63 protein-coding genes and 2 other annotated features (2 of these 65 cut by a window edge) are annotated in these 57,671 nt (G+C 40.2%); of the genes, 8 read left to right on the top strand and 55 right to left on the bottom strand.

Annotated elements, in window-relative coordinates; all coding sequences use genetic code 11:
• Together BK583_RS07415 and BK583_RS20665 are read left to right on the top strand one after the other, a co-directional pair.
• Positions 1 to 971 carry the 3' end of a DEAD/DEAH box helicase gene (locus BK583_RS07415; protein WP_055736307.1) on the top strand. 1,993 nt of this gene lie to the left of the window's left edge, so 971 of the gene's 2,964 nt are visible here — the last part of the coding sequence; the start codon falls outside the window, past its left edge; it ends in the stop codon at positions 969 to 971.
• Between the two features lie 15 nt (positions 972 to 986).
• Positions 987 to 1,130, top strand: a complete 144-nt coding sequence (locus tag BK583_RS20665) for a hypothetical protein (RefSeq protein ID WP_158318535.1) — start codon at positions 987 to 989, stop codon at positions 1,128 to 1,130.
• Between the two features lie 29 nt (positions 1,131 to 1,159).
• On the opposite strand, the gene BK583_RS07410 is transcribed toward BK583_RS20665, so the two are convergent.
• The 9 genes from BK583_RS07410 to BK583_RS07370 all read right to left on the bottom strand — a co-directional run bounded on the left by BK583_RS07410 (position 1,160) and on the right by BK583_RS07370 (position 7,603).
• Entirely contained in the window at positions 1,160 to 1,660 is a 501-nt protein-coding gene (locus tag BK583_RS07410; protein ID WP_055736306.1) for a BsuPI-related putative proteinase inhibitor, read from the bottom strand.
• A gap of 14 nt (positions 1,661 to 1,674) precedes the next feature.
• The gene (locus tag BK583_RS07405) at positions 1,675 to 2,496 is read right to left on the bottom strand and encodes a YitT family protein (RefSeq protein WP_055736305.1); all 822 of its coding nucleotides are present in this window, start codon (positions 2,494 to 2,496) and stop codon (positions 1,675 to 1,677) included.
• A complete protein-coding gene (locus BK583_RS07400) occupies positions 2,486 to 3,268 on the bottom strand; it encodes a serine aminopeptidase domain-containing protein (protein ID WP_055736304.1) in 783 nt (260 codons plus the stop codon). Before BK583_RS07400 ends, BK583_RS07405 begins: the two co-directional genes overlap by 11 nt.
• A 53-nt stretch (positions 3,269 to 3,321) precedes the next feature.
• Positions 3,322 to 3,582: a YbyB family protein gene (locus BK583_RS07395; protein ID WP_038481518.1), complete on the bottom strand. Its 261-nt coding sequence runs from the start codon at positions 3,580 to 3,582 to the stop codon at positions 3,322 to 3,324.
• Between the two features lie 114 nt (positions 3,583 to 3,696).
• Positions 3,697 to 4,074: a rhodanese-like domain-containing protein gene (locus BK583_RS07390; protein WP_038481521.1), complete on the bottom strand. Its 378-nt coding sequence runs from the start codon at positions 4,072 to 4,074 to the stop codon at positions 3,697 to 3,699.
• A gap of 20 nt (positions 4,075 to 4,094) precedes the next feature.
• Complete coding sequence (locus BK583_RS07385) at positions 4,095 to 4,643, bottom strand: hypothetical protein (protein ID WP_055736303.1); 549 nt, start codon at positions 4,641 to 4,643, stop codon at positions 4,095 to 4,097.
• A gap of 114 nt (positions 4,644 to 4,757) precedes the next feature.
• Complete coding sequence (locus BK583_RS07380; RefSeq protein WP_180316895.1) at positions 4,758 to 6,200, bottom strand: acyl-CoA carboxylase subunit beta; 1,443 nt, start codon at positions 6,198 to 6,200, stop codon at positions 4,758 to 4,760.
• 62 nt (positions 6,201 to 6,262) lie between these two features.
• Entirely contained in the window at positions 6,263 to 7,105 is an 843-nt protein-coding gene (locus BK583_RS07375; RefSeq protein WP_055736301.1) for a dimethylarginine dimethylaminohydrolase family protein, read from the bottom strand.
• A gap of 201 nt (positions 7,106 to 7,306) precedes the next feature.
• Positions 7,307 to 7,603: an IDEAL domain-containing protein gene (locus tag BK583_RS07370; protein ID WP_055736300.1), complete on the bottom strand. Its 297-nt coding sequence runs from the start codon at positions 7,601 to 7,603 to the stop codon at positions 7,307 to 7,309.
• Positions 7,604 to 7,759: 156 nt separating this feature from the next.
• Here BK583_RS07370 and asnB point away from each other — a divergent pair, with 156 nt between their 5' ends.
• Positions 7,760 to 9,643: an asparagine synthase (glutamine-hydrolyzing) gene (asnB, locus tag BK583_RS07365; RefSeq protein ID WP_051667571.1), complete on the top strand. Its 1,884-nt coding sequence runs from the start codon at positions 7,760 to 7,762 to the stop codon at positions 9,641 to 9,643.
• A gap of 49 nt (positions 9,644 to 9,692) precedes the next feature.
• Here the strand turns inward: asnB and BK583_RS07360 are convergent, their stop codons facing one another.
• The 12 genes from BK583_RS07360 to BK583_RS07305 form a co-directional block, all read right to left on the bottom strand.
• Positions 9,693 to 10,139: a chemotaxis protein CheW gene (locus BK583_RS07360; protein ID WP_038481535.1), complete on the bottom strand. Its 447-nt coding sequence runs from the start codon at positions 10,137 to 10,139 to the stop codon at positions 9,693 to 9,695.
• On the bottom strand, positions 10,129 to 12,087 hold the full coding sequence (locus BK583_RS07355; protein ID WP_055736299.1) for a chemotaxis protein CheA: 1,959 nt from the start codon (positions 12,085 to 12,087) through the stop codon (positions 10,129 to 10,131). The genes BK583_RS07360 and BK583_RS07355 overlap by 11 nt, the downstream gene beginning before the upstream one ends.
• 168 nt (positions 12,088 to 12,255) lie before the next feature.
• Entirely contained in the window at positions 12,256 to 12,624 is a 369-nt protein-coding gene (locus BK583_RS07350; RefSeq protein ID WP_038481538.1) for a hypothetical protein, read from the bottom strand.
• An 81-nt stretch (positions 12,625 to 12,705) separates the two neighbouring features.
• A complete protein-coding gene (gene phoU, locus BK583_RS07345; protein WP_055736298.1) occupies positions 12,706 to 13,353 on the bottom strand; it encodes a phosphate signaling complex protein PhoU in 648 nt (215 codons plus the stop codon).
• A gap of 12 nt (positions 13,354 to 13,365) precedes the next feature.
• Entirely contained in the window at positions 13,366 to 14,142 is a 777-nt protein-coding gene (gene pstB, locus BK583_RS07340) for a phosphate ABC transporter ATP-binding protein PstB (RefSeq protein WP_055736297.1), read from the bottom strand.
• 14 nt (positions 14,143 to 14,156) lie between these two features.
• Entirely contained in the window at positions 14,157 to 14,960 is an 804-nt protein-coding gene (pstB, locus tag BK583_RS07335) for a phosphate ABC transporter ATP-binding protein PstB (protein WP_038481547.1), read from the bottom strand.
• Between the two features lie 10 nt (positions 14,961 to 14,970).
• Positions 14,971 to 15,858: a phosphate ABC transporter permease PstA gene (gene pstA / locus BK583_RS07330; protein WP_055736296.1), complete on the bottom strand. Its 888-nt coding sequence runs from the start codon at positions 15,856 to 15,858 to the stop codon at positions 14,971 to 14,973.
• Positions 15,855 to 16,784 (bottom strand): phosphate ABC transporter permease subunit PstC, encoded by a 930-nt coding sequence (pstC, locus tag BK583_RS07325; protein WP_055736295.1) that lies wholly within the window; start codon positions 16,782 to 16,784, stop codon positions 15,855 to 15,857. The genes pstA and pstC overlap by 4 nt, the downstream gene beginning before the upstream one ends.
• Positions 16,785 to 16,875: 91 nt before the next feature.
• The gene (locus tag BK583_RS07320) at positions 16,876 to 17,802 is read right to left on the bottom strand and encodes a phosphate ABC transporter substrate-binding protein (protein ID WP_055736294.1); all 927 of its coding nucleotides are present in this window, start codon (positions 17,800 to 17,802) and stop codon (positions 16,876 to 16,878) included.
• Between the two features lie 221 nt (positions 17,803 to 18,023).
• A complete protein-coding gene (locus BK583_RS07315) occupies positions 18,024 to 18,500 on the bottom strand; it encodes a DinB family protein (protein ID WP_307188678.1) in 477 nt (158 codons plus the stop codon).
• 68 nt (positions 18,501 to 18,568) lie between these two features.
• Positions 18,569 to 20,032, bottom strand: a complete 1,464-nt coding sequence (locus tag BK583_RS07310) for an amidase family protein (protein ID WP_055736292.1) — start codon at positions 20,030 to 20,032, stop codon at positions 18,569 to 18,571.
• Between the two features lie 45 nt (positions 20,033 to 20,077).
• Positions 20,078 to 20,770, bottom strand: a complete 693-nt coding sequence (locus BK583_RS07305; protein ID WP_055736291.1) for a gamma-glutamyl-gamma-aminobutyrate hydrolase family protein — start codon at positions 20,768 to 20,770, stop codon at positions 20,078 to 20,080.
• A 130-nt stretch (positions 20,771 to 20,900) separates the two neighbouring features.
• Here BK583_RS07305 and BK583_RS07300 point away from each other — a divergent pair, with 130 nt between their 5' ends.
• Together BK583_RS07300 and BK583_RS07295 are read left to right on the top strand one after the other, a co-directional pair.
• Positions 20,901 to 22,016, top strand: coding sequence for an NAD(P)/FAD-dependent oxidoreductase (locus BK583_RS07300; protein ID WP_038481567.1), 1,116 nt, complete (start codon positions 20,901 to 20,903; stop codon positions 22,014 to 22,016).
• A gap of 74 nt (positions 22,017 to 22,090) precedes the next feature.
• A complete protein-coding gene (locus BK583_RS07295) occupies positions 22,091 to 22,534 on the top strand; it encodes a DUF4385 domain-containing protein (RefSeq protein ID WP_055736290.1) in 444 nt (147 codons plus the stop codon).
• 1 nt (position 22,535) lies between these two features.
• Here the strand turns inward: BK583_RS07295 and BK583_RS07290 are convergent, their stop codons facing one another.
• From BK583_RS07290 to BK583_RS07250, 10 genes are all read right to left on the bottom strand, one after another.
• On the bottom strand, positions 22,536 to 23,159 hold the full coding sequence (locus BK583_RS07290; protein ID WP_055736289.1) for a uracil-DNA glycosylase: 624 nt from the start codon (positions 23,157 to 23,159) through the stop codon (positions 22,536 to 22,538).
• 5 nt (positions 23,160 to 23,164) lie between these two features.
• A complete protein-coding gene (locus BK583_RS21275; RefSeq protein WP_269083167.1) occupies positions 23,165 to 23,299 on the bottom strand; it encodes a hypothetical protein in 135 nt (44 codons plus the stop codon).
• A 26-nt stretch (positions 23,300 to 23,325) separates the two neighbouring features.
• Positions 23,326 to 24,474, bottom strand: coding sequence for an amidohydrolase (locus BK583_RS07285; RefSeq protein ID WP_055736288.1), 1,149 nt, complete (start codon positions 24,472 to 24,474; stop codon positions 23,326 to 23,328).
• Between the two features lie 57 nt (positions 24,475 to 24,531).
• A complete protein-coding gene (locus tag BK583_RS07280) occupies positions 24,532 to 24,819 on the bottom strand; it encodes an AbrB/MazE/SpoVT family DNA-binding domain-containing protein (RefSeq protein ID WP_038481581.1) in 288 nt (95 codons plus the stop codon).
• Positions 24,820 to 25,025: 206 nt separating this feature from the next.
• Positions 25,026 to 25,304, bottom strand: coding sequence for a 50S ribosomal protein L27 (gene rpmA / locus BK583_RS07275; RefSeq protein WP_038481584.1), 279 nt, complete (start codon positions 25,302 to 25,304; stop codon positions 25,026 to 25,028).
• Between the two features lie 4 nt (positions 25,305 to 25,308).
• On the bottom strand, positions 25,309 to 25,650 hold the full coding sequence (locus BK583_RS07270) for a ribosomal-processing cysteine protease Prp (protein ID WP_055736287.1): 342 nt from the start codon (positions 25,648 to 25,650) through the stop codon (positions 25,309 to 25,311).
• Positions 25,651 to 25,655: 5 nt separating this feature from the next.
• A complete protein-coding gene (gene rplU, locus BK583_RS07265; protein WP_038481589.1) occupies positions 25,656 to 25,964 on the bottom strand; it encodes a 50S ribosomal protein L21 in 309 nt (102 codons plus the stop codon).
• A 12-nt stretch (positions 25,965 to 25,976) separates the two neighbouring features.
• Positions 25,977 to 26,050, bottom strand: a sequence feature (ribosomal protein L21 leader region).
• A gap of 55 nt (positions 26,051 to 26,105) precedes the next feature.
• On the bottom strand, positions 26,106 to 27,590 hold the full coding sequence (locus tag BK583_RS07260) for an Rne/Rng family ribonuclease (RefSeq protein WP_055736286.1): 1,485 nt from the start codon (positions 27,588 to 27,590) through the stop codon (positions 26,106 to 26,108).
• Positions 27,591 to 27,659: 69 nt separating this feature from the next.
• On the bottom strand, positions 27,660 to 28,442 hold the full coding sequence (locus BK583_RS07255; RefSeq protein WP_139366170.1) for a site-2 protease family protein: 783 nt from the start codon (positions 28,440 to 28,442) through the stop codon (positions 27,660 to 27,662).
• 49 nt (positions 28,443 to 28,491) lie between these two features.
• Positions 28,492 to 29,211 carry a peptidoglycan DD-metalloendopeptidase family protein gene (locus BK583_RS07250; RefSeq protein ID WP_055736284.1) on the bottom strand — a complete coding sequence of 240 codons (720 nt, stop codon included), beginning with the start codon at positions 29,209 to 29,211 and terminating at the stop codon, positions 28,492 to 28,494.
• Positions 29,212 to 29,330: 119 nt separating this feature from the next.
• On the opposite strand from BK583_RS07250, the gene BK583_RS07245 reads away from it, so the two are divergent.
• Entirely contained in the window at positions 29,331 to 30,248 is a 918-nt protein-coding gene (locus tag BK583_RS07245) for an aldo/keto reductase (protein ID WP_055736283.1), read from the top strand.
• Positions 30,249 to 30,280: 32 nt separating this feature from the next.
• On the opposite strand, the gene BK583_RS07240 is transcribed toward BK583_RS07245, so the two are convergent.
• A complete protein-coding gene (locus BK583_RS07240) occupies positions 30,281 to 30,814 on the bottom strand; it encodes a biotin transporter BioY (RefSeq protein WP_055736282.1) in 534 nt (177 codons plus the stop codon).
• 154 nt (positions 30,815 to 30,968) lie between these two features.
• Here BK583_RS07240 and BK583_RS07235 point away from each other — a divergent pair, with 154 nt between their 5' ends.
• The gene (locus BK583_RS07235; RefSeq protein WP_051667574.1) at positions 30,969 to 31,424 is read left to right on the top strand and encodes a cyclic pyranopterin monophosphate synthase MoaC; all 456 of its coding nucleotides are present in this window, start codon (positions 30,969 to 30,971) and stop codon (positions 31,422 to 31,424) included.
• Between the two features lie 135 nt (positions 31,425 to 31,559).
• Here the strand turns inward: BK583_RS07235 and minD are convergent, their stop codons facing one another.
• The 12 genes from minD to BK583_RS07175 form a co-directional block, all read right to left on the bottom strand.
• Entirely contained in the window at positions 31,560 to 32,357 is a 798-nt protein-coding gene (gene minD, locus BK583_RS07230; RefSeq protein WP_038481604.1) for a septum site-determining protein MinD, read from the bottom strand.
• 32 nt (positions 32,358 to 32,389) lie between these two features.
• On the bottom strand, positions 32,390 to 33,076 hold the full coding sequence (gene minC, locus BK583_RS07225) for a septum site-determining protein MinC (protein WP_038481608.1): 687 nt from the start codon (positions 33,074 to 33,076) through the stop codon (positions 32,390 to 32,392).
• A 66-nt stretch (positions 33,077 to 33,142) separates the two neighbouring features.
• Complete coding sequence (gene mreD / locus BK583_RS07220) at positions 33,143 to 33,667, bottom strand: rod shape-determining protein MreD (RefSeq protein WP_055736281.1); 525 nt, start codon at positions 33,665 to 33,667, stop codon at positions 33,143 to 33,145.
• Positions 33,664 to 34,566 (bottom strand): rod shape-determining protein MreC, encoded by a 903-nt coding sequence (gene mreC / locus BK583_RS07215; protein ID WP_038481614.1) that lies wholly within the window; start codon positions 34,564 to 34,566, stop codon positions 33,664 to 33,666. Before mreC ends, mreD begins: the two co-directional genes overlap by 4 nt.
• 11 nt (positions 34,567 to 34,577) lie before the next feature.
• On the bottom strand, positions 34,578 to 35,609 hold the full coding sequence (locus BK583_RS07210) for a rod shape-determining protein (RefSeq protein ID WP_035395468.1): 1,032 nt from the start codon (positions 35,607 to 35,609) through the stop codon (positions 34,578 to 34,580).
• 242 nt (positions 35,610 to 35,851) lie between these two features.
• A complete protein-coding gene (radC, locus tag BK583_RS07205) occupies positions 35,852 to 36,541 on the bottom strand; it encodes a RadC family protein (RefSeq protein ID WP_038481619.1) in 690 nt (229 codons plus the stop codon).
• A gap of 17 nt (positions 36,542 to 36,558) precedes the next feature.
• A complete protein-coding gene (locus tag BK583_RS07200) occupies positions 36,559 to 37,137 on the bottom strand; it encodes a Maf family protein (RefSeq protein ID WP_038481622.1) in 579 nt (192 codons plus the stop codon).
• Positions 37,138 to 37,340: 203 nt separating this feature from the next.
• Complete coding sequence (locus BK583_RS07195) at positions 37,341 to 39,284, bottom strand: S9 family peptidase (protein ID WP_055736280.1); 1,944 nt, start codon at positions 39,282 to 39,284, stop codon at positions 37,341 to 37,343.
• Positions 39,285 to 39,374: 90 nt separating this feature from the next.
• The gene (locus BK583_RS07190) at positions 39,375 to 40,445 is read right to left on the bottom strand and encodes a hypothetical protein (protein WP_055736279.1); all 1,071 of its coding nucleotides are present in this window, start codon (positions 40,443 to 40,445) and stop codon (positions 39,375 to 39,377) included.
• 45 nt (positions 40,446 to 40,490) lie between these two features.
• Positions 40,491 to 41,228, bottom strand: a complete 738-nt coding sequence (locus tag BK583_RS07185; protein ID WP_055736278.1) for a prepilin peptidase — start codon at positions 41,226 to 41,228, stop codon at positions 40,491 to 40,493.
• A gap of 183 nt (positions 41,229 to 41,411) precedes the next feature.
• On the bottom strand, positions 41,412 to 42,692 hold the full coding sequence (locus BK583_RS07180; RefSeq protein ID WP_055736277.1) for a bifunctional folylpolyglutamate synthase/dihydrofolate synthase: 1,281 nt from the start codon (positions 42,690 to 42,692) through the stop codon (positions 41,412 to 41,414).
• 58 nt (positions 42,693 to 42,750) lie between these two features.
• Complete coding sequence (locus BK583_RS07175; protein WP_055736276.1) at positions 42,751 to 45,393, bottom strand: valine--tRNA ligase; 2,643 nt, start codon at positions 45,391 to 45,393, stop codon at positions 42,751 to 42,753.
• Positions 45,394 to 45,441: 48 nt separating this feature from the next.
• Positions 45,442 to 45,663: a binding site (T-box leader), on the bottom strand.
• A gap of 155 nt (positions 45,664 to 45,818) precedes the next feature.
• Between BK583_RS07175 and BK583_RS07170 the strand changes: the two genes are divergently transcribed.
• A complete protein-coding gene (locus tag BK583_RS07170) occupies positions 45,819 to 46,031 on the top strand; it encodes a YszA family small membrane protein (RefSeq protein ID WP_038481637.1) in 213 nt (70 codons plus the stop codon).
• A gap of 12 nt (positions 46,032 to 46,043) precedes the next feature.
• Here BK583_RS07170 and BK583_RS07165 read toward each other — a convergent pair whose 3' ends face one another.
• The 11 genes from BK583_RS07165 to lon all read right to left on the bottom strand — a co-directional run.
• The gene (locus BK583_RS07165; RefSeq protein ID WP_055736275.1) at positions 46,044 to 46,730 is read right to left on the bottom strand and encodes a DUF1129 domain-containing protein; all 687 of its coding nucleotides are present in this window, start codon (positions 46,728 to 46,730) and stop codon (positions 46,044 to 46,046) included.
• A 138-nt stretch (positions 46,731 to 46,868) separates the two neighbouring features.
• Entirely contained in the window at positions 46,869 to 47,873 is a 1,005-nt protein-coding gene (ysxE, locus tag BK583_RS07160) for a spore coat protein YsxE (RefSeq protein ID WP_038481643.1), read from the bottom strand.
• A complete protein-coding gene (locus tag BK583_RS07155) occupies positions 47,870 to 48,748 on the bottom strand; it encodes a hypothetical protein (RefSeq protein WP_055736274.1) in 879 nt (292 codons plus the stop codon). The genes ysxE and BK583_RS07155 overlap by 4 nt, the downstream gene beginning before the upstream one ends.
• 10 nt (positions 48,749 to 48,758) lie before the next feature.
• Positions 48,759 to 49,841, bottom strand: coding sequence for a stage VI sporulation protein D (gene spoVID / locus BK583_RS07150; RefSeq protein ID WP_051667575.1), 1,083 nt, complete (start codon positions 49,839 to 49,841; stop codon positions 48,759 to 48,761).
• 142 nt (positions 49,842 to 49,983) lie between these two features.
• Positions 49,984 to 51,276 (bottom strand): glutamate-1-semialdehyde 2,1-aminomutase, encoded by a 1,293-nt coding sequence (gene hemL, locus BK583_RS07145; RefSeq protein ID WP_055736273.1) that lies wholly within the window; start codon positions 51,274 to 51,276, stop codon positions 49,984 to 49,986.
• Between the two features lie 2 nt (positions 51,277 to 51,278).
• Positions 51,279 to 52,271 carry a porphobilinogen synthase gene (gene hemB, locus BK583_RS07140; RefSeq protein WP_055736272.1) on the bottom strand — a complete coding sequence of 331 codons (993 nt, stop codon included), beginning with the start codon at positions 52,269 to 52,271 and terminating at the stop codon, positions 51,279 to 51,281.
• Positions 52,255 to 53,007: a uroporphyrinogen-III synthase gene (locus BK583_RS07135; RefSeq protein WP_055736271.1), complete on the bottom strand. Its 753-nt coding sequence runs from the start codon at positions 53,005 to 53,007 to the stop codon at positions 52,255 to 52,257. The genes hemB and BK583_RS07135 overlap by 17 nt, the downstream gene beginning before the upstream one ends.
• Positions 53,007 to 53,936, bottom strand: a complete 930-nt coding sequence (gene hemC, locus BK583_RS07130) for a hydroxymethylbilane synthase (protein ID WP_055736270.1) — start codon at positions 53,934 to 53,936, stop codon at positions 53,007 to 53,009. Before hemC ends, BK583_RS07135 begins: the two co-directional genes overlap by 1 nt.
• Before the next feature lie 190 nt (positions 53,937 to 54,126).
• A complete protein-coding gene (hemA, locus tag BK583_RS07125; RefSeq protein ID WP_055736269.1) occupies positions 54,127 to 55,500 on the bottom strand; it encodes a glutamyl-tRNA reductase in 1,374 nt (457 codons plus the stop codon).
• A gap of 162 nt (positions 55,501 to 55,662) precedes the next feature.
• Entirely contained in the window at positions 55,663 to 56,262 is a 600-nt protein-coding gene (yihA, locus tag BK583_RS07120; RefSeq protein WP_038481663.1) for a ribosome biogenesis GTP-binding protein YihA/YsxC, read from the bottom strand.
• Positions 56,259 to 57,671 carry the 3' portion of an endopeptidase La gene (gene lon, locus BK583_RS07115; protein WP_055736268.1) on the bottom strand. The gene runs 921 nt beyond the window's last position, so 1,413 of the gene's 2,334 nt are visible here — the last part of the coding sequence; its start codon lies off the right edge, out of view — the gene reads right to left on this strand; the stop codon is at positions 56,259 to 56,261. The genes yihA and lon overlap by 4 nt, the downstream gene beginning before the upstream one ends.

The raw sequence follows: 57,671 nt of genomic DNA, 5'->3' as shown, positions 1-57,671 counted from the left end.
AGCTGAACGCGACCCATCGAATTTCTTTGACTGGAACACCTATTGAGAATCGCTTAACTGAACTTTGGTCTTTAATGGATTTACTAAACCCTTCTCTACTAGGAACGTATAAACAGTTTTATTCAAACTACATTAAACCAATTGAAAAAGATCGGGACGAAGATCGTCAGCACCAATTACGAACGGTTATCCAGCCCTTCTTGCTTAGACGTACCAAAGAAACAACAGAAGCTGAATTAAACTTACCTGCTAAGCACGAACGATTAACACACGTTCCTCTTTCTATGGAACAAATTAGTTTATATCAAGCGATTGTAAACGACATTGAAGATCAGATTCATACCGTTTCAACAATGGAGCGTCGTGCGCTTATATTGCGGACAATCACCAGGTTAAAGCAAGTGTGTAATCATCCAGCTCAGTTTCTGAAATCGTCTTTAGATGAGCATACATCTGGCAAATGGCAAGCTTTTCAATCGTTGATACAAGATATCTACGAACGCAGTGAAAGCACACTAATCTTCACACAATACAAGGAGATGGGTAAGCTTATTCGAACGTATTTAGAAGAAACTTATGACGTTTCTACTTCTTTTCTTCATGGTGGTTTAACGAAAAAACAAAGACTTGAAGCGGTTCAAACGTTCCAAGAAAGTAAACAGCCTTCTTTCTTTGTTCTATCTTTAAAAGCAGGTGGGGTCGGTTTGAATTTAACAAAAGCTACAAATGTAATTCATTATGATCGCTGGTGGAATCCTGCTGTTGAAAATCAAGCTACTGACCGAGCATATCGTATTGGTCAAACCGATGATGTGCATGTCTACAAACTGTTAACAGAAGGTACAATAGAAGAGAAAATAGATCGGATGATAGTTGGTAAACAGCATTTAGCCGATGGAATCTTAGCATCTTCTTCACAAGTGACAGAACTTAGTGATGATGAATTACTAGCGTTGCTACGTTTATCTTAAAAAGGTGGTAGTACTGTGAGAGAAGAATTTGAAGAGTATTGGAAAGCAAAAATGATAGAGCAGGAGAACAAAGACACTCTCCCCCAAACGCCGGCAGGCTCATCGGAATGGAAAGCACTAAAAGAAGCCATTCAACAAAAAGCAAAAGAAAAAAGGTAGGCACCTTATCGGTGCACTACCTTTTTTCTTTATTCAGATTCACTTATTTCAACTTCGATTGACTTTGTAAACGTTCCTGGATCACTTAATGATTCTACAACACTGTCGTCAACTAATAGCTCTACAGTCATCATATACGAACCGGCTGGGATATTCTCTGTTGGAATCTCTTCTCTTAGATCTTGTGTCTCACCTGGTTCATACGTCTTTTCGGTCACACTTTGTGCAAACATATGCTCATTTGAATAACGGAACACTTCTTCTTCTTGTGCATTCACTAACGTAATTTCATAGAGCTGTTGGGAAGGAAAAGTTAATGTCTGAGCTTCCTCTGAATCGTTTTCAATATACATTTCTACATATAGCATGTCGTCTGCAAGTTGTTGATCCACTGTAAATAACCACTCACCACTCATTGTTGAATCTCCTCCAGCAGGTATATCTTGATTTTCTTCTTCATCAGCCTGTCCTCCACATGCGGCTAACGTAAAGGCAAGTGATATCCCTACTAATACATTCCACGTCTTCAACGCAATCCCTCCTATTAATCTTTCCGAAACAAACCGAAGATACTAGCCGTTTCTACAATATTGGTAAATGCCTCCGGGTCAACTTCCTCTACAATATTTTTTAGCTCATACAATTCATAACGTGTTAACACAATCACAAGCATTTCTTTTTCTTCAAATGTATAGCCACCTTTTGCAGGTATTCGAGTGATGCCTCGCGTTAGGCGTTGATGGATAGCCTTATTTAACACGTCTGCATTTTTCGTTACAATCATAGCTGTTAGCTTGACATACCTTGTATGGATCGCATCAATAAAGCGCGATGTCACATAAATGGAAATAAGGGTAAATAACGCTTTCTCTGGGTCAAGCATGACACCTGAAGCGATGACAATGATTGAATTTAAAATAAAGAAAAAGCTCCCAACAGGTCGGTCAGAAATACGGGCCAACACGAGCACGATAATATCAAGTCCGCCAGAAGAAGCCCCCCATTTAAGCAGTAGTCCTGCACCTGCTGCAGCAATTACACCTCCAAAAACGGCATTCAGCATGATGTCTTCAGAAAACGCGTAGACAGGCAAGACTTCTAAGAAAATGGTTGTTAACACAACACTTGCGAAACTATAGATGGTAAAACTCTTCCCTACTTTTAACCACCCCAAAATGGCAACGGGTATGTTTAATAAAAGTAATAATATCCCTGTTGATAAAGGGACGATATATGATAAAAGCTGTGCAACACCTGTAAAACCACTCGCAAAAACATCCGCTGGGATGAAGAAAAAGTTTAACGAACTGGCTAACAGAAATGAACCAATGACAACGATAAAGATTTTACCGATTTCACGATTCATACGACAAGGTCACCTTAATCTGATTCATGCGTTGCTGTTCAAACCAAGCAGTTGCATCAAGCATCGCCTTTCTCGTAATCTTATGATCTGCTCCTTTTTCAGCGAAAAACGTAATGTCTGCATTGTTCACATCAGGAGAATTCTGTAGCTGTTTTAAGAAGCGTTCTGCAAAGGAGTAAGGAACCGTCTTATCCTCAGTGCCATGCCAAATATAAAGCTGTCGTCCCTTTAACACACTGACATCTTTTGAAAGATCATCGGCACTAATTTGCTCGAAGACTTGTTTCTTTTGCTCTTCTGTTAGATGAATATCTCGCTGAGCTGCTAGTTCAAACATGAGTTTAGAGAATTCCTCATATTGCGGTGCACCCATAAATAAGCATGCCTTTTTAATCCACTCGTATCGCTTTAATAAACCATATGACGTAATTGCTCCCATTGACGTTCCACCAATATAAAGTTCATCTTCTTGTGAAGGGTATCGCTGGAGAACCTCTTCTACTAAGTCAGGAAATTCTGTAATTGATTGTTGCACAACTGTCCAGAAATGGCGGTATGAGTCACGAGTCCCTTCTCCTCGGGCTCCGTGATAAAGCGCATCAGGTAAAATCACTCGAAACCCTTGTTTTGCAATCGAGTAGGCAATGTGCAAATTGTGTTCTTTCGCACTGGTTACACCATGAAAGAAAAACAGCGTTGGTTTCTCATCGGACCCTTCTTCTTCTACGATTAGTAATGGCACAGTATGTATCCAATCTTCTTGTATAATCATGTTTTCACTCCTACGTTCAAAAAAGCTACCTGGATAGGCAGCCTTTACATTCATTATTGATATCGCTCATTGTAACGCTGAACGCTGTACAAAGAACCCTCATCCACCATTTTACTATCTTCTGAATAAGGTCTTGGATTGCCTAATTGGAACGCTTTAATTTTATCTTCTTTTGTTTTGCCTGTTACTTTGTTAAGAAAATCGGTTCCTTTTTCTTTTAACTCCGCTCGCTTGTCCCCATCTACTAGGTAAACGGTCAATGCTCCTGCCACAGCAGCTGATGCTACTGCAACAACGGTTTTTTTTGCGTCCATTATGAAAAACCCCTCTCTAACATAATCAGCTTTCGTCTCTTATAATATGTTCCCAAGTAGGGTGCTTCATAAACCTAATAAGGCACTCTTCCAACAGAGTCCCTTATTTTTTGCTTATTTTTCATAGAGTTCTTCGGATTCTTTTACAATCCATTCTTGACCGAATGCTTGCTCGCCATCCCACTCTAACATGCCGCCTTCATAATTACGAACATTTAAAAACCCTTGCTCTTTCATGTATTTAGCCGTATGTTGACTTCTTCTACCGCTTCGACAAATGAGGATGTAACTTTTTGCTTCATCCATCGTTGGAAGCATTGCAGGCATCTCGTTCATTGGAATTAACGGAACACCTGGAATATGACCGTCTTCGTATTCTGTCACTTCTCTTACATCAATAACAATCGGTTCCTGATGTGGCTGTTTGTTTGTTAATGCATCTTTTAATTCTGTTGTTGATAGTTGGATTACTCCATCTTCTACTTTACTCATCGTAGCCTCCTGCTTTTTTCTTATTCGATTGACATTTCAATATGTGGAAATGATTCACGCACTTGTGTTAACGTCACTTCTTCAGCTTGTAACTGCTCAAAAGCAGATAACACCACGTTATCAATATAAGCAGATACGTTAATCGTGCCATCTGAGCGCACATAAGCTTCATCCTTTTCGGCTAGCTCATAAAGAGGTTGAAAAGATTGAATCCGAAAATCGACTGTTCTTCCTTGTATATCGCGTGTGTAGTCTCTTGTATCAATAGCATGTACACGAAAAGCCGAAGAAAGATGAATATAGCGCACTTGTTCATTTTCTACGCGTTGTTCTCGATCACTAGCGATTAGTACATCCCCACCGTATGCAGAAGGAGTAAACACAGACATAACAAAATAAAGGGTTAAGACCGTTATAAAGACTAGAAAAGAGCTCGTCCGTTCTCTTGCCTTTGTATAAACACCTTTTTTTTGGATACTACGATGGACAATTACAAGCGTTACCGCAAGTAAAGCGATGCTAATCCCAATGATAATAAATTGAAACCATCCTTCTGATAAAATAACCATTTAAAACGACTCTCTTTCTCGTACAATAATGTTGTTTAGCCATTTTAATCGTACCATAAGAGTGGTCATTAACAAACGAAAAAGGATAAAAACAATTAATTCTATTATCTTCTATTACATAGGCATGTTACCGCTATGTCGTTTATCTTCTAAACACTTATGTTGTAAACAAGCAAAGCGATCTATGACATACGTTCGTGTATCCTGAGGGCAAATGACATCATCAATGTAGCCTTGTTCTGCTGCTTCATAAGGAGAATGAGAATCCGTCGTATTCATCTCAGCTAAAATGGATTTTGTACTTTGACGACCCATTACCGCAATAGAAGCACCAGGCCAAGCCGCGACAAAATCAGCACCAATTCCTTTGCTATTTAACGCGACAAAAGCTCCTCCATACGCTTTTCGAAGAATAACAGTAATTTTTGGAACAGTTGCTTCTGCAAACGCATAGATGAGCTTCGCCCCATGACGCAACAGCCCTTTACGTTCTTGGTCCTTTCCCGGTATAAATCCACTCACGTCTTCTAAAACGAGAATCGGGATGGAAAAACAATGACAGAAACGAACAAACCTTGCACCTTTATCGCTCGCATCAATATCGATACACCCCGCTAAATGTAACGGGTTATTTGCCACTACTCCTACCGTTTCACCATTTAATCGAATAAAGGCGGTCACCATATTTTTTGCATAGCCTTTTGAAAGTTCGAATAATTGCTGCTCGTCCGCTATACATGAAATGATGTCTTTTACATTGTAAACATCGCACTCACTTTTCGGAAGGCACGCCTCAATCTCTTGAGGTTTTTCCCCTTGTCTTACTTTTATAGTCTTTTCTTGTAAATACGATAAAAATGTACGCACTTGTTCAAATGCTTCCTCTTCTGTTTCAGCAACAAAATGAGCTAACCCGCTCTTCGTTTCATGTACATTCGTGCCACCTAGCTCTTCACTTGTCATCGTCTCACCACTAATTGCCTGCAATACCTTTGGTCCTGTAATAAACATTTGGCTAATTCGTTTTACCATAAAAATTGCGTCACTTAGTGCTGGAGAATATGCGGCACCTCCTGCACAAGGACCGAGCATAATTGAAAGTTGAGGAACTTTTCCAGAATAGTGTACATTTCGTTTGAAAATTTCTCCATAACCGTGAAGAGCTTCAATGCCCTCTTGAATGCGTGCACCACCTGAATCAATTAAGCCAATGATTGGCATTTGTTGTTCGTAGGCAAAATCCATTAATGAACAGATTTTTTTTGCATGCATCGAGCCTAATGTTCCCCCAGCTACCGTGAAATCTTGGGCATACAAACAAACATACCTGTCATTTATTTTGCCGATTCCAGTAACTACACCATCACCCGGTAGATGATCTTTTCCAGTAGCAAATCGGAAAAGTTCTGAGAAGCTGTTTTCATCAAGAAGTTGATCAATCCGTTCCCGCGCTAACAACTTTCCACGTTGACGTTGTGCTTTTTGTTTTTCCTCTCCACCACCAAGCCTAATGGACTCCAGACGCCCTTCAAACTCGGTTTGTTCATTAAGGTCCATTTCCATCCGCCCTTTTTTTTGGATCTGGTTGTAATGTAACCAGAATGAACAAACCTATTCGTTTAGCTCTTCCGCAATACAGGTAAAGTGACACAGCGAAACGAGCCGCCTGATTTAATAATTTCTGAAAAATCAATTTCAATAATGGTATATCCTCTTGCTCTCAACGCATCATTGGTTTTCTTATTTTGCGGCAAAGCAATGACTCGTTTGTGTCCAATTGATAACACATTGACACTCAAATAAAACTGCTCTTCTTTTGTAACCTCAATACAGTCATACCGATCCGTTAACTTCTTTAAAGACGTAGCTTCAATAGCATCGGGGTATAGTAACGCTTCATGATCAGACACTGGCTGAAACACACAGTCAAGGTGAAGGAATTTATGATCAAACGTAATCCATTCAAATTGTTTTTCTTTGTGATTCGCTTTTAATTCGTCAATACTATTTTGTGACGTACGACCGCTTGCCCCAACAAAAACAACGTCTTTTGTAACGATCACGTCGCCACCTTCAATCGTTCCTTCATGCAAGGAATAGAACGGGCGTTCAATTGAATCTAAAAAGGCTGTTAATTTCTTTTCTTCGCCTTGCCTAACCGAACTTTCCATTCGCCCGACGTAAAGTGTATTTTCAATTGTAAACCCACTATCTCGCATAAAGATTTGTTCAGGGAATGCTTCATTAGGCGGCAATACTTTTACATCGATTCCCTCTTTTCTCATGGTATCCACAAGTGACTGATGCTGCTTGCAAGCTAGCGCTTGGTCAATATTTTCATTCATATACTTTCGCTGTGTTTCGTTAATTGGTTCTTTAATGGCCATAAACTTTGGCTCACACACGAGAACTTCTTTTAATGGATCAAATTCAGTAGTACAATACACTTTTTCATTTCCCATAAGTAAAAAGCTCCTTCTTTTGATACAATCCTTTATTAAGATTTGCATAAGCCATTGAAAAAATCAATTTTTTCCATTATATTTTTATATATTCGTACATCAACAACTAGGTGTATAATAAAGAAGGTATTCTTACCTAATTTATACAGTAGATCCGATATTAAAATGAAAAGAATCAGACCAAATGGATTGGTCTGATCGCTAGTGAAAAGTCAGAAATAAATTATAGCCATTTTCTGAAATGGTTTTACCGTATTTATGGCGCTCGATGTGAGAGGAGAGCTCTGAAGAAAGAATGTGAAATTGTTCTTTATCAAGGTGTTCCAAAGCAAGATCAATTTGTTTTCTTAAGTAATGTTCTTTAAAATAGTAACTAGAATAAGCAAGTACAGCACGTGCATAGAGTGATTGAACCGTCAAATCGGTACGAACCTCTAAACTATTAATAATTTGTAACTGCTTTAGGACATTCTTATCAATGGCAAATGGCTCTTTCATTATTCTCCCTCCATCTGTTATGATGATATCGTTTGATTTACGTAGTATTTACCCTTAATAGTATGGTCATAAACCTTAGGGCTATGGATGTTCCAGCCCGTTTTTTATTGATGATCGTCAATTTTATATTCAAATTTATGCGGAGGTGCCTCACTTATGTGTGGTTTTATAGGAGAACTGTTACACAAACATAATGAAAATAATCATGCAAACGATCAAACCTGGAATCAAGCCTTAGAAGTTATTCATCATCGTGGTCCAGATTCAACGGGTGAATATAAAGATGATTTCGTTCGACTAGGTTTTAAACGTCTGAGTATCATTGATTTAGAAAATGGCTCTCAGCCCTTCTCTTACGAAGATGGTCGCTACCAGATGGTCTTTAATGGAGAGATTTATAACTATATTGAGCTTCGTGAAGCATTGCAAGAACAAGGTGTCACTTTTCAAACCCATTCAGACACGGAAGTGTTAATCGCTCTTTTTGCCCATGAAGGAAAAGACATGATAAAAAAATTGCGTGGTATGTTTGCGTTTGCGATTTGGGATACAGAAGAAAAAACGCTTTTCTGTGGTCGTGATCGGTTTGGTATTAAGCCATTTTACTACATGCGCGATAACGGTCGCATTCACTTTGGTTCAGAGCAAAAATCATTAATGCCCTACATTCAAGAAATTGAAGTAAACATGGAATCACTGCAACACTATGCTACTTTTCAATATGTACCAGAGCCAAATACATTAACAACAACAGTTGAGAAATTGTTGCCTGGACATTATTTAACGATCGATCAGCATTTGTCTATTGAGGTAACAAGCTATAGTGATCGCTCCTTTTATCAACAAACGCGCAACCAGTCTTTGGAATCATTAGTAACAGAAACAAAAGAGGTTCTTAAAAACTCTGTTGAAAAACATATGCGCTCAGATGTACCAGTTGGTTCGTTTCTTTCTAGTGGGATCGACTCTACAGCGATTGTCGCTATGGCAAAAGAGCAACACCCTGAATTGTTAACATTTACAGTTGGCTTTGAGACACAAGGGTACAGTGAAATAGATATTGCTCAAGACTCTGCAGACAAATTAGGTGTCCGTAATATTTCTAAAATTATTACACCAGAGGAATTTTTACATGAACTTCCGAAAATTATGTGGCATATGGACGAGCCAGTTGCTGATCCAGCAGCAGTTCCACTCTATTTTGTTGCAAAGGAAGCAAGTAAGCATGTCAAAGTTGTTTTATCTGGCGAAGGGGCAGATGAGCTATTTGGTGGCTATCGAATTTATCGTGAGCCATTAGACTTGAAATTCTTTGATAAAGTTCCTAAGAGCCTTCACCCTGCATTAAATCGTCTTGCACACCGTCTTCCATCTTCTGTTAAAGGACGTGGATTCTTATTAAGAGGTACAACGCCGATAGAAGAGCGTTATGTCGGAAATGCCTTCATCTTCAATGAAGAGGAAAAAAGAGAGTTATTTCACTCTTACAATTCGGCTCATCCATACACAAATGTCACACGCCCACTTTATGATGCCGTTCGTGACTATGATGATTCTACGAAGATGCAGTACGTTGATATGCATACGTGGCTTGCAAGCGACATCCTTGTTAAAGCAGACCGTATGACAATGGCTCATTCTCTTGAATTACGAGTACCGTTTCTTGATAAAGAAGTATTTGAATTTGCCCGTTCCCTTCAAACCGACTTTAAACTTGCGAACAAAACAACGAAATTTGTTTTACGTGAAGCCATGAAGGAGATTGTTCCTGAATCCATTGTATCGCGTAAAAAGCTAGGCTTTCCAGTTCCAATTCGCGTTTGGTTAAAAGACGAGCTTTACAGTTGGGCTGAGCAAACCATTAAAACAAGCGCGGCCGACGAATATTTTAACAAAGAATATTTGTTAAGAATGCTTGAAGATCACCGTCAAGGAAAAGCAGACTACAGCAGGAAGCTATGGACGGTACTTTGCTACATGATGTGGCATGACCTACATCTTGCTCCGACGAATGAGACAGCCATTACAAACGTCATGTAATAACAAAAAACAGCTCATGGAGAGTCCCATGAGCTGTTTTGTATATCCATTAGGATGCTAGACATTCTGTTTCTAGAAAAGCTATAAAAGCTTTTAAATCAACCATTGTTACAAAGCGATCCCCCATTTGTACGAGCTGCTTTGAGAAAGAACGATCAATACTTTGTTCCTGTAGATCTTGAAAAGCATCGCCTTCTACTTGAACAATGTCGCTTGCTTCTTCTACCAACAGAGCTACGCTTTTATCTTCCCATTTACAGACTAGTAAACGTGTATGTATACTATCTTCTGTTTTGATCTGCTCGAATACATTTTTCATATCGACTACTGCAATAAGCTCGCCTCTTACAAGGATAACGCCTTCAATAACCGCTGGCGTATTTGGGACAGTCGCTATGTTCTTTACCCTTTCAATTGAAAGGAGCTGACTAAGTGGTAAACCATATTGCTGTTCTCCACTAGTAAAAACAATGAGTTTCTCCAGATTATTGCTCATGAAAAGCCCTCCATTGATTCGTGAAAAATAAAGATGTGTCTACAACCATCGCAATATTACCATCGCCAAGAATCGTTGCCCCTAGTAACCCTTTGGTTGTTTTCAATAAATGACCGAGCGTTTTAAGGACAATCTCACTATGACCAATAAAATGATCTACACGAAGGGCTACGAGCTTGTCTTTCTGATATAAAACCACCACAGACCATTCCTCTTCCTCTAAAGGGATTGGTGCTCCAACAAATGTTTGAAGAGAATAAAGGGGAATAAACTGTCCACGAACATGGATCATAGCTTGACCTTGTGAATAGTGAATCGCCTCTTGTCGAACCGTTGCTGTTTCCAATACAGCAGATACTGGAATGGCGTATGGACGATTGTCTACTTGAACTAGTAAAGCTTCCATAATTGACACGGTGAGCGGCAAGGAAATAGAAAAAGTAGATCCTTTACCTGGTGTTGAATAGACATCAATTGTACCGCCAATTTTACTTAAATTTGTTTTGACAACGTCTAGGCCAACACCTCGACCAGACAGATCCGTCACGGCTTCGGCTGTACTAAATCCTGATTGGAACAATAATTGATAAATGTCTTCATCCGCTCGCTCCATAGCTTCTTCTTCAGAAAGGAGGTTTAGTTTAAGAGCTTTTTGCAGTACTTTCTCACGATTAATTCCGCCACCATCATCTTCAATTTCAATTGCTACTCGACTGCCTTTGTAAAATGCCCTTAATGTAATCGTACCTTTTTCCTTTTTTTGTTGTGCTAGCCGCTGCTCTTTTTGTTCAATTCCATGATCAATGGAGTTTCGTAATAAATGCAAGAGTGGATCGCTTAATTCATCAATTAACGCTTTATCTATTTCTGTTTCTCCACCCTCAATAACAAAATCGATGTCTTTGTTTACCTCTTTAGCTATTTTGCGAACCATCTTTGGAAAACGAGAGAAAATTGTATCAAGTGACATCATTCGAATGGATAACATAACCGATTGAAGGTGACTAATGCTCCGATTAATCTTTTCTGTTGTTGTGGTCAAGTCTGTGTCGTCAACTTTTCTTGATAATTCTTCTAAACGACTTTTTTCAACAACCAGTTCCTCAAATAAATACATGAGTTCATCAAGCTTACCTAACTGGACACGAATTGATTTTTGTGTTTTTTCCTCTCTGGCTTCCTGCTGACGTCGCTCAGGGGCAGCTATAGGTGTCTGCTGCTGTGTCTGTTGCTGAATCGTAAAATCTTTAACGTCTACTTGAGTAATTTCTGTTAACGATCCAACTGATTGGACAATTTCATCCGCCTCTATACCTGTAGCCACGATTACTTGAAAGCTCTTTTCAAATAACCCTTCTTCTAGCGCTTCTGTGTAAGGGTTTGTGTACAGAATTTCACCTAGCTTCGTGATTTCAGTGATAACCATATAAGCACGAACACCTTTTAACATCGCTTGGTCATCTACACTAACGGTAATGGTTTTAACCGGAATCCCTTCTTGCACAGCCTGTTCAATGATGCGTAACGTATGTTCATCCATCGTCTGATTCGTAGATGTTTGTTTGCCTGCACCTTCGTTCATCTCATTTAATTGTTGTTTTAACTCTGGTGTATGTGCGAGTTCGATACCTTGTTCCGAAACAGATTCAATTGAACTATCTAGAAAATCAACGATGGCGTAAAAAAAATCGACATGTTGATCAGTTAAGCGTACTTTTTCCGATCGTAAATCATCTAAAACATTCTCAAATTGATGGGTGAGGTCTGCCATGACGGTAAAGTTCATTGAAGCAGCCATCCCTTTTATTGTGTGAGCCGATCGGAAAATATCATCAAGAATCTTTCCTTGATGTTCTTCTTGTGCTAATTTAGGTAAATGCTCATTTATAAGTGACAGGTGTTCAAGACTTTCATCAATGAACATGGATACATAACGGTTTTGACTCAATGGATTCTCCACCTTAAAAAAAAGAATACGAGGAGATTTACCCTCGTACTCTTTATCGGATTCGTTTCGTTAGAAGTTTAGTATTGTGTATGTCAGCTTGAGACTTCCTTTTAGTGGGATGTGAGACAAGCTTTGACCTAGTCCCAACGTTTCCTTCATTAAATAGCATCAGCGCCCATTCACGCCAAGTAACCATACCGTTAAAGAAGCAAACACAACAATACCCATATGTATGGAAAATCCTGCATAGTCACGCCGCTTTAAAGCCATTCTGCTCGTTTCAAAAAAGGAAAACAATAATAAAGCAATGGCGCCTTTTACAGCATAATAAGGCATAAATTGATACATATATAGAATGACACTACCTGTTAGAAGCAAAAGGATTTGCGTTACACGAACAAATAGAGCAATTAATGTACGCCCAGTTCGAATATCTCTCCAAGTCAGTAGTAACCAAATAGCAGCCCCGACAAAAAAAAGTGGCCAAACGTGATTATGAAACGATAAATACGGTAAAAAGGTTTGGGCAGGAATCACGCAATGCCCTCCTTCAGCTGTAGAATAAGAATACCTACTCAGTATAGCATAAAACAAAAAAACGAGAGTACACAACTCTCGTTAGTTTAAATCAAAATGATGTCCGTTCGCTTCATAAATAATCCATTCCGATAAATTAGTTGCATAATCAGCAATTCGCTCTACATACCGAGCGATAAAAGCTAACTGAGTTGTAGCTTCCACATTTTGCTCATTCACATCTTGTCTAAACAAGCGTTTAATAAATTTTCCAAACTGCTCGTCAATAAGGTCATCTTCTTTTGCCAGTTGTTGTGCAGATACGACATCTTTTTCTTTATAGGCAATAAGTGCCTTTGCAACCATTGCCCGGGCATCCTTCGCTAATACTGTTAACTCTGTTAGCGTTGACTCATCGACATCTGAGAGTCGTCTTGATACTTTAGCTATATCGACTGCTAAATCCGCTACACGTTCTAAGTCACCACTAATTTTCATGACAACAATCAGTTTACGTAAATCACCTGCAACTGGTTGTTGTCTAGCAATGATATCAAATACTTGTTCATTTAATTCAAGCTCTCGCTTATTAATTTTTTTATCATTTGCGATAATCGCTTCTACTTTTTTCGTATCGCGGTACTCAAACGATTGAATGGCTTCGTCTAGTTGTATGAGCGTACGTTCACCTAATTCTTGAATATGCGACACCGTTTCTTCTAGCTGTTGAACAAACATGCTTCGTAACATTCGATTCGCTCCTTATCCAAATTGACCTGAAATATAAGCCTCTGTCCGCTTATGTTCAGGATTTGCGAAAATTTTACGTGTATCGTCCATTTCAATTAGTTCACCCATATAGAAAAAAGCGGTTTTGTCAGAGATACGAGCAGCTTGCTGCATATTATGTGTGACAATGACAACGGTATAGGTACCTTTTAAATTGGAAATAAGTTCTTCAATCTTTGTTGTTGAAAGCGGATCTAATGCACTTGTCGGCTCATCCATTAACAAGACTTCAGGTTTCGTCGCAAGTGCTCGTGCAATACATAGACGTTGTTGTTGTCCTCCAGACAACCCCATTGCATTTTTGTTTAATCGATCTTTTACTTCATCCCATAAAAAGGCACCTTTTAAGCTAGATTCAACCAGTTCATCAAGCTCTTTTTTCTTTCGCACACCATGCACTCTTGGTCCATAGGCTACGTTTTCGTAAATCGATTTTGGAAATGGATTAGGCTTTTGAAACACCATGCCGACATGCTTTCGTAACTCTGCTAAGTCCATTGAAGCGTTCAATAGGTTTTCATACCGATAAGTTAATTCGCCTGACATTCGGATCGTTGGATTTAAACGTGACATTAAGTTTAGTGTTTTAATAAATGTTGATTTACCACAGCCTGAAGGGCCTATAATGGCTGTCACTTCTTTTTCATTTAAATCAAGATTAATATTTTTTAAAGCATGGTTTTGTCCGTACCATAAATTAAAGTCTCTCACACTATAGACTGATTTTGTTTCCTCTATTGTCGCAACCATAGCAAATGTCCTCCTTATCCAAATCGACCAGAAATATAGGCCTCTGTTTGTTTATGATCAGGGTTACTAAACAACTTTTCTGTTGGATTCGTTTCAATCAGTTCACCATTGTAGAAAAACGCTGTTCGATCAGACACTCGTGATGCTTGCTGCATATTGTGTGTCACCACAACAACTGTATATTGCTTTTTAAGGTCAATCATTAATTCTTCTACTTTAGCAGTAGCAATTGGGTCAAGTGCTGATGCAGGTTCATCGAGTAAAATAACCTCAGGCTTTAATGCTAGCGTTCTTGCAATACATAAGCGCTGTTGCTGTCCACCTGAGAGTTCAAGTGCTGAATCATGCAAGCGATCTTTTACTTCATCCCATAGCGCAGCTTTTGTAAGAGATTCCTCAACAATGTCTTTCCATTGCTTTTTTGGTACACCGTGAAACCGTAACCCATGTGTTAAGTTATCGTAAATGGACTTAGGAAATGGATTCGCTTTTTGAAATACCATTCCAATTTCCTTCCGCAACGCTACAACGTTGACAGCGTCACTTAATAAATTTACTTCCTCATACATCATATTCCCAGTCACTCTAGCTGATGGAATTAAGTCGTTCATTCGATTAATACTTCGCAAAAATGTCGATTTCCCACAGCCTGAAGGGCCTATCAATGCAAGTATCTCATTTCGATGAACGGTTAAATTCAAGTTTTTCACAGCATGGTTTTCACCATAATAAATATTAATATCTTCTGCTTTTAGTAACGTTGGTGCAGTCAACATTTCTGTTTGTTCCATTTCTTTTTGAACGGTCAACGTCGACATCGAATCCCTCCTATTTTGCAGACGTTAATTTTTTGTGTACATAGCGTCCAAGTAATCGTGCTAATAAGTTAAATAAGAGTACTGCGATGATAAGAACGAGAGCCGCCCCATCAGCAATATCTCTTGCATCAGGAACAAGCCCTTGCGTATTTACTTTCCAAATGTGTACAGCAAGAGTCTCTGCTGGTCGAAACACATTAAGTGGTGATGTTTCGGAAAACGGGTTGAAATTTGCCCAATCTAATCTTGGTGTTGTCACGCCTGACGTGAAAAGTAACGCAGCAGCTTCACCGAACACACGGCCCGCAGATAAGATAACCCCTGTCAATATGCCAGGAAATGCTGCTGGTAAAATAATCGTTCGAATCGTATCCCAATGCGTAATGCCTAATGCTAGACTGGCTTCTTTTTGCTCCCTTGGTACGCTCGTAATAGAATCTTCTACAACACGAACCATTACGGGCAAGTTAAAGACAGTTAATGCAAGTGCCCCACCTAAGATTGAGTAGCTCCATCCTGTTAACTGAACAAAAACAAGTAGCCCAAACAAACCAACTACAATGGAAGGCAATGATGCCAACACTTCAATACAAGTACGAATAAAATCTGTCACTTTTCCTGGTTTAGCATATTCAGCCATATAAATACCGCCGCCTAAACCAAGTGGTACTGTAAATAACATGGTTAATACTAGAATGTAAAATGAATTAAATAATTGTGGTCCAATCCCTCCACCTTCTCGGAAAGAACTAGGTGGGCTTGTTAAAAAGTCCAAATCAAGCTGGCTAAAACCACGTACCACTATATAACTAATCAAACCGGCTAATACGGCAACAATTACAAGTGCAATTATCGTAAATACTGACGTTGCTAATCGATCTGTCCATCGTTTATTCATGAAAAACGCCTCCTAGATGACAAGAAACGGACGATGATAATGAACAAATAAGACATGACAAGCAAGATTAATCCGAGCGACCAAAGCACATTGTTTTCTGTACTTCCAGGTACCGTATGCCCCATGTTTAATGTAATAATCGTCGTTAATGTTGCAGTTGGATCAAGTAAAGATTCAGCAATTGTGCGAGAGTTTCCAATAACCATCTGAACGGCAAGGGCTTCACCAAATGCTCGAGCCATCCCTAGCACTACAGCGGTTAATAACATAGGTGTTGCTGCTGGTACAATAACACGCCGAATCGTTTGCCATCTCGTCGCACCGAGTGCCAATGACGATTCTCTCATTCCATTTGGTATGGAGCGAAGAGCGTCTGTTGCGATGCTTGTCACAGTTGGTAAAATCATGATCGATAATACGATCATTCCGGCAAAAAGCCCAAATCCTTGCCCACCGACATTTTCCCGTATAAAAGGAACAATGAGAGTTAAACCGATAAACCCATATACTACGGAAGGAATTCCAACTAATAACTCTACCGCTGGTTGAAGAATTTTCCGCCCCCAGCTTGGTGCTATTTCTGTCATATAGATTGCGGCTCCAATTCCTAAAGGAGCGGCTACGAGTGCAGCTAAAATGGTAACGGCAAATGAACCTACAATAAAAGGTAAGGCGCCGTATACCGGACCACCTTGCTCAGCACTTCTAGATGGATTCCATTCTAAGCCTGTAAGAAATTGAATAGGGCTAACTCCATCCGCTACAAATGCTTGTATTCCACGTAAAACGAGAAAGAGTGTAATGGCTAATGTTGTTAAAATAATAATGGCCGCACATGTATAAACAACAAGTTTACCAGTGCGTTCTTTTTTTATTGTTTTTTTCTTGTCTAGCAAACGGTCTGCTACAGATTGGGTAGCTGGCATGAACTTCTTCCTCCTTGATCTTCTCCTCAATGAAAATCAATGTTTAAAAAAGAGACTCGACTTATGAAAGCAAAGTCTCTTTTATCTATCATTATTTCGCTGTTTCGTTTCCTTCAGCATCTCGCTCTACTTGCATACCGGTTTCAGGAATATAACCCATTTCAGGAATGACGCCATCTTGAACCGTTTCGCTGAATAAGAAGTCGATAAACGCTTTTGTTAATCCTTCCGGTTCACCATTTGTATAAGAGTGCATATAAGCCCAAATCGGGAAGTCACCAGACATCACATTTTCGTCTGTTTGTTCGACTCCATCTACCGACAATGGAAGCACAGAACCTTGGTCATCGTAATACGAGAATGCAAGGTACCCAATAGCTCCTGGTGTTTCGCTAATAATTTGACGGACGGTACTTGATGAGTCTTCTGTAATCGCATCGGAAGAAGGTTCATTTCCTTCTAAACCATACTTCACAAACGTGTCTCTCGTTCCTGATGAATCTGGACGGTTTACAAGGACGATGTCTTGATCAACACCACCAATTTCACTCCAATTGGTTACTTCCCCAGTGAATATATCAATCATTTCTTCTGTTGAAAGATCGTCTACTCCTACTTCAGGATGAGCTGCTGGACCCATTCCGACAACGGCAATGCGGTGGTCAATCAAGTTAGAAGCATCAATATCATCTTTTTCTTCTGCAAACACGTCAGAGTTACCAATTTCAACCTGTCCACTTGCAATAGAAGAAAGGCCTTGACCAGAACCTCCAGCTTGTACAGAAATGCTTGCTTCTAAATTTTCTTCCATGAAGACTTCACTTGCTGCCGCCACTAGCGGTTCCATTGCACTAGAGCCAGCGACGAGAATGCTCCCTGAAACTTCTTCGCTGTTATTCTCATCCGATCCACCGGTTGATGCATTGTCTCCTCCAGTATTTGCTTCATCATCTGATCCACATGCAGCTACTGTTAATAGAAAGGCTGCGAAAACGGCTCCAAGGTTTAGCTTCTTCATCTGTTTTATTTCCCCCTATTTATTAAGCGGTATCGTTCTTACAAGCCCAAGTATAGTTGGAAAGTATTAAGTTCATTTATGGCTCATGTAAAGCTTTTGTAAAAAGCATGAAGAAGGCATTTACAAACAGTTGTACATGAAAAGTCAGTGATCAAGATTATTTCAACACAAAAAAAAAGCACATGGCGTTTGACTTTTCCATGTGCTTTCATCTCATTTATTTATCTTGATTGTTCTTTTGTTGGACCATATAAACCAGGAACCGTTAACCCTGCTTGGCGAAGCAGTACGATCATCTGGCCACGATGGTGCGCTTGGTGATTTAGAAGTAAACGTAACATTGCTCCCTTCGTAAAGGTGGCTCCCAATGCTTCTAGTTCTTCCTCCATAAATGCATCAGAATTCACCTGCTCCACAGCATTGAGTAACGCTTTGCTTACACGATCGTAAGAATCTTTGATTACACTTGCGCTACTAGGTTGTTTGTTGGCTAAATCAACATTTAAGTTAAGACCCAGTTGCCCAACAAAAAAGACAGGGGATGTCGTTAAATGCCAGCCTAGCCACCCCAACGTATTATGCCCCTCTTCAATAGCTTGTCCCAGTTTCTCGTCTGTTAATGATTGTAATACAGATAGCGTTAATTGAGACTCCTGTTTCCACTCTTGAATAAAATCCTCAACTTTACGATACATCATATCCAACTCCTTTTTTCATCATGTACTAGTATAGTAAAAAGCATCTCTTCCATTCAAGTCAGGCGAACTCACCCTTGCCAACGTTCACTTTGCTCAAACAAATTCCCTAGGCAAAGTAATAGCGATTCATTCCCTTTCGCCGCTATTGCTTGAACGCCAATTGGCATTCCTGCTTCTGTTTTGTAAACAGGTAGACTAATTGCTGGTTGACCTGTTAGATTAGCTAATTGTGTAAACGGTGTATATGTCAAACTTGGTAAAAACATCTCGTACACAAACGCTAATTGATCTTTAACCCCCAACTGCTGAATTCGGTCTTTCATCTCTAATTCATCATCAGGAGAAGGCGTTAATTCACCAATCTTTGGTGCGATGGACGCGGCACTTGGTGTTAAGTAAAGGTCGTACGTTTCGTGGAATTCCATAGCTGTTGCAGCATGCTGATCCCAAGATGTTAAGCTATTGGCATAATCAGCTGCTCCCACGTTTTTCCCCGTTTCCGCCAACACAAAGGCTTCTGTCTCAAAATCGTCTCCGGTTAATACACGATTAAGCGATTGCTCTAGTCGCTGACGCACATTCGCCATCTCTCCTGCATTCATTAAATAATACTGTTCCACTAATAAACGGCCATTAATCGCTGGCGTCGCCTCTTCAACAAAATGACCTAAAGAATCAAGATAGCGAATGGTTGTCATAAGTGCTTGTTTCGCATCGTTAGAAACAGGGGTGCCCACTGGTGAAGTGTAAGAATAAGCAATTCGTAAAGGAGGGAGTTCCTTAGATAACGTTCGCTCAAAGCCTGCTTGGAAAAGCGGCGTATGAAAAGCGACTTCTGGTTGATGAATTTGCAAAACATCTAATGCACGAGCACTATCTCGAACAGAACGACTAAGCACAAAATCAATTGCCGCTCCCTGCCACTGCCTTCCAGCTCCTGGTCCAACTGGCGTTCGTCCTCTCGTCGGTTTTAAACCGACAAGACCACTAAAAGAAGCAGGAATGCGAATGGAACCACCACCATCACTGGCACCTGCAATTGGTACGATTCCACTTGCCACAGCAGCTGCAGCTCCACCGCTCGACCCACCTGGAGAATAAGATTCATTTAATGGATTTTTGGTTGCACCGTATAACTTCGGTTCCGTAATATTCTTCAACCCAAATTCCGGAGAATTGGAATAGCCCATCATACAAAAGCCTGCTTGTTGAAGTCGTTTAGTGTAGTGGCTCGTCGTTGTCGCAATGGAACCTTTTAATAATCTACTTCCGCCATTCATTTCTTCTCCTTCAAGGGCTTGCGATGAATTTTTCAATAAAAAAGGAACGGGATAAAACGGTTCATTGTGATTCACTGTTTCCAATTCGTTAAAAACCTTTTCTTCTCGAGTTGAGATGACGGCATTTAATTGTTGATTCACTGCAATTCCTTCCAAGCAAGCTTCCAACACCTCAGTCGGCTTTACTTTTCGTTCTTTTACTAATGAGCTTAGCCCTACACCATCGTACTGCTTGTATTCATTAAAGTTCATGTTAGCCTCCTTTTTTTCAGTATAAAAGAACGCACATCATTTCGCTTATGATGTGCATGCATGAATAAAAGCTTGAAACAACTTTTTCGATTGCTTATCTGTCATATTTTCCGGATGCCACTGGACACCAATTTGAAACGGATGGGAGTGATGTTCGATTGCTTCAATTACACGGTCATTCGTCCAAGCAACTGCTTGAAAAGGAAATGATACATTGCGAACAGCTTGATGATGAAAACTATTCACGTACATAGTGGTGCAGGTAACAATTGATTCTAATTTCGACGATGGCTTCAGTTGAATTTGGTGACTCCTATATCCCCTAGGTGCGCGTTGACGATGTTGCACGAGATCTCCTTCATATTGTGTAGGTAAGTCCTGATACATATCGCCTCCTGCTGCAATGGATAAGATTTGCATGCCACGACAGATCCCCAATATTGGCTTCCCCTCAGCTAAAGCTGCTTTTGCTAGTTCATACTCAAACAAATCCCGCTCGGATGTAATATCGCCTAAATGCGGGTGTGGATCTTCATTAAATAACATCGGATTAATGTCGCCGCCTCCCGTTAATAATACACCGTCAACTGTTTTTATGTAGTGCCATGCTTTATCAGGCTCAATATTTGGCAAGATAACAGGAAGTACGGATTCATCATTGATTGCCGAAATATTGTCGATTGCTGTACTTAGTCTTCCGTCTTCAACAATAGATGAAGTAATCCCAATTAGAATCATTTGCTAGCCTCCTTTTTACTTACACTATGCGTAGCCTTACAAATGATGTCAAGAGCATAATTGACATTTCCCACTGAATTCGCTACGCTTTTCTAATGATCGTTTGAACAGAAGTGAGGCATTTATATTTATGAAACGAATTGTGATTCTTGGTGGTGGAATTGTTGGAAGTTCCACAGCTTTCCATTTAGCAAAACAAGGCTACGACGTTATTCTTATAGATAGTCGTCATCCCCATCGTGCTACAAATGCTGCAGCTGGTATTGTGTGTCCTTGGCTTTCGAAAAGAAGAAATCAGGCCTGGTATCAATTGGTAAGAAGAAGTGCGGCCTATTACCCGTCGTTTGTGAAATCATTAACGGCACTTGGTGGGGAAGAGACTGGATTTAAGCGTACTGGGGCCTTATGGATACATGAAAAAAAAGAGAATGTGTTAGAAACCATTGAGCGTGCAACTGAGAAACGTCAAGAAGCACCGGAAATTGGCTCGCTCACTTATCTTGAAGGAGAAGAGCTACAAGAGCACTTTCCACTCCTTCACTCAAACTATTACGGCGTATTAGTAGAAGGGGCAGGCCGTGTAGATGGTCAGCTATTAACAAACTCTATTCAGCAAGCTGCTCAAACCCTTGGTGCCTCGATTCTTCACGATGAAGCATCTGTAAAAGAACATGAGAATGGGCGAATAGCCGTCGTTACAAGTGCCGGTGAAGTAGACTATGATGAACTGATTATTACGAATGGTGCCTGGGTAAAACCACTTTTCGAATCAACATCGATGTCAATTGATATTCGGGATCAAAAAGCGCAAATTGTTCATATGCAAATTGATGCCGACACATCTCATTGGCCCGTTGTCATTCCGCCTGGTAATCAATATCTTCTTGCTTTTGAAGATGGAAAAATTATTGCAGGTTCTACTTACGAAAATCATACAAACTTTGAATCGTCCATCACCGTTGACGCCATTCATACTATACTCCACGAAGCATTATCTGTAGCTCCTGGTTTAAAAGCGGCTACATACATTGATACGAAAGTAGGCTTTCGTCCAGTTGCCCCACACCATATGCCATTGTTCGGAAGACTACCGAATCATAAAACGGTCTGGATAGCAAACGGACTTGGCTCTACTGGTCTCACTGCTGGACCTTATATCGGCTTTGCACTCGCTGAATCTCTCGCTAATCGAGAGGTACCGCTCTCACCATCCCTGTATGATGTAGCTTCGATTATAAAGCACTAAGTCCAGTCTATTCGCTGGGCTTTTTTTCGCTTACAGATGGCTACATACGGGTATGGTATAGTGGAGGTGTCAAGATGAGCTACTATAAACAAATGGACAAACATGCGAATCACCGCAAATCCCCAGAAAAATACCTTGTAGGCCGAGGCGAGCAAGGAGTCTTAATGGTTGAACCTTATAAAAGTGAGATTTTACCCCATTGGCGCTTTAAAACACCTGATATTGCTAAAGTTTCTGCAGAAAAGATATACACACAATTTCTCCAGTATCAAGAAGAGGAAGACTTTGTTGGCATGGATATGGCAAGAAAGTTTTTGCAGATGGGTTATACGAGGGCAAGACGATACGCTAATTATCCAGGTGGCAAAAAATACGATCAAGATGGTCATTTAAATGAACGAGATATTGACGAAGAAAAGGCAACAGCAGCGCGTTATTTTGAAGAAAAATGGAAAATTGTTCGAGAGGACCAAGACTATTTAAACATGAAAAAACAGCATCAAGACCGTTATGGTTAATTTACAAGATGGTCAATAGCTGTTTTAATTCTTTCATATCATCTAGTATCGTTTCTTTAATGGCTGGTCGATAAAAAATGGCAGAAGGATGATACGTTGGAAAGACGATCGACCAATTCTTTCGTGTATACGTCCCCTCTGACCCATAAGATCGTAATTTGGTGCAAAAGGGTTTTCCATGTTGCACGCTAACCTTAAACTGAGAACCAGCTAAGCGTTCTAGTGCAATTCTGCCTAACGTTACAATGATTTCAGGTTGAATTGAAGCAATCGTTTCATCTAGAAGAACCGCATGTGCCGCAATTTCCCTTTTTGATGGCGTACGATTGCCACGCTCTTGAACCGGCTTGATTATGCTTTTACTATCGGTTTTATAGGGCCTACTACGAACAGTACTTGTCACATAAATATCCTCACGACTCAGTCCGATTAGCTGTAAATATGCTTCAAAGCTTTTTTCAGACTGTCCAGAAAAAGGTTTCCCGGTCACAATTTCCGTTCGTCCCGGCGCTTCACCGACGAATAAAACACGCGCCCTTTCATTGCCTTCACCGTGTAGAAATCCTTCACAAGGGAAAGGCTGCATTCGTCTTTTTGCGTCTTGTATAACTTCTGATTTCAGCATTTTCCTTAGCCTCGTTTAGCCTTTAATTGAGCTTGCAAGAGCGCTAACTTCGTAATACATCGTTTGCGCTCTCCATCACTTGTAGCGCACCAGATCATTTGATGCAAGGTGTAAAGCTGGTGTTGATCTCGGCTTTTCATAGAAACCTACTTCCTCTTTTCGTTTATTACCTAGTATAGACCGCTTCACCATTTATAATCGTCTGTTCGACCACTGTGTCAATCGCTAAGGGATGGCCACTCCAAATCACAACATCGGCTTCTTTACCACTTTCAATACTTCCTACTCGGTGTTCTAAATGAAGATGTTCTGCTGCGTACACCGTTATCGCCTTTAGAAGTGTATGTTCATCAATTCCGTGTTTTCGTGCATACCCAGCAGTTGTGACTAAATGTTCTATTGGAATAACAGGGTGATCTGTGGTGATAGTAAAGGGTACACCTGCATTTGCAAAGCCTTTCACCGTATCCCAACTTTTATTGGCAAGTTCTTGCTTAGACCTTGCAGAGAATGTAGGGCCAATCGTAAAACGAAAATCACTTTCAAGCAGTTCTTTTTCAACGAGATGTCCTTCTGTTACATGCTCAATGGTTATTTCAATTGAAAATTCCTTTGCGATCCGAATCGCTGTCAAGATATCATCTGCCCGGTGAGCATGGATACGCATTGGTAGTTCCCCCTTGAGAACTGGCAACAGTTGTTCCATTCCTAAATCTCTCATGGAAACTTCACCCTTTGCTTTTCGATCTCCATAATCCTGCGCATGCATTAACTCTTGACGAAGAACTGCAGCAACCCCCATTCTCGTGACAGGCATTTTTCCTTTTGCCCCGTGAACAGATTTTGGATTTTCACCTAAAGCGGCTTTCATTGCCGATGGTGCTTTAACAATCATTTCATCTACAGAGCGACCCGTTGTTTTAATGACACATGTTTCACCACCAATTACATTTGCACTCCCTGGAAGAACTTGAACAGTCGTCACACCGGCTTTTCGCGCATCGAAAAAGCCACTATCACTTGGATCAATTCCATCAATCGCTCGTACCTCTGGTGTACATGGTTTAGTAATCTCATTAAAATCATGTCCTGCTTTTCCAACATCTTGTGCGTAAACACCTAAATGAGTGTGAACATCTATGATCCCAGGAGTCACCCAACTTCCATTTGCATCAATAATAATGCTATCTTCTCTGCGATTTACCTTCTTGGCAACATCAATTATTTGATGCCCTTCTATTAAAATTTCAACTGATTCTACTTCTGTTTTAACACCTGACCAGACTTTACCGTTCGTTATAACCGTTTGTTTCATTCCATCAACTCCTATCTATACTAGTTCGACGCAAAAAAACCGCTGCCTTCTTTTTGGCTAACGGTGGGGATCGTTCATTTTTTCTTGTAACTCTTTAATGAGTTGTTCGGCACCTTCTTTACTTAAACAAATACTGCCATTTGCGAGTTTAATATTTTCATCCGAACTCTCCCCAGTAATCAAACACGCACTGTAGGGCTGATATTTCTCTAGCACAATTTGATCGCCATCAATTAAAATAGCGAGAGGTGTTTTAATCTCAATATTTAACATGCTTCTTAACTCTTTGGGGATCACAATGCGACCTAACTGATCTAACTTTCTAACAATACCTGTTGATTTCACTTTTTAACTCCTCCTTGACGAATTCCTAATTTTACCTATTTATTCACCATTCTAGTTTACTTCATCTTTTCCTGTTTTAACAGTGTGTTTCGACAAAATTAGTGTTAAGTCGCATCTGAATTCCAAAAGCTGCTAGCTTACCTAGTACTTTTTAATCATTTTCAAAACGATTTTTTTATAAAAAAAAACCTTGCGTATGCAAGGTTTTATGCTGGATATACACTAACTTGTTTACGATCACGACCAACGCGCTCGTATTTAACAACACCGTCTACTTTCGCAAAAAGAGTGTCGTCTCCACCTTTACCAACGTTTGTTCCAGGGTAAACGCGTGTACCTCTTTGACGAACAAGGATTGATCCTCCCGTTACCGTTTGACCATCAGCACGCTTTGCGCCTAGGCGTTTAGAACGAGAATCACGACCGTTTTTCGTACTACCTACTCCCTTTTTCGATGCGAAAAATTGAAGGTCCATTCTTAACATATCGTCACCTCCTGTCGGTTTCAATACTCATAAATGAGCGATATGATTGTTCCATTGAATGAAGAGAAAGTTCCATCCCTTTCAAAAGCAATTGAACTTGATCATATGTTTTTGTATCCAGATTTTCTGGAACTTCACAGTGTAAATAGCCACCTTCTGAACCAGCCAAATCAACAACAAGATCAACACCACATAACGCATGAACTGCATTAATTGCTCCAATGGAAACAGCAGAAGCACCTGCACAAACAATATCTTGTCCGTGAGGACCGGCTTCAGCATGTCCGCTCATCGTGAACATTGTAATATTCTCTTCTTGATCATGGTGAAATTGAATACGTATCATCGGGCTTAGCCGTTAATTTTACCAATTACAACTTTTGTATACGGTTGACGATGACCTTGCTTACGACGGTAGTTTTTCTTCGCTTTCATTTTGTAAACGATGATTTTCTTATTACGTCCGTGTTTTTCAACCGTTCCCGTAACAGAAGCACCTTCTACGAATGGAGCGCCGACTTTTGCTGAATCGCCACCTACAAATAGGACTTTATCAAAGCTTACTTCTGCTCCAGCCTCAGCATCTAGTTTCTCAACGTAGATCTCTTGACCTTCTTCAACTTTGATTTGTTTACCACCAGTTTCAATAATTGCGTACATTTCTGCACCTCCTCATAACATAAGACTCGCCATTTTAGGCAGGAACGTGTCCGTTTAACACCTAATCCGCGCGGTTGTAAGTTCATTGGGTGCTACCAAATCACTAACACACATCATCATAGCATAGTTTCGAATTCGCTGTCAATCATTGTTCGTAAGGGTTTTGAGTCGATTTTTTGCTGCCTGTTCGGTACCTTGAAACAGAATCTCATATGGTTTTTCCACTGGTAGTTGGTTGGTGCTTACCAAAAGAACACTTGCATTCAACCAAGACTCTAACCGCTTTAACACAGACGCTTCGTTTTCATGAAATAAGTGCACTAGCTCCGGTCGAGCTTGAACAAGCATACATTCAACACCACGTAGCTGGGCTAATTCATTTTCCAATTGAAAAGCAAAACCATGATTCGTTAAAATCCGTCCACTACCTTCGCATGTTGGACAAGTCTGCTGCACCATTTCTGCCATTGGTAAAGAAGCTTTTCGCCGTGTCAACTCTAGCATGCCTAGCTTCGTAAAGCCCTTTACACTTGTTTTGATATGATCCTGCAGTAACTCTTCTTCAACTTGTTTCAAAATGTCTCGTTGTGCTTTTTCGCTTTCCATTTCAATAAAATCGATTAAAATCATTCCGCTATAATTTCGTAAGCGCAGTTGTCGACAAATTTCCACGGCTGCTTGTTGGTTCACTTCAAAAGCCATTTGAGATTTTGTTGCTTTCTTTGTGTATCTACCTGAGTTTACATCTACAACAGTAAGTGCCTCAGTTTCATCAAAGATTAAATAGCCACCATTCTTCAACCATAGATGACGTCGCATCGCCTTCTGAAGCTGCCCTGAAACAGACAAGAAAACATCTTCACTTCCGGCTGTCAGTCGAACCCTTTCTTTCAATGAAGCCGGTAGTAATTGCTTCAACATTAGAAAGTCATCATACTCATCCACAAACCATTCGTGAAGCTCCTCGTTACAATGGCGTTTTATCAGCTGCTCAATTAAAGACGAACCTTGGAACAGTTGTGACGGAACTTGAGCTTGATCTGTCTGTGTTTTCTTCCAAAGTGCTCTTAAAAACCGCATTTCTTCTTCAATATCCGCACGGGTAGCTTTTTCACCCTGGGTTCTTACGATCACACCTTCATCACCTTGTAGTAAAGAAGTAAGGTAATCAGCTAAAGATTGGCGTTTCTCCTCTTCACGTATCTTTTTTGATAGTGACACACCATGCCCTTCTGGTAAATAAACAATCGCATGTCCTGGTAGAGAGATGATTTCCGTTAATCGCGGTCCCTTCGTTCCATCACTTTCTTTCGTAACTTGCACAGTCATCTCGGAACCAGCTTTTACATATTGGTTAATCGATCGCTCCTCATTCCCATTACGAGCATCCCTTTGATAGGCTACTAACTCATCTCGATGAAGAAAACCGTTCTTTTCGCCTCCAATTGACACAAAAGCAGCCTGCATATTTGGCATTACTTTTTCAACTTTCGCTTTAAAAACAGATCCTATTAGATTAGGAATAAATTCGCTTTCGACATACCATTCTACTGCTTTTCCATGTTCATCAATAACGACCGCTTCTCGTTTTAATGATGTTTTTTTCATTCTTATTGTTTTGGTCATTTGTATACTGCTCCTTTTTCCTTCCTTTTTATTGTAAAGGATGCAAAAAGAAGACACAAACTTGTCTCGTTACCTTTTATCTAATTCGTCTATCGTCACGTGTGAACCTTTTTGAAAGTAGGCGTCTAACACTGCTTCTAACGAATAAGTGTACCGAGCGTTATTCTCTACTACAATGGTGTGTAAGTGATTTTTTCTAATCTGTTCACTTACTACTTTAAGGGTCGTTTCTCTCTCAACATAAAGAGCTGATTGCTTTGTTGAGGTTTGATCGTTTATTTTAGCCATTAAAAAACGAATAAACCGATAATTTCGTTGGCGATAATCTAAGATAAGTGTAAGGAGCAAGAAAGAAAAAATCATCATGAGATTTAGCTTGAGCATAAGAACAAGTACAACAAAGAAGCCAAGGGTAAGCAGGATAAGGGACGTTAACCATGTCGCCTTCATTGCTTGTTTATAAGGCAGGAAAGCGCTGTAAAGAAGATGGACAAGCCTTCCACCATCAAGGGGATGAATAGGAATGAAATTGAAGAGTAGGATGGCTATGTTATGGCTGATAAATAGATGATGATCTTGTATCATCCAAACGTCTGTCGTGTGTAAAAGAATATAGGAGAGCCCAATCATCCAACTATGTTGAAAGGGTCCCCAACAGACAATCCATGCCTCTTCTCTAGCAGGTCGAATGCCTTTAGGTTCTAAAACAGCGGCTCCACCGAAAGGCAATAGTTCAATCTTAATCACGTCCCAATGAAACCGCCGCGCCATCCATACATGACCCATCTCATGGACAAAAACGATGAATAAAAGCATGAGCACTTCTTTAAAACGCCCACTTAGCACACCCATTGCTATAATGACCCAAAAAAAAGGATGGATGTGTATTTTCTTTAAAAAATTAATCAAAGTTCATCACAGTGCTAGGGTCAATGTACTCACCATTTTCTTTTAATGCGAAGTAGAACAATCCAGCCTGTTCTTCATCGGTTTCAAGGATCGTGCCAATTGCCGCTCCTCTTGATAGAATATCATAAGGGCGTACGTGCACATCATCTAACATTCCATAGACGGATACAGTCCCGTCTTGATGCTGAAGCTCAACCACTTGCCCAAGCGATTCTTCATCTTCATACAAATTAATAACATGACCGCCCTTTACTGCTTTTACCACTTCTTCCACACCCGTTTCAAGTAGGATGCCCTTCCGGTCTTCAGAAAAGCTTTCTTTAATACTACCTGAAGCGGGCAATGCATAATTGACAATGTCGTCACTACCTTCTTGTGCCCTTTGATCAGGTAACAATTCTAATGGTGAGCCGAACACACTTTCAAAATAAGAGGAAACAGCTGCAAATTGAAAATGTTCTTCAAATGAATGATTGACGAATGCTTGAACACTTTCCGCTTGCTTATGATTGGCATCATAGGCAATTCCAATTGCAAAGAACAAACAACCTGAGAGAATTGATTGCAGCGCTAATTTATGAAAGCGAGAAGAGGTTGGCTCCTTGTCTTCTGTTCGTGGAAATGGCGAGCGGTCCTCCAGTTGGGTAGGATTGCCTTCTTTTTGTTTCTGCTTTAAAGCAATTTGTTTTTCAATTTGTTTTCGTCGATCCACCTTAAGCCCTCCTTAACTTACGAAACACACTTTCTTTCATCGTATGACTTGTCCTGTTCATCTATTCAGATTAATACTAAAATAAATAGGGAATAGATTTTTCTAGAAGGAGTGATTGGATGGAAAAAAGAAAACTTGGGCAATCGTCCCTTTCTGTCAGCACGATGGGATTAGGTGGAATGTCTCTTGGTACAAACATAGAAACCGCAAAATCGATTATCGATGAAGCGCTAGAATTAGGCATTAATTATTTGGATACTGCAGATTTATATGATTATGGGCAAAACGAAGAGATTATAGGAAAAGCAATTAAAGGAAAACGGGATCAAGTCATTCTTGCAACAAAGGCTGGCAATCGTTTTACACCAGGAAAAGAGGGCTGGGAATGGGACCCTTCTAAAGCTCATATTAAAAGTGCCGTTAAAAATAGCCTGTCACGTTTGAGCATTGATTATATTGATTTATACCAATTACACGGTGGAACAATTGATGACCCTATCGACGAGACAATCTCCGCTTTCGAAGAATTGAAAAGGGAAGGGTATATTCGTGAGTATGGTCTTTCTTCCATCCGTCCAAATGTTATTAAAGAATATGCGGAGCGTTCAGGAATCGTCTCCATTATGATGCAGTACAGCATCCTTGATCGTCGTCCAGAAGAATTGTTTCCTTATTTAGAGGAAAAACAGATTAGTGTTGTTACTAGAGGCTCATTAGCAAAAGGCATCTTAACCAATCGAGCATTGCACCAAGTAAAAGCAGCTAAAGACGGTTATTTATCCTACTCTTCAAAAGAGCTAGCTCAATTAAGAGATATTCTGCAGCAAAATTATGGGCATACCAATTCATTAAATGGACTGGCCTATCACTACTGTTTATCCCACTCACCTGTAGCAAGTGTCGTAGCGGGCGCAAGCAGCATAGAGCAAATTCGACAGAATGTAAAAGCCATTACAGACGAATCATTAGCTGAAAAAGAGTTGGAGAACATCGCACGTATTACAAAGAACGATGTTTATGAACAGCATCGTATGTAGTAGAAAAAGACCGGCGTCCCGGTCTTTTTCTATTAAATCGTTGGTACTGCTCGTAGCACACGAAGCGTTATAAACGTTGCAAGAATGGATTTTAAGACATCTCCAGGTATAAAAGCAAGAGTCATTCCGAATGCTTCTTTTATTGAAACACCAGTAGTAGCAGCTAAATAACTAGCACCACATATGTAAAGTAAACCTAATCCAAATAGAAGATTCACACAAAATACGTTCAAAAACGTTCTCTTTTTCATTTTTTGCACAACGTACCCAACGCTTAGTGCAACAAGCATCCAGCCAATGATATATCCTCCAGAAGGACCGAAAAGGACCCCTACTCCACCTCTCCCTCCAGCCAATAAAGGAAGGGAACACGCAACAAGGAAAACAAATAACACTACAGCTAAAAACCCACGTTTTGCGCCAAGCAATCCACCAATAATCATTGGTGCAATGGATTGTGCTGTAATTGGCACAGGTGAGATCGGTAGTGGAATGGGAGGTATCGCTCCAAGCACTGCCATAACTGCTGTCATCATTGAAATTTTAGTTAAATCTCGAATCCCCATTTGATTTACCCCACTCTTTTTTCTTATACATTAGCTGATGAAAACTTTATTGTCAACCTATTTTATAAATAGTTAACAATCATGACAATCTTGACGTAGACCGGCTCTGTCGATTATGATTACGGTAACAATCTGTCGAGAAAAGAGGGGTAGGATGAGGCGAAGGCAAGAAGTTGATCATAGCGGCTTTATTGATATTTCTTCAATGAATGCAATAAAACAGCATGCTTATGCAAAATCAAGCGTTCAAATTGATAAAGAGCTTTATGAAAACCTTCAAAATGGCGACTTGCGTCATAAGCAGATTTTAGAAAACGCGCGTTTCGCTGGAATCATGGCTGCTAAAAACACATCAATCCTTCTGCCAAATAGCCACCCAAAAGAACTAACGTACATAGCGATACAGTTTAACTGGGAAGTCAATTCAGGCAGCTGGGATTTAATTATAGAGGTAGAGGTAAAAGCAAAGCATCCTTTACCAATTCACACAGAAGCGATGGCGGCAGCTTCTATTGCCGCATTAACTGTTTATGATTTATGTCAGCACGATGCGCTATCGATTGTGCTAGGACCTACTTACCTTTCTCGAAAAGGCAATCAAAGAGCGTGAGTCGCTCTTTTTTCTTTTGTTCAAACTAGTAATAATCGCTAGCTAATAACCCTCTTCCATTAAGAAGTCTAAAAAAACAAGCCCATTAAAGTCTTATACATGACTTAATGGGCTTAGCTTCGTTTCAGCTCTTCCTTATCGAACACCAAACAACCGTTTAATCTTTGTAAACATGGTTGTCGTTTCTTCAATAGACATTAATGGAATGGTTTCTCCGAGAATTCTCCGTGCTATATTGCGATAAGCAATAGAGGCTTTACTCGTTGAGTGTAGAGCGATTGGTTCACCTTTATTGGAATGTTTTATTACTTGATCATCATCAAGCACGATGCCAATTAAATCTATTGCAAGGATTTTCGTAATTTCGTCTACATCAAGCATCTCACCATTTTTCACTAAATGGGTTCGAATTCGATTAATCACTAAACGAGGACGTTCAACGTTCTCTTGTTCAAGAAGACCGATTATTCGATCTGCGTCTCTTACAGACGAGACTTCAGGCGTGGTAACAACAATGGCTTTATCTGCACCAGCAACTGCATTGCGAAACCCGTGCTCTATTCCAGCTGGACAATCAATAAGAACAAAGTCGTATTCTTGTTTTAATTCATCTACAAGCTGCTTCATTTGCTCTGGCAAAATGTCTGTTTTATCTTTCGTTTGTGCTGCAGGAAGTAAGTACAGATTTCCGTCGAAACGTTTATCTTTAATTAGTGCTTGATGTAAGTCACAGTTCCCTTCCACGACATCGACTAAGTCAAAGATGATTCGATTTTCTAAACCCATCACCACATCTAAATTCCGTAAGCCAATGTCCGCATCAATTAAGCATACTTTTTTTCCTTCTAGAGCAAGCGCAGTTCCAATGTTTGCAGATGTAGTTGTTTTTCCTACACCGCCCTTACCACTTGTAATTACAATTGCATCGCCCACGCTCATATCCCCTTTCTTTCATACGATCCAAATTAAGAAACCGCCTCGGCCTCTTTTAATCCTCTACTCTCTACATCAAATAAACGTTGCACTTTTGTCAAGGTCATTTCGCCGCTCGTGCTGTCGATAAATACCGCTTGCATCTCAGCATCTTCAATTGTTTCATCAGCGAAATGAAGCATATGTTCATGAATATGTAAGCTTGTTGGAGACATATGGCTCGCACAAATAAAGGCACTAGTATCCCCGTTATAACCGGCGTGAGCCTTTCCTTTTAATGCCCCCATTATATAGATGTTGCCAGTAGCCATTAAACAGCCACCCGGATTCACATCACCAATTAGAAGGACATTTCCTTTCATTTTAACGATTTGGCCAGAACGAATCATTCTCGTTAAGGTTGCCGTTTGTACTTCTTCTTGCATCGCTTTTGCCTTTTCCACTGTCACAACATTCGAATGATAGTGGTGGACGCGCAAATGGCTATTCGATGTAATAATGGATTCAATCGTTTCTTGATCGGATATAGTTAATAATCGATTACCTAAATCAATCTGTACGTAAACAATTGGATCATTCTTCTCACTTTTATAGTAATCAGATGATAATTTCTCACGAAGATCTTCTATTAACTGATCAAATGAACAGCGATCATCTAATAAAAAGATCAAACCATCTTTTGTTCCTTTTATTGTAACGAGTGATTTCACTTGTGACATTCCTATTTCACCTCTACTAACTCCCATTGTAACAATACATTCCACGTTTAATGCATAATTCCTGCTTTAACGATTGCGAAAGCTTGCTTGCTCATTTACATGGTTCGCTAATTTTCTAAACGGCAACACTAGTAATATGGCTAGTGCACTATTTAAAACGAGTGTGGGTAGCAAACGGTCGAGAAGGAAATCTCCACCCGTCATCGTCGTTACACTAAGAATATAAAACAAACCATACTGAAAATATTCAAAGAGAAAAACAGCTATGGTACAAAGCAGAACTGCCCAAAGTGCCGATTCTTTTACCGCTTTTAACGATACTGCTGAAAGGTAGCCCAAACAGGCAAACCCAAACATATAGATCCCTAAATAATTGGTGAACACAACATCGTACAGAAAACCAAAAGCAAGTCCATAAATTAGCGCAACTTGCTTGCCCGAGTATAAACCAATTAAAACAATGGTCATTATGACTAACCTTGGGACCACATATTGTGTCGCTTCTGTATAATTAGCCAGCATATAGGGAAGGAGGGAGCCCTCTAGAATGAAAAGAAAAACGAGTACAATGGAAAAGTATGTCCGACTCATTCTTCCTCACCCTCTTCATCACCTAGCTCCTCTTCACCTGAATCCATGCTAGGTAAATGTCTTTGAACAACGAACACATAGTCGAGTTTTGAAAAATCAGCAGTTGGATGAATATAGATATTCTGAGATAAGCCGAATTCATCTACTTCCACTCTCTCCACTTCACCGATTAATAAGCCTGAAGGGTAAACATCTCCCAAACCAGATGTTGTGACCGTTTCTCCTTCTGTTATCGGTACATCGATATCCACTTTTCTCATAATCAATAAATCTTCTGCGCTATCGTACCCTTCAATAAAGCCCATTGCTGGATCCTCATCTTCGTCCTCAATTAGCACTTGTGCTGACACTAAATTAGTTGGATCATTATCACTTAATAACTGCACAAAAGAAGTAAACTTACTAGCATCCGTTACTTTTCCAACTAGGCCACCTTGTGAATCAATAACAGCCATATCACCTGTCACTTCATCTCTCTCGCCGCGATTAATACCAATATACTGCTCCCATGCATCTGGTGAACGATTTATAACAACAGCCGATATACGAGAGTAGTCGCTAAGGGTCTCGTCAATATCCAACATCCCTCTTAGTCGCTCATTTTCTTCATCCAACAAGTCTTTTTGAACAGATAATTGTGCGTATTCCTCTAATCGTGTACGAAGTAGCCGATTCTCATCATATACATGTATAATCTCACTTACATTTTCATAAATCCCACCAACGAAATGCGCTGGTGCAGAAACTAAATTCTGAACCCAGCCAATAGCGTCACGCATAATTTGTTCTGGTTGAGATAAATTCCGGTCGTCTCTCATTGTGTAGCCAATTAACGCCATTAAAATGATAATACTTACTAATAAAACAATGAGCTTCTTGTTAGAGAAAAAAGATCGCATTCTCTATCCCTCTATTTCCAATTTGATCGAGCTGAACCTGCTTTTGTACGGAATAAATGAATATTTTCCAATGCGCGACCTGTGCCAATCGCTACACAATCAAGTGGATCTTCAGCCACGATAACAGGCATATTTGTTTCTTCACTTAACACTTTGTCCAAGTTTTTCAGCAATGCTCCCCCACCTGTTAAGACAATACCACGATCCATTATATCAGCTGCTAACTCAGGTGGTGATTGCTCAAGTGTATCTTTAACCGCTTCAATAATCGTTTCCACTGTATCTGAAAGCGCATTGGATATTTCACCTGACGTTACCGTAATTGTCTTCGGAAGTCCAGTTAAAAGATCTCGACCACGAATATCCATATCTTGACTCTCTTCATCGTCAGCGCTTGCTGAACCAATTTCAAGCTTTAATGTTTCAGCAGTACGTTCCCCAATCATTAGATTGTACGTTTTTTTCACATATTGAATAATCGCATCGTCCATCTCATCACCAGCTACGCGAATGGATTGACTTGTCACAATGCCACCTAATGAAATAATGGCAACTTCTGTCGTGCCTCCACCAATATCAACTACCATACTACCAGTTGGTTCCCAAACTGGTAAGTTCGCACCAATTGCAGCAGCAAAAGGTTCTTCCAGCGTATAGGCTTCTTTCGCACCTGCTTGTTTTGTCGCATCCTCTACCGCACGTTTTTCAACTGCTGTTATACCAGACGGAACACACACCATCACAGCTGGTTTACGGCTAAACATGGAACTATTTTTCATTGCTTGTTGAATAAAATGCTTAAGCATCGTCGCAGTCGTATCAAAGTCAGCAATAACGCCATCTTTCATTGGTCGAACAGCCACAATATTGCCAGGCGTACGACCAATCATTTTCTTTGCATCATTTCCCACCGCTTGGATTGAATTCGTATCCGTACGTAGTGCCACAACTGATGGCTCTCTAAGCACAATTCCTTTTCCCTTTGTGTAAACGAGTGTGTTAGCTGTCCCTAAATCAATTCCAATGTCTCTATTTCCAAACATGTATGTATACTGTCTCTTTCGCTTTCACTAAAAGCGACCTAATAAATAGACAGATTCCTCCCTTTGCATTCACGTAGGTTCGTGGTTTTTCATTCTATTTATAATGGATGTGCATGCTTTCGCTACGTTTCGACATCACTATAACGCAAACTCATACCCTTTATTATATCGAATTGTAAGCAAAAAAAATAGCCTTAAAGTTCCCTAGGCAAAAAAAAGTGATTCCACGTTTATCGATAATTTTACATAGTTATAAATCCACGTTCTTTTAAACTTACATAATGCGTCTCATCACCAATGATAATATGATCCAAAAGTGAGATGCCTAGTATTCTTCCAGCTTCATTCAGTCTTTTTGTCACATTAATGTCTTCTGGACTAGGAGAAGGATCACCACTCGGATGATTGTGAAGGCATATAACAGCAGCAGATGATGTACGTAGTGCTTCTTTAAATACCTCCCGCGGGTGGACAATGCTTGCATTTAAACTTCCAATAAAGACTGTTTTTTGCTTTATTACATAATTTTTGGTATTTAAGTAAAGTACGACAAAATGCTCTTGATGAATGCCGATTAGATCATCGGCCACGATCTGGACCGCATCATCTGGAGAAGCGATAACGCTTTTTTGCCCTTTGCCTTCTCGGTTTATTCGTTTACCAAGTTCCATTGCCGCTGCAAGCTCAATTGCTTTTGTTACTCCAATTCCTTTAATGAGCCTCATTTCTTCAAGGGATGATTCACTTAAAGCCGTTAATGTTTTATAAGTGGAAAGCAATTCAGAAGCAACTTGTAGTGCCGAGTATTGCTTTGTACCTGAACGGAGCATAATGGCAAGGATTTCTTGATTCGATAGGGCTTTCGCCCCTTCACGGATAAATCGTTCACGGGGACGCTCTTGGGGAGGAACATCGCGGATAATAATGGACACGTACACAACTCCTTTATCTAAGAAATTTTAGGAAAGATGTGAAAGGTAGCGAGAGCTTGAATCGTTCTAACAAGGGGTAAACCAACAACTGTGTAATAATCACCTTTTATCTCCGAAACAAACATGGCACCTAAACTTTGAATTCCATATCCACCGGCTTTATCACGCCATTCATCTGTTTCTATATATTGCTGAAGAAGCTCGTCTGAAATCGACGTCATTGTTACGTTAGTTGTCTGAGAGAAAAGAAGGGATTTATCACGCTGAAGAAGGGCAACTCCAGTAGAAACACTGTGAGTCGAAGCCGACAATGAACGTAACATGTTTTTTGCCTCTTGCTTTGATTGTGGCTTACCTAGATGGCAACCATTGTGAGATACAATAGTATCAGCAGCTAGCACAACCTGATCAGGAAATTGGTTCGCAACAGCAACAGCTTTCCGTTTTGCAAGGGTACAGACCGCTTCTTCTGTTGAATGGTCTCCATTTAGTGACTCGTCTACATCACTTGCATAAACTGAAAATGGAATGTGGCATTGTTTAAGGAGTTCACTTCGCCTTGGGGAACTAGAAGCTAAAAGAAGGGATTGGTTCATGGAGCACCTCTACTTTTTCTTTTTATTGTACAGGTGTTAGAAATAGTTTACCAATAATAAAGAGGAAAAAACAATAACAATTTAAAAGAAGACGAAAAACCTTACAACAAAGATTTTTCGTCTTACAAACCGCTTCTGTTCGTTGAACTACCGATCCTATCTTTTCATCATTCGATAGGAAATGCTCAAGCAAGGAAACGGAATTACGTTAGATACTTTTCGAACCAGCCGAAAATGGCTTCTAATCGCTTGACACGCAAGCTCGGCTTTCCACTTCTAGACAATTCATGATTGGCTTCTGGAAAACGAATAAATCGTGTTTGTTTCCCTAATCGTTTTAAAGCGATAAATAATTGCTCTGCTTGTTCAATAGGACAACGAAGGTCATTCTCTCCGTGCAAAATAAGCAAAGGTGTTTCCACATCGGCAACATATTTTATAGGCGAATGTTTCCAAAGCGTCTCCATTTCATCAAGTTCAGCTTTAATTTGCCACTCAGAAAAATAATACCCTATGTCACTTACGCCGTAAAAGCTAATCCAGTTCGAAATCGATCGTTGTGTGACAGCTGCTTTAAATCGATTTGTATGACCAACCGCCCAATTCGTCATAAACCCACCGTAGCTACCACCGGTCAAACCAAGCCTAGACTCATCAACCCAATTAGTTGTTTTCACGACATCATCAAGAATGTCCATCAGATCCTGAAAATCGCCTCCGCCATAATCGCCTCGAACAGCATCAACAAAGGCTTGTCCATAACCATGACTTCCTCTCGGATTTGTATAGAGCACACCATATCCTTTTGCCGTTAACAGTTGAAATTCATGGAAGTATGTATGTGCGTACATCGCGTGGGGTCCACCATGCACCTCTAAAATTAACGGGTACTGTTGTCCTTCTTTGTAAAATGCCGGCTTCATTAACCAGCCCTCTACAAATGAGCCATCATCCCGATTTAGCTTTACTTTTTCAGGAACGCTGACGTGGAATGATTCCTCAAATGCTGCGTTAAAGGATGTTAAACGGCTTAATGTCTTTTCTGTGTGGTTAACACGATAGCACTCACTTGGTTCTACTACAGAACTATGAGTAACAATAAATTCATCTTGATGAAAATCAAAACCATTTATATGTGCATCTGTGTTCGTCAATTGCTGGTGATCACCATTTAACGAAAATTTCCAAATATTAACTGAACCTTTACTGGAAACTAATGTGTATAGTGACTGAGCATCGTCTGAGAAACGCAATCGATTTGATTTAGTGTGTTGTAAAAAATCTCCAATTGCGATGTCACCAATAAAGGCATCGACATTTGCAGTTAAATCTGTTTCCTCTGTACCGCTACGATACAAGATTACCTTTGGAAGCGTTGCGTTTTCATATTCTCGTCGATGGCTCAATAAAGCGATTGTCTGTCCATCTGGAGACACAGCACCACCAGTAATAACGCAAGCTTCTTTCGTCACTTGCCGCTCTTGCTTTGAATCTATATTGATAAGGTAGGCGTGTGCGCTAAATGAGAAATCACGATTTTCTGTTCGATCACTGGCAAACAAAACGTGGCGAGAGTCTCCCGAAAAGTCTAATAGCTGGCTATCATAGTAATCAGTCGTTAACCACTGCTGGTTGTCTGTTGCTAAATCAATACTTCCAATGCGCATAACTCGATCATCATGAAGGCCTCGCTGATCAGACTTATATTTCATTTGATCAATCACGAGCGGCTCTGGTTTTCGATCTGGTTCATTTTCTTCTGACTCTTTAAAAAACGCTGAATACGCAATTCTCGTTCCATCTGGAGATAACACGTAAGAAAGCACACCATGCTCCTCATTCGTTACTTGCTTTGCGTCGGCCATGCCTTGTTTTAAAAATACTTGATTTTTTCCTTTGCGATTGGATAAATAGGTAAAGCCATCCCCACTCGGTAACCACTGAGGCGCAATATGCTTACCTTTTGCATGGGTTAATTTTGTTTGTTTACCTGTCTTTATATCAATTACATATAAATGTGCTTGATAGGTATCCTCTTGCTCATCTAAGTTTGTTACAACAATGATTGCTTCCGTTCCAGTAGGAGAAACAACTGGATTCGTTACCGTGCTTAATTGAAATAGGGTTTGTGCCGTTAACTCTTTCACTCGATAGACCTCCTTTTTTGTAAAGTATACCGAATTAGTTCGGAAGACGAAAGAAAAAAGATGCCGTATGACATCTTTTTAAGGAAAATGCTATTCTTCATTTATGATTGTTAACACGTCTTCATATTGGACAATCATCTGAAGTAATTGTTGTTGTATCTGATAAAGTGCATCGTTCTCGTTAGACTCATGATAGGTATTCAGCGCTTTTACAGCCGAAAACAACGTGTCTGCATACTGCAAACTTCTTTCACGAGCTTGTTCATTCATTTGTGAAAAAGCCCTATCACGAGAATCACGCAATTGCTCAACAGACTGATTTAATTGCGCTATATTCTCCTCGCTAATAGAACCACGCTCATTTGCTACAATGAATTGGGATGATACATTATTCAAAAACTGATAGATTGCATTGGCGCTCGTGTACCAACTTGCAGCATCTTCTCCACCGACTGATACCTCACCACCTTCTACTGTATATGTCTTCACATATGTCTCCTGTCCCTGTTCACCGTAATGCACGCTTAACTCTGTACCCCTAGCTTGATCATTGGCTACTCCTAAAAACATATATTGTGTTTCCTCGCCTGGTATGAGTACGGCAGGCAGCCCTTTTTCTTTTGTCTCTGATACAACTTTTTCAGCTGTTTCCATATCTGTGAATGCCGCGCCTTGAACAACGTCAACATGTAAGCTAGGAAAGGCGACATCTGTATAGACCGTTGCTTGAGCCGGTATAGCTGCCTCGCTATACGCCGTGTCATCGTTTAAAAAGAATTGGAAGACAACAATACCAAGTCCTAGCCCAACCACAATAGCAGACATAACAGCCCCAACAATCGGCCAAGGAATCGATAGCTGAATTTTATTTTTTCGATTTTTAGGAGGAAGCTTTGGCCCTTTAGAGCGGTCACCATCATCCCAAAAAGGTTCATTCCCAGATTTTTTCACATTTACTTTTTCAGTGAAGTCCACAACTTTATCTTCTTCTGGATGTGAATCGTCATTATCTTGTGGCGTTGAATGATTTTTTTGAAATAGGGAACGATCCCAGCTAATTACTTCAATCGGTTCTGAGTCTTCACTTTTGGGTGCAGGACGACTGTTTTTTTTCATTGATTGCGGGAACTTAAAATTCATCGAATGCTTTTGATCACTCATAAGTAAACACCCCTTTCCCTCTATACATATGAGGCTTGTCTTTATTTAGACCACATTAGGTAAAAAATAGACAATTAGTGCGGCGATGCTAATAAATGGAGCAAACGGGATCTTCTTTTGGTTATTGTTTTCAAATTTTTCTTTAAACGAGGGGTGGATAAAAACGAATATAAGTGCAATGAAGGAAGCCATTGCAATAATAAGCAAAGTTGATTGGGTACCAAATAACAGCATAAACAGAAGAAATAATTTAACATCGCCACCACCGAGCTGTTCTTTTTGACAAGCATAAAATAAGATAATCAAAAGTACAAGGCTAATAGCCAATGAAAAAACGTCAAACACAATAGGGTGGTTAAAGAAACGTAGGACAAGGAGCGGAATGGAAAATAAGAGTAAAATACGGTTTGGTATGCGAAAGGAACGAATATCTGTAAGTGTAAGGAGGAGTAACATTGAAATGAGTAAGAATGACATCATCATGTCTATGAAGTGATGAGCGTGGAACCAAGAGAGAAAAAACAAACCACCTGTGATCACTTCAATAAGAGGAAAATAAAAAGGAATCTTGTGATGACAAAAGCGACATTTTCCTTTCAAAAACAAATAAGAGAGAAGAGGAATCAAGTCGATTACTTGGATTGCCTGTTTACAGTGTTCACATGTTGACCGCCCTTTTATCGTTTGCATAAACGATCCACGGGATAAGAATGAAAGAAAGTATGAGCCTATAACCATGCCTACCATGCCAGAATAAATACCAATAAAGAAAGAGTCAGCCAACCGCTTTATTCCTCCTTTTCATTTATGTGTCTTTACTCATTCCACACTATTCATGCCTTTCCCTGCTGCTGTAGAAAAAGAATCCCTTAAAAAAGATGGTGCAACTTGGGACGATCAAAAAATCACTGTCCTACAGAGCTTTGGTAGGACAGCATGTCTTGATCAATTTATCCACAAATCCCTTTATTTCGCTTCCTTATTTTTTAAGAAATGACGAACTTCCGAGATGAAATAGAGGGACCCTGTTACCATAATGACTTCATCTGTTCCTGCTGTTCCTATTTTTTCTACTATTTTTGTCTTCCAATCAATCACTTCTTCTTTTTGTTGAACCTTCCCAAATTGTTGGAACAATTCTGTTGCAGGCAACCCACGAAAAAAAGAAAAAGAACAGCAATAATAAGAAACATTCATCGTTTCAAGCTCATCAATTAAAGGAGTAACGTCTTTTCCTTCTGTAACGCCAATAAATAGATTTATTTTTTTGGCGGCAAATTGTTGCTTCAACGTCTGTGCAAGTGCGTGAAAGCCTTCTTGATTATGTGCGCCATCAATTAATAAAGCAGGAGACTGATGTAACCACTCCATCCTCCCTGGCCACGTTGTTTTTCGTATCCCTTCTATTTTTGCGTCATTGGATATAGGTCGATCTAAATGCTTTTCGATTTCTTCACATGCTTTTAATGCAAGAGTAGCATTATGGTGCTGATGCTCTCCAAGCATCGACACCGTGTATTGTTTATGTTGATACGTAAATTGACCTGCATCCATTGTCTCGTAAGTAAAATCATCCTTTAGAATCGAAATAGCTGCCTTCTTTTGATGCGCTTGCTCTTCCATAACGACTCGTGCATCTCCTTGAATATCGCCAAGAATAATTGGCGTGTTCGGTTTAATAATCCCCGCTTTTTCAAACGCAATCTCTTCAAGAGTCTCCCCAAGAATATGCATGTGGTCATGTCCAATCATTGTAATAATCGATACGATCGGTTGAATGACATTAGTCGAATCAAACCGACCGCCTAAACCAACTTCAATTAAACAAATGTCTGGTTTTGCTCGTTCTGCGAAATAAAGAAACATAATGGTCGTAATGACTTCAAATTCTGTTGGCGAACCAAGATCCGTTTCCGCTACCTGTTCAACCAAAGGTCTTACTTTGTTTGCTCCCCACACTAAATCTTCACTGGAAATTGGAGTACCGTTAATGGAAATCCGTTCCTCAAATCGTTCGATGTAGGGAGACGTAAATGTTCCTACTTGAACCTGTTCTTCTTCTAATATATGTCGTAAAAAACTTACAGTTGACCCTTTCCCATTTGTTCCTCCAATATGAACAGACGTTATCTGTTTTTCTGGGTGATTTAATTTTTTAAGCATCCATTCCATTCGCTTTAAACCTGGTTTAATACCAAAAGGTAGCAAGGAATGAATCCACGCAATTGCTTCTTCACTCGTTTTCACTGAACGTCTCTCCTTAAAAAAGGAGCTCAGGCGTTCTTAACGCTTGAGCTCGCTCATGCTATGCACTTAATTCTGCAATTCGTTCCATAACAATGGTTCGTTTTGACTCATAATCTGCTTTTTTCTTCTTTTCTTCCTCTACAACTTGTGCAGGCGCTTTGGCAACAAACCCTTGGTTACTGAGCTTCTTTTCAATACGCTCCACTTCTTTTGTTAATTTTTCTTTTTCTTTTTCCAACCGTGCAATTTCTGCGTCTAAATCAAGAAGTCCTGCTAACGGCATGAAAATCTCCATTCCAGTTAAAGCATGAGACATTGCTTTTTCTGGCGTTTCTAAATCATTGGCAATGACAAGCTTACTCGGATTGGCAAACTTTTCGATGTAAGCAGAGCCGGTTTCTAAACAAGCTTTCGTTTCGTCATTTGCTGGGCGAATAAACAATTCAATTTGTTTACTCATTGGTACATTTAGCTCCGAGCGTGTATTACGAATAGAACGAATGAGTGTTTTTAATGTTTCCATATCCTGAAGTGCCTTTAGATCATAGAATTCACTTGTAAAGAGCGGCCATTCTGCAACCGTAATGGACTCTCCTTGATGCGGCAAGTACTGCCAAATTTCCTCAGTGATAAACGGCATAAATGGATGAAGCATACGCATCGTATGATCAAGCACATAAGCGAGAACGGAACGAGTCGTCGCTTTTGCCTCTTCATCTTCCCCGTATAGAGTTAGTTTCGCCATTTCAATGTACCAGTCACAAACGTCATCCCAAATAAACGAATAAAGCGTACGTCCAGCTTCACCAAATTCGTAACTATCCAGCAAGCGCGTAACCGTCTCTGCTGTTTGACCTAATCGTGTTAAAATCCATTTATCAGCTATCGTTTTTTCTTTCGTTATATCAATTTCATCGTAACTTAACCCCTCCATATTCATTAAAGCAAATCGAGAAGCATTCCATATCTTGTTACCGAAATTCCAAGTAGACTCGACTTTCTCCCAATAAAAACGGAGGTCATTCCCTGGAGTACTTCCAGTCGCTAGGAAAAAGCGCAATGAATCGGCTCCGTATTTATCAATTACCTCTTGCGGATCAACACCGTTTCCTAGGGATTTACTCATTTTCTTCCCATCCGCATCACGAATGAGTCCGTGAATAAGTACATCTTTGAACGGTCTTTTGTTCGTAAACGCTTTTCCTTGGAAAATCATACGAGATACCCAGAAATAAATTATGTCGTAGCCTGTTACAAGCACATCCGTTGGGTAATAGCGCTCTAAATCCTCTGCATCCTCATTTGGCCAGCCCATTGTTGAAAAAGGCCATAATGCTGAAGAAAACCACGTATCTAATACATCTTCATCTTGTACCCAGTTTTCTGGATCTTGAGGTGCTTCTTTTCCGACATAAAGCTCATTCGTCTCTTTATGATACCAAGCTGGAATTCGATGACCCCACCAAAGCTGTCTAGAAATACACCAGTCGCGAATGTTTTCCATCCAGCGTGTGTAGGTACCTTCAAAACGTTCAGGCACAAAGGTGACTTTTGTGTCTTCATGCTCCTGCATTTTGAGAGACTCTTCTGCAAGGGGCTGCATTTTCACAAACCACTGCATTGATAAATACGGTTCAACCACTACGCCACTACGCTCAGAGTGACCAACCGAGTGTAGGTGCTCTTCAATTTCAAATAATACACCTGACTCCTGTAAGTCTTTAACGATCTGCTTACGACAATCAAAACGATCTAGCCCTTGATACTTGCCAGCATTTTCATTCATGGTTCCATCTTCATTCATAACGAGAATACGCGGTAGATCGTGACGGTTTCCGATCTCAAAGTCATTCGGATCATGAGCTGGTGTAATTTTCACTGCACCCGAACCAAATTCACGATCAACGTACTCGTCTGCTACAATCGGAATTTCGCGTCCAATAATCGGTAGCTTCACCATTTTGCCAACAAGGTGACTATAGCGTTCATCTTTAGGATGAACAGCTACAGCTGTATCACCAAGCATTGTTTCCGGTCGTGTGGTTGCGATTTTAATTGAACCAGTACCGTCTACCAATGGGTACTCCATATGATAGAACGCCCCTTGAACATCTTGGTGAATAACTTCTATGTCAGAGAGAGCTGTTTTCGTATGAGGATCCCAATTAATAATATATTCCCCACGATAGATGAGACCTTGCTCATAAAGCGATACAAATACTTCCGTAACAGCATCTGATAAACCCGAATCCAATGTAAATCGTTCACGTGAATAATCAACGGAAATACCGACTTTTGCCCATTGCTTCCGAATAAAACTAGCATATTCTTCTTTCCATTCCCAAGACTTCTCAATAAAGCCTTCACGCCCAAGATCATGTTTTGACATCCCTTGTTCTTTTAAGCGTGCTTCTACTTTAGCTTGAGTGGCAATTCCTGCATGATCCATTCCTGGAAGCCACAGTGTGTCATAACCTTGCATCCGTTTGGTTCGTGCAAGTATATCTTGCAAGGTTGCGTCCCATGCGTGACCAAGGTGGAGCTTTCCGGTTACGTTTGGCGGTGGAATGACAATGGAATATGGTTCTTTTGATGGATCGTCTGTCGGTTTAAAGAACTCGCCTTTTTTCCAATAGTCGTACCATTTCTTTTCTGTTTCATTTGGATCATATTTTGTTGGCATTGTATGCTGCTCCGTCATTGGGCAGGCCTCCTTTAGCTTAAAAAAATACAAAAAAACCCTTCCGTCTCAAAGGACGAAGGGATTGTTCGCGGTGCCACCTTTGTTCACAGACTTAGCCTGTGCAACTCAAATCGACTAACGGCTCGAAACCGTTTCTGTTTACTAAATGGTTCAACAGAAAAGCTTACAGGCGACTTTCAAGTACTTGCTTTCTAGAAAGACTTTCAGCCAAGGTCCTTCCTCTCTTCTAGAAGCAGTTTCTTTACTCCTCCTGATCATAGCTTGTATATAGGATCTAACCGTATTTTATCGCTTGCTTACAAGTACGTCAATATTAGCTTTGGTCATTTTTATATCGTCTATACATTTAGAACTGCTTTTGCAACAGTTTTAGGCTACTTGCATACAATACGGTAACGATCATCGAAAGGAGGAAGGTTGCTATGACTAAGCGATTTCAAGGCTTTCCGCCACCATGTCCGCCACCTGGTCCACCTAAAAAGTGTGGACGCTTTAAATTTATTTGTATTCAATGTCTACCGCCCATTTTGGTGTTTCAGCTTATTCGTACATTACTTCTTCCAACAGCTGTAGATTTATTTTTATTAACGCTTATTATTGTCTTTTTCATTTGCTTATTTTTCGGTATCGTGTAATGTCTGCCTTCTTTAAGAAAACAGAATCACATCATTTTGATCTTTTTCCAGTTCTTTTTCTTCTAACTGATCTTTCCATTTACCTGCAACAAGAAAAAAGACAACCATAAAAATCGCGATAACTGTTGAATTGATAAGGGTTAAGCGAATTGTTAAAATACCGTCCCACAACCGCATGCTCGCAAAAAACAGAAGAAATGCCGTTAATTGCGTTACAATGCCAATCCCTCTCCACATAACGGCTTTTTCTTTTGTCGAAGCTTTGTCATATAAATAAAAACCGAACAAGCCCACACTTCCTAAAAGAATAATAGGTAAAAAGGAAAAAGAGGATGCCTGAATATTTGAATCTAACAAGCCTGCCATTTGAATAATGAACTGTAACACAAAATAGACAACTAGGATAAGTAAACCCACTCTTAGCAACAATGCCATTTTTAATGAGGTCGACATTTTTGGAACGTTTTTTGTTCGCTTTTCGCAGTATGTGTAAATGTTCTTTTGATTCAGCTCTAAATCAATTGCATTTTTTTCAGCGTACAACCATTCATCTAGTATTTGGTGAAGAATCTGATTTCGTTTCCGTTGTGAAAAGCTAGCAGCTTCCATATAGTCAATGGCTTCTTCAAATAAAACTTGCTTTTCATTTGTAAGCTTTTTCCTTTTTTCTTCAAGTGCTTCAGAGCCATTTTTCTCCATCTTATACACCTACTCTCTTTTATCTACCATTACTTTAAGCATACCCGAATCGTCCCGAACTAAGCGTATACCTCTTTATTTAATGCCATATTTTTCTTTTTATCAAGTGTAAAATCCTAAAAAAAAGCAAGCATCAGCTTAAGACTGATTACTTGCTTCCTCTTCTTCTTGAGGAACAATTTTCGGAACAAATCGCTGCACTTTACGCAGCGCATAAATACGTTTTTCAAGTTTTTGCGTTAGTTCTAACTCATTTCCACCTTTTCGATAATCCATCATCGTATAGTAGACCGGTTCAGGAAAGAGCAGATACGCACTTACTAAATATTTTTCCGCCGTAACAAGGGGCAAATGCTGTTCGTATCTAGCGAACCAGCGTAAGACTTCATTTTCATCCCATAAGGAGTGCGGGAAACCGTGTCTACACAATGTCGCTAAATCCCGAGCTGGTGTGTCTAAACTTGCACGCTCAAAATTAATCAATAAAGGTTGCCCACTCGTCGCGTGCAACAAATGATGCCGAGATAAACGACCATGGGTTAACACACTGCGGTAACTCCCTTTATCAATGGTAGTCTTGTACCATTTCTCAAGATAAGTTGTTGCTTCATCTGCTAATTGCTCAAACATTTTAAAATGTGTAAGAAATGACAGTTCAAATGGTGATAAATACGCTTTTACTTCTGCTTCATCCGCAAAGCGAGATAATTCGAGCGAGTGCATCTCCCATCGGGACAGAAGGCGTTCACACGATTGATCAATCACTTCTTTCGAAGCTGGTTGGGATTTAACTGTCATTCGATGAATTGTTCCAATTGAATCAGCCATTAACTCTTCGATTGATTGCCTTCCTTGGTATTCCTGCGTCTCAATCCAAGGCATTAAATAATACGTCTTCCCAGATACAAATAACGAATATTCCCCAAATTTAGTCGGAATAATCGGAACGAATGATGGATAGTTTAATCGTGATAGCTTCCTTATCGCATGAATACATTCTTCAGCTTGAACAGGGTCCATTGACGATTGTTTTAATGCAAAGTTTCCATGTTCAGTTTCAATTCTATAAATATTCCCTTGTTGCTCAACCGTTAAGGCTGTTAAATCGTAATAATAAAGCAAGGCCTCTATAAACGGATTCATGTTGTCACCTTCTTTGCATCAAGCCATTTTGCTAATGCCGAAGCAAACGACTGCGTTTTATCCCATTCTCTTTTTAGGTGATCAATTAAGTCAGAAAAGGGTTGGTCATTAGAAATCGCTCTCTCTTGCAATAGTGTATCTAGCTCATCAGGAATAAGAACAGTAGCCATAATGGCTTTTCGTTCGTTGCTTGTCAACGTTGCCTTCTCATCCAATTCATTCATCAACGCATGTAACGATGCTTCCCCTTTGCGTTCATACCACGATTTAAGGAATGTCTTAAACGACTGATACCCGTACTCCGGGGTCGTTTCACTTCCTTGTACGATTAGCATATGCCCGCGAAATGAGCCTGTTAATTCTGTAAATGAATCCATTTTAGGTACTGATATTTCTCCTGACTTAGCTAGCTTCTTAGCCATCGTTAGACGACGATTCCCTTCTTGAAAAAGTGTCTGAAAAAACAGCCTTTGTTCCCGATTGGCTTGTTCCAAAATGGGATCATTACCCATTACCTCTTTTGGTAATGAGAACGTCGATTGATCTCTTCGACCCGCCTGAATCATTAAACCAAGAACTTCTCCCCACCGCTTTTCTTCTTGATCTTCACGCTGTTCAATAGGGACTTTATCATGCAGGCTAATGAATTGTTTATCCTTCTCTATATAAGCAGCGCCTTTATTGGTTCTTAGCATCCGGTTCATCATGACATAAGGCGCGACACTACAGTTGTCACGCCACTCGATATGCCACTTTAAACAAGCCTCATCTTCCCAATAGCAGATTTGCTTTACACCTTTTTCTGTGTTCAGTTGATGCTTTGATTCTAAAGATGCCTGTTTAAATCCATACTCTTCTTTAATGCGCTCAATCATTGGTCACCACCTACTTACCTTTCGAAGGTATATAAATGATTTGCCCCTCTTCAACTTTTTCACTATCAAGGTTGTTGTAACGCGTTAGTTGACTAGTGGAAAGTTCATAGCGATCGGCAATAACCTGTAGCGTTTCTTCTTCTTGAATAATACACATTTTCCATCTAGAAAACTGTTCATCCTCGTTTCGGAGCATGCTTGTTAAGTATGAAGCGCTGTCACGTTCACTCTTTCCTACTTGCTCAGTCACTTCTTCGACTTCATCAATTTGATCTTCAAGCTCGTTCATTTCACTGGTTTCCGTTAAATATCGATAAGCAGGAGATGCATCGTCATTTAGATCACTAACAGTAGCGATATCTTCTGCATCTGTCTCTTCTTCTTGCCAATTGGACTGGGTAAACGTCTCTACTATGTCTTGCTCCATGCTCCTTTGATGATAAGCAAGTTCTTGTTCTGATCTTTCTTCTGTCCCCTGCTCTTCATATGAATGACTTTCTTCAACCGCTTCATCCGATTGATACGCTTCAAATTGAAAAGCCGTTTCCTCTGTGTGTTCAGGTTCCTCTGGATTATTTTCATCTTCAACAACATCGTACTTATACTCAGAATCAACTAACTCAATTTCTCGCTGTTGCTCGTCTGACTTCACGCCACTAATCGACACATCTGCTGTTAATTGAATGCAGCTTTTTTCTGGTAAATCATAATCAAAGCTTGATACTTCTACATAAATATCATCAACATGTTGGATTCGTGTCATCGGAATCGTAATATCAATTGGAAACACGTGTTCAATCTGACCAGCTCCAGCTTCCGTTTCAGTCTGGATATCACCCGAATGACGAAAATCACTTAACGCAGTAAAAGATGCGTCTTCCTCTTCCTCCACTTCTTCCTGTCTTTCTTCTACCATTTTGTATTCGCCAATAAAACGAAGACCACCTTGAATAGTTACATGATCGTCCATTTGTTTGACTGAAATCTCCGGTGTGAGGGACATGCCAATAATTTCATCAATTTGTTGTCCTTTATTAAGCCAAACAGAGTCTTCAATTGAAAACGTTAAGGCTGACGACTGTTCTTGAGACAATTTAATTCCTCCTTCTTCACCATCATCCGTTATACACGTACACTATTACGTCTATGAGCTAAGCTAGTCGATTATGCGTACAATAGACGAAAAAAAACAAGCCCTTCTAGTTTTGCACTAGCAAAGGGCTTGTGTTTGATGGTTAAGCATGAGAAAGCGTAGCAAATACACGGTTTGCAGCTTCAATGGTTTTTTCGATGTCTTCGTCTGAGTGAGTCGTAGATAGGAAGAGCCCTTCAAATTGAGAAGGAGCAATCGATATTCCTTCTTCTAACATCCCTCTAAAGTAACGTGCAAATAACTCTAAATCAGCAGTTTTCGCCAAATCAAAATTTGTAACATGTTCATTAGTGAAGAAAAGACCAATCATCGATCCTGCACGGTTAATTGTATGTGGGATGCCATGTGCTTTCGCTGCCTCTGAGAGACCTTGTTCTAAACGCTCTCCTTGCTTTTGAAACACATCGTAGTCTTCTCTCGTTAATTGAGAAAGAGTATAATAGCCTGCTGTCATTGCAAGTGGGTTTCCAGACAATGTACCAGCTTGATAAATAGGTCCGCTAGGTGCAATTTGCTCCATAATTTCTCGTTTTCCACCAAACGCACCAACAGGCAGTCCTCCACCGATTACTTTTCCTAAACATGTTAAATCAGGTGTAACACCAAGCACTCCTTGCGCACACTCATAGCCAACACGGAAACCTGTCATCACTTCATCAAAAATCAACACCGTTCCATTTGCTGATGTTAATTCTCTAAGCGTCTCTAAAAATCCAGGTTCAGGACGAACAACCCCCATGTTTCCAGCTACTGGTTCTACAATAACTGCCGCAAGGTCGTCACCAAACTGTTCAAATACATACTGAACGCTCTCTATATCATTGTAATGAACAGTTAACGTGTTCTGCGCAACTGATTCAGGAACACCAGGACTATCTGGTAATCCCAGCGTTGCAACACCAGAACCTGCTTTAATTAATAACGAATCCCCATGTCCGTGATAACAACCAACAAATTTCAAGATTTTGTTACGTCCAGTATAGCCTCTTGCTAATCGAAGTGCACTCATTGTAGCTTCTGTACCTGAATTAACCATACGAACCACTTCAATTGATGGCACACGTTCAATCACTAGTTCCGCCAACTTCGTTTCTAACTCATGAGGGGCACCAAAGCTTGTCCCAAGTTCCGTTGCCTTTTTTAATTCTTCCACTACGATTTCATCTGCATGCCCGCGAATGAGTGGTCCCCATGATAGAACATAATCAATATATTGGTTCCCATCAATGTCTGTAATCTTTGATCCTTTTCCTTGTTTCATATAGACAGGATTCATACCAACCGATTTAAAGGCGCGAACTGGACTGTTTACGCCACCCGGCATTAGCGGCTTTGCTTGTTCAAACGCTTGTTTTGATTTTTCATAATGAGCCATCTTTAGTAACCTCCTCGTGTTTCTTCATACAGCCATTGTGCAGCATCTTTTGCAAAGTACGTTAGAATGAGGGTTGCTCCAGCACGTTTCATACTGACAAGTTTTTCTAATACAATTGCTCTCTCGTTCACCCAGCCATTTTGTGCTGCTGCTTTAACCATCGCGTACTCTCCACTAACGTTATAAGCCACTATCGGCACATTTGACATTTCTTTGACATCACGAACAATGTCTAAGTACGACAAAGCTGGTTTAACAATGAGAAAGTCTGCTCCTTCTTCTAAATCAGACGTCGCCTCTCGCACTGCTTCTTCACGATTAGCTGGATCCATCTGATACGTTTTACGATCACCAAACGCAGGCGCACTATTTGCTGCATCACGAAACGGACCGTAAAAAGCTGAAGCATATTTCACAGCATATGACATGATTGGAACATCCACATAGCCTGCTTCGTCTAAGCCCTTACGAATGGCAGCTACAAATCCGTCCATCATATTTGAAGGTGCAATGATATCAGCGCCGGCTTCCGCTTGTGAAACAGCTGTTTTCACTAAAAGGGTAAGGCTCTCGTCATTCACAACATCCCCTTCACGGATAATGCCACAATGTCCATGATCTGTAAATTCGCATAAACACGTATCTGCAATGACAAGCATATTAGGAAACGCTTCTTTTATCTGTCTTGTTGCTTGTTGAATGATGCCATGACTCGCAAATGCCTCAGACCCAATTTCATCTTTATGATGGGGCAAACCAAATAAGATAATGGCACGAATCCCTAATTTTTGCACTTCAGCCACTTCATCATTTAAACGATCTAACGAATATTGAAACACCCCTGGCATTGATGGAACTTCTGTCTTTTTATTTGTTTCTTCCGTTACAAATAAGGGATAAATAAAATCATTTGCTGAAAGCGTCGTTTCCCTCACCATTTCGCGAATAGCCGCTGTTTTTCTTAGTCTTCTATGTCGCTTAAATGTTACGTTCATGTTTGTGTGCCTCCTCTATAAGCATGGCCTTTACTAGTCCATTTGTTGAATAAGAATCTGCTGTCACCGTTGGCGTTAGCCCTAATTGAATAGCACGCTCATTTGTTCTCGGTCCAATACACGCGACTTTTCGATAAGAAATCGTACATGCTTCCATAACAGCTCGCAAATGAGTTGCTGTAGATGGACTTGTTAACGTTACATAATCAAAAACTAGGTTTGGCAAAGCTTTCGCTTCCCTGATGGCTTCCTTAGGCATAATCGTATCATAGGTATTTAGAGCTTCAACGTTAATGCCCTTGTTCTTTAATCCATAAATAATGGTTGGCTTTGCCAATTGACCTCGCACCACTAGCACACGTTCTTCTTGTCCAACTACCGTCTGTAACAAACGCGCCAACGCTTCACCATCTTGAATCTTCGGAACAACAGACGTGTGATAGCCGTATCGCTCAATTTCATGAGCCGTTTGTACACCAACTGCTGCCATTTTCGCCTTTAAGGGTTCACCTTGATAGGTAGAAAAAAACGAACGTACACCATTGACACTTGTGAAAACAAGCCAGTCAGCACGAGCTGCTTTTTTAGTAGATTCAACACCTACCGGTCGAAAGACAATTTTAATTAAAGGTAAGAAATAAGGAGTCCCACCGTACGCTGTAATTAAATCAGCAAACTGTTTTGCATCCTTTTCCTCTCGCGTTAGCAAAATGTGCTTGTTTCGCAGAGCGAGCATCACTCTAAACTCTCTCTCACTTTATTTAGAATGTCTTCAGCCCCTTGTGCAGATAACTGTTTCGCCAAGTCCGTCCCTAACTTTACTGGATCGTCTCCTGATGCCGTTTCTTTTAATAAAACCTCTCCATCTGGAGAACCTACTAAGCCGGTTAAAGTAATCGTACCGCCTTTTTCCACTGTGGCATAGCCACCGATTGGGACTTGGCACCCGCCATTTAATGTATGAAGAAAAGCACGCTCTGCTTGAACGGCAGAAGCTGTTTCTTCATGATTTAACAATTGTAAGAGACGGTTCACCTCAGCATCCTCTTTACGCCCTTCAAGCCCTAACGCCCCTTGACCAATTGCAGGAACACATTCATCTGTTTCTAAATAATGTGTGACAGCCGATTTGGCATAGCCTAATCGATTTAGTCCAGCAGCAGCAAGAACAATCGCAGAAAACGATTCTTCTTTAAGTTTTCGCAGCCTTGTCTCAACATTGCCTCGAATCCATTGAACGGAAAGGTGCGGATAACGGTGCAAAATTTGGGCTGATCGACGCAAACTACTCGTCCCAATAATAGCACCAGCTGGTAGCTCACTTAATGGCACGTGATTTTCACTGATAATGGCGTCTCTTGGATCTTCTCGATCGGTAATGGCTCCAAGCACAAATTCAGGCAACATTTCTGATGGGACATCTTTCATTGAATGAACGGCAATATCAATTTCTCCAGTGCGTAACGCCTCTTCAATTTCCTTTACAAAAAGGCCCTTACCGCCAACTTTTGAAAGGGTAACGTCTAGTATTCGATCTCCTTTTGTTACAATTTCTTTTATTTCAAATTGATACGGGACATTTAATTTCTTAAATTGCTCAATAACCCATCTTGTTTGGGTCATCGCTAAATTACTTCTTCTTGTACCAAGTACAATTGTTCTCATCCTCTTCCTCCTAAAATCATAAAACCATTATGTACAGTTTCGTTCTAAAAAGAAAAAGCGCAATCGATTGACGCCTTTGTGGAAAACGTTCACTAGCTCAAGACCTTCAGCTAGTAACATTCCCACTGGAGTCGTCGCCTGATGCGCTTTTAACTCTCCTTATTCGCTCATATGGAAATACAACAGTCGGTTACGAGCGCATAGCAACAGTGCCTTCAATCTCGCTATAGGACTCACTTTCTTGTTTCCATAGTGCCTTCATATCATTTTGGCGTTCGCGTTCTTTCTGTTCTTCTAGCGTCTCTTCTAACGCAAAGATATCCGTAAACAGCTGTAGCGATAATTGGGCATCAGGCTCAGCTGCTAATTCTTTTACCTTCGTTAGCGGATCACGAAGTAGTTGATTCACTATACTTTTTGTATGTTTACGAAGAACCTTTAATTCTCGATCGGTTAAATGAGGTAATTTCCGTTCAATACTAGACATGGTATCACCTTGAATTTGCAACGCTTTTCCACGTAAAGCTGTAATGATAGGAACAACGCCTAATGTGTTTACCCACATATTGAACTCAACAATCTCTTCCTCAATCATTAAAGAGATTTTTTCAGCTTCGCGCTCTCGTTCTTGCTTGTTCGATTCAACGATATGTTGCAAATGATCAATGTCGTATAAGTGAACATTTTCCCATTCGTTTAAGGTTGGCTCGACATCACGTGGAACCGCAATATCAATAATGAATAACGGTCGCTCCTCTCGGGAACGTAAAGCATTTTCCGTGTTCTCTTTTGTTAATACAAATTCTCTTGCTCCTGTAGAGCTTATGACAACGTCTGCACGCTTCAACTCTTCTTCTAAATGATGAAATGAAACGGCTTCACCACTAAATCGACCGGCAAGATTCTCAGCTTTATCAACACTTCGATTCATTACCACAATGGAAGCGGCTCCATTCGCGTGTATATGCTTTGCTGTCAGCTCACTCATTTCACCTGCACCAACAATAAGGACACGTTTGCCTTCAAAACTACCAAAAATCTTTTTACCAAGTTCTACGCCAGCATAACTAACCGAGACGGCTTGAGAAGAAATGGCCGTCGAACTATGCGCGCGTTTTCCTAAAGTAATCGCTTGTTTAAATAGCTGATTAAAGACAGTACCTGTTACTTGCAAAGATTGGGCGAGTTGAAACGCTTGCTTAGCTTGACCTAAAATTTGCGTTTCACCAATAACCATTGAGTCTAGGCCACAGGCTACTCGAAATAAATGTTCAACTGCATGATCATTTTCTTTTATTGTTAAATAAGCTGTTAATTCATCTTTATGAATGGAAAACCAGTTTGCTAAAAACGTTTTTGTGAAATGCCTTCCGGTATGAATTTGATCTGCTACAACATAAAGCTCAGTGCGATTGCAAGTTGATAGAATCACACACTCCATAATGCTCTTTGATGAGCGCAGTTGGGCAAGAGCCGCCGGCAACTGGTCTTCATCAAAAGCTAGCTTTTCGCGAATTTCCACCGGGGCAGACTTATAGTTCACTCCTACGACAATCGTATGCATTTAAAAAGCCCCCTAAAGCTACGTTTCCAATCTCTTACTTCTACTTTATCCAATTCTCATTATATCATGCCTAAATTATAACATGTCTAAATAAGGACTCAAAATTTTTTTGTGAACAATCCTAGACAATCCAGACAGTGAAAAAAATAAGCAGTGCAAGCACTACTTATTTTTCGTTAATTGGAGATGGGATTGAATCGTCTTCCAGGCTTCTTCTTTTCCATACCCGGTTTCAGAGGAAAACAGTAACAAAGGATCTGTTTCCTCCCGATCAAGCTCTTTACTAATGATACTTAAATGCTTTTGCCATTTTGATCTAGAGATTTTATCCGCTTTTGTAGCAACTAAAATGACGGGAATTCCGAAATGCTTCATCCAATTGTACATAAGCTTATCGTCCTCTGAAGGCTTATGGCGTGCATCAATTAATTGTAACACCGCTTTAAGCTCTTCTCGCTCTGATAAGTAGGTTTCAATCATTTTTCCCCAAGCTGCACGTTCGGTCTTCGACACTTTCGCATAGCCGTAGCCTGGTACATCTACAAAATAAAGGATTTCATTAATCTCGTAAAAGTTTAATGTTTGCGTTTTACCAGGTTGACCTGATGTTCTGGCTAATCCTTTTCGATTAAGCATCTTGTTAATAAACGATGATTTCCCTACGTTTGAGCGACCTGCAAGGGCAAGTTCTGGTAACCGATTTACTGGATATTGTTCAGGTTTGACAGCTACATGTTCTAGTTCAGCTTTTACTACTTTCATTTTTTATCTTCACTCTCATCTAATGCGACTTTCAAGACTTGATCAAGATGTTCCACTAAGACTATTGTCAAATCATCACGAACACTAGCTGGAATATCGTCAATATCTTTTTCATTCTCTTTTGGAATAATAATGGTTGTTAACCCAGCACGGTGTGCACTCATCGCTTTTTCTTTTAGACCACCAATTGGTAATACTCGACCTCTTAGCGTAATCTCTCCTGTCATACCTACTTCACGCTTCACTTTTCGACCAGTAAGAGCAGAAATTAACGCTGTTGCCATTGTAATTCCTGCTGATGGCCCATCCTTAGGGGTCGCCCCTTCTGGAACGTGAATGTGGATGTCTGTTTTATCGTTAAAGTCGGTTGCTATAGAAAGCTCTTCTGACCGAGATCGAATATAACTAAACGCTGCTTGTGCAGACTCTTTCATGACGTCTCCTAACTTTCCAGTCAAGGTTAATTTCCCTTTCCCTTTAACAGCGGAAACTTCAATTGAAAGCGTCGTACCACCTGCGGCTGTGTAGGCTAGACCAGTTGCTGCACCAATTTGATCTTCTTGCTCTGCCATGCCATAGCGAAACCTTGGCTTTCCAAGCATCTCTTCTACTAACTTTTCCGTTACCGTTACACGTTTTCGATCTTCCATAACGACCATTTTAGCAGCTTTACGACATGTTGAGGCTAATTGACGCTCTAAGTTTCGAACCCCAGCTTCACGGGTGTAATGTCGTATAATTTTCGTTAGAGCCTCATCTTTTACAGGTAGCTGGCTTTTGGTTAAGCCGTGCTCTTTTACTTGCTTAGGAAGCAAATAATTTCGTGCGATTTGTTTCTTTTCAAGCTCTGTGTAACCAGGTATAGAGATAATTTCCATTCGATCCAATAGTGGCCCTGGAATTGTACCAATATTATTTGCCGTTGTGATAAACATAACGTTTGATAAGTCATATGCCTCTTCAAGATAGTGATCGCTAAACGTATTGTTTTGTTCTGGATCTAATACTTCAAGTAAGGCAGAGGCTGGGTCTCCTCGAAAATCATTTGCCATTTTATCAATTTCATCTAATAAAAAGACCGGATTAATCGTTTCTGCCCGTTTCATCCCTTGAATCAGTCGCCCTGGCATGGCTCCAACATAAGTTCGACGATGACCTCGAATCTCCGCTTCATCACGCACCCCACCTAAAGACATCCGCACGAATTTTCGATTTAACGATCGTGCAATAGACCGTGCAAGGGATGTCTTTCCGACTCCTGGAGGTCCTGCGAGGCAGAGTATCGGGCCTTTCATTGAATTCGTTAACTTTCTAACAGCCAAATATTCAAGTACTCGCTCTTTTACTTTTTCTAAGCCGTAATGATCTTCATCCAGGATTTTACTCGCTTTTTTCACATCAAGCTGATC

The sequence above is a fragment of the Shouchella oshimensis genome, assembly GCF_002019765.1.
GTDB lineage: Bacteria > Bacillota > Bacilli > Bacillales > Bacillaceae_D > Shouchella > Shouchella oshimensis.
This window is presented reverse-complemented; position numbering and strand designations above follow the sequence as displayed.

Bases quoted from the DNA above. Each gene is read 5' to 3' on its own strand.
- BK583_RS07320 (WP_055736294.1), bottom strand. From the start codon at position 17,802: ATGAAGAAGCTAAACCTTGGAGCCGTTTTCGCAGCCTTTCTATTAACA.
- BK583_RS07370 (WP_055736300.1), bottom strand. From the start codon at position 7,603: ATGAAAGAGCCATTTGCCATTGATAAGAATGTCCTAAAGCAGTTACAA.
- asnB (WP_051667571.1), top strand. From the start codon at position 7,760: ATGTGTGGTTTTATAGGAGAACTGTTACACAAACATAATGAAAATAAT.
- pstB (WP_038481547.1), bottom strand. From the start codon at position 14,960: ATGTCGACGTTGACCGTTCAAAAAGAAATGGAACAAACAGAAATGTTG.
- ysxE (WP_038481643.1), bottom strand. From the start codon at position 47,873: ATGAATCCGTTTATAGAGGCCTTGCTTTATTATTACGATTTAACAGCC.
- hemA (WP_055736269.1), bottom strand. From the start codon at position 55,500: ATGCATACGATTGTCGTAGGAGTGAACTATAAGTCTGCCCCGGTGGAA.
- BK583_RS07200 (WP_038481622.1), bottom strand. From the start codon at position 37,137: ATGAACCAATCCCTTCTTTTAGCTTCTAGTTCCCCAAGGCGAAGTGAA.
- BK583_RS07380 (WP_180316895.1), bottom strand. From the start codon at position 6,200: ATGGACCTTAATGAACAAACCGAGTTTGAAGGGCGTCTGGAGTCCATT.
- mreC (WP_038481614.1), bottom strand. From the start codon at position 34,566: ATGCGATCTTTTTTCTCTAACAAGAAGCTCATTGTTTTATTAGTAAGT.
- BK583_RS07240 (WP_055736282.1), bottom strand. From the start codon at position 30,814: ATGGGGATTCGAGATTTAACTAAAATTTCAATGATGACAGCAGTTATG.
- rpmA (WP_038481584.1), bottom strand. From the start codon at position 25,304: ATGTTAAGAATGGACCTTCAATTTTTCGCATCGAAAAAGGGAGTAGGT.
- phoU (WP_055736298.1), bottom strand. From the start codon at position 13,353: ATGTTACGAAGCATGTTTGTTCAACAGCTAGAAGAAACGGTGTCGCAT.
- hemB (WP_055736272.1), bottom strand. From the start codon at position 52,271: ATGAACGTAACATTTAAGCGACATAGAAGACTAAGAAAAACAGCGGCT.
- minC (WP_038481608.1), bottom strand. From the start codon at position 33,076: ATGTCACAAGTGAAATCACTCGTTACAATAAAAGGAACAAAAGATGGT.
- BK583_RS07270 (WP_055736287.1), bottom strand. From the start codon at position 25,650: ATGATACGTATTCAATTTCACCATGATCAAGAAGAGAATATTACAATG.
- BK583_RS07305 (WP_055736291.1), bottom strand. From the start codon at position 20,770: ATGATTCTAATTGGGATTACTTCATCTATTGTTGAAGACGGAAGACTA.
- BK583_RS07155 (WP_055736274.1), bottom strand. From the start codon at position 48,748: ATGATTGAGCGCATTAAAGAAGAGTATGGATTTAAACAGGCATCTTTA.
- BK583_RS07255 (WP_139366170.1), bottom strand. From the start codon at position 28,442: ATGGGTGTGCTAAGTGGGCGTTTTAAAGAAGTGCTCATGCTTTTATTC.
- BK583_RS07400 (WP_055736304.1), bottom strand. From the start codon at position 3,268: ATGATTATACAAGAAGATTGGATACATACTGTGCCATTACTAATCGTA.
- BK583_RS07190 (WP_055736279.1), bottom strand. From the start codon at position 40,445: ATGAGTGATCAAAAGCATTCGATGAATTTTAAGTTCCCGCAATCAATG.
- BK583_RS07300 (WP_038481567.1), top strand. From the start codon at position 20,901: ATGAAACGAATTGTGATTCTTGGTGGTGGAATTGTTGGAAGTTCCACA.
- BK583_RS07285 (WP_055736288.1), bottom strand. From the start codon at position 24,474: ATGAAACAAACGGTTATAACGAACGGTAAAGTCTGGTCAGGTGTTAAA.
- BK583_RS07405 (WP_055736305.1), bottom strand. From the start codon at position 2,496: ATGAATCGTGAAATCGGTAAAATCTTTATCGTTGTCATTGGTTCATTT.
- BK583_RS07385 (WP_055736303.1), bottom strand. From the start codon at position 4,643: ATGGTTATTTTATCAGAAGGATGGTTTCAATTTATTATCATTGGGATT.
- BK583_RS07375 (WP_055736301.1), bottom strand. From the start codon at position 7,105: ATGGGAAATGAAAAAGTGTATTGTACTACTGAATTTGATCCATTAAAA.
- BK583_RS07210 (WP_035395468.1), bottom strand. From the start codon at position 35,609: ATGTTTGGAAATAGAGACATTGGAATTGATTTAGGGACAGCTAACACA.
- pstC (WP_055736295.1), bottom strand. From the start codon at position 16,784: ATGCCAGCTACCCAATCTGTAGCAGACCGTTTGCTAGACAAGAAAAAA.
- BK583_RS07360 (WP_038481535.1), bottom strand. From the start codon at position 10,139: ATGAGCAATAATCTGGAGAAACTCATTGTTTTTACTAGTGGAGAACAG.
- BK583_RS07135 (WP_055736271.1), bottom strand. From the start codon at position 53,007: ATGCTCGCTCTGCGAAACAAGCACATTTTGCTAACGCGAGAGGAAAAG.
- hemL (WP_055736273.1), bottom strand. From the start codon at position 51,276: ATGGCTCATTATGAAAAATCAAAACAAGCGTTTGAACAAGCAAAGCCG.
- BK583_RS07170 (WP_038481637.1), top strand. From the start codon at position 45,819: ATGACTAAGCGATTTCAAGGCTTTCCGCCACCATGTCCGCCACCTGGT.
- BK583_RS07245 (WP_055736283.1), top strand. From the start codon at position 29,331: ATGGAAAAAAGAAAACTTGGGCAATCGTCCCTTTCTGTCAGCACGATG.
- BK583_RS21275 (WP_269083167.1), bottom strand. From the start codon at position 23,299: ATGAAAAGCCGAGATCAACACCAGCTTTACACCTTGCATCAAATGATC.
- BK583_RS07395 (WP_038481518.1), bottom strand. From the start codon at position 3,582: ATGGACGCAAAAAAAACCGTTGTTGCAGTAGCATCAGCTGCTGTGGCA.
- mreD (WP_055736281.1), bottom strand. From the start codon at position 33,667: ATGAGTCGGACATACTTTTCCATTGTACTCGTTTTTCTTTTCATTCTA.
- BK583_RS07315 (WP_307188678.1), bottom strand. From the start codon at position 18,500: ATGATGTATCGTAAAGTTGAGGATTTTATTCAAGAGTGGAAACAGGAG.
- rplU (WP_038481589.1), bottom strand. From the start codon at position 25,964: ATGTACGCAATTATTGAAACTGGTGGTAAACAAATCAAAGTTGAAGAA.
- pstB (WP_055736297.1), bottom strand. From the start codon at position 14,142: ATGGTTGCGACAATAGAGGAAACAAAATCAGTCTATAGTGTGAGAGAC.
- BK583_RS07165 (WP_055736275.1), bottom strand. From the start codon at position 46,730: ATGGAGAAAAATGGCTCTGAAGCACTTGAAGAAAAAAGGAAAAAGCTT.
- BK583_RS07390 (WP_038481521.1), bottom strand. From the start codon at position 4,074: ATGAGTAAAGTAGAAGATGGAGTAATCCAACTATCAACAACAGAATTA.
- BK583_RS07310 (WP_055736292.1), bottom strand. From the start codon at position 20,032: ATGAACTTTAATGAATACAAGCAGTACGATGGTGTAGGGCTAAGCTCA.
- BK583_RS07260 (WP_055736286.1), bottom strand. From the start codon at position 27,590: ATGACCAAAACAATAAGAATGAAAAAAACATCATTAAAACGAGAAGCG.
- pstA (WP_055736296.1), bottom strand. From the start codon at position 15,858: ATGAATAAACGATGGACAGATCGATTAGCAACGTCAGTATTTACGATA.
- BK583_RS07290 (WP_055736289.1), bottom strand. From the start codon at position 23,159: ATGCTGAAATCAGAAGTTATACAAGACGCAAAAAGACGAATGCAGCCT.
- hemC (WP_055736270.1), bottom strand. From the start codon at position 53,936: ATGAGAACAATTGTACTTGGTACAAGAAGAAGTAATTTAGCGATGACC.
- BK583_RS07235 (WP_051667574.1), top strand. From the start codon at position 30,969: ATGAGGCGAAGGCAAGAAGTTGATCATAGCGGCTTTATTGATATTTCT.
- BK583_RS07295 (WP_055736290.1), top strand. From the start codon at position 22,091: ATGAGCTACTATAAACAAATGGACAAACATGCGAATCACCGCAAATCC.
- BK583_RS07175 (WP_055736276.1), bottom strand. From the start codon at position 45,393: ATGACGGAGCAGCATACAATGCCAACAAAATATGATCCAAATGAAACA.
- yihA (WP_038481663.1), bottom strand. From the start codon at position 56,262: ATGAAAGTAGTAAAAGCTGAACTAGAACATGTAGCTGTCAAACCTGAA.